Origin of the sequence: Streptomyces ardesiacus (assembly GCF_003112575.1) — a bacterium.
Classification (GTDB): domain Bacteria; phylum Actinomycetota; class Actinomycetes; order Streptomycetales; family Streptomycetaceae; genus Streptomyces; species Streptomyces ardesiacus.
Window position 1 is genome coordinate 278,284 of sequence record NZ_BEWC01000010.1, and the last position, 57,671, is coordinate 335,954.

47 protein-coding genes, 1 pseudogene and 1 riboswitch (1 of these 49 running past the window's edge) are annotated in these 57,671 nt (G+C 72.4%); of the genes and pseudogenes, 17 read left to right on the forward strand and 31 right to left on the reverse strand.

Features of this window, described 5'->3' with window-relative positions:
* The first annotated feature begins 109 nt into the window (after positions 1-109).
* Entirely contained in the window at positions 110-280 is a 171-nt protein-coding gene (locus Sdi02f_RS31215; RefSeq protein WP_037799716.1) for a hypothetical protein, read from the forward strand.
* Between the two features lie 55 nt (positions 281-335).
* Here the strand turns inward: Sdi02f_RS31215 and dnaE are convergent, their stop codons facing one another.
* Positions 336-3,875, reverse strand: coding sequence for a DNA polymerase III subunit alpha (dnaE, locus tag Sdi02f_RS31220; protein ID WP_030402187.1), 3,540 nt, complete (start codon positions 3,873-3,875; stop codon positions 336-338).
* A 202-nt stretch (positions 3,876-4,077) separates the two neighbouring features.
* Here dnaE and Sdi02f_RS31225 point away from each other — a divergent pair, with 202 nt between their 5' ends.
* From Sdi02f_RS31225 to Sdi02f_RS31240, 4 genes are all read left to right on the forward strand, one after another.
* A complete protein-coding gene (locus Sdi02f_RS31225) occupies positions 4,078-5,418 on the forward strand; it encodes a DUF2252 domain-containing protein (protein ID WP_108934419.1) in 1,341 nt (446 codons plus the stop codon).
* Between the two features lie 69 nt (positions 5,419-5,487).
* Entirely contained in the window at positions 5,488-6,198 is a 711-nt protein-coding gene (locus Sdi02f_RS31230) for a hypothetical protein (RefSeq protein ID WP_030402185.1), read from the forward strand.
* Positions 6,199-6,296: 98 nt separating this feature from the next.
* The gene (locus tag Sdi02f_RS31235; protein ID WP_030402184.1) at positions 6,297-7,097 is read left to right on the forward strand and encodes a DsbA family protein; all 801 of its coding nucleotides are present in this window, start codon (positions 6,297-6,299) and stop codon (positions 7,095-7,097) included.
* Positions 7,098-7,197: 100 nt separating this feature from the next.
* Positions 7,198-8,880 (forward strand): alkaline phosphatase D family protein, encoded by a 1,683-nt coding sequence (locus tag Sdi02f_RS31240; RefSeq protein WP_055469475.1) that lies wholly within the window; start codon positions 7,198-7,200, stop codon positions 8,878-8,880.
* Here the strand turns inward: Sdi02f_RS31240 and Sdi02f_RS31245 are convergent.
* Positions 8,865-9,473 (reverse strand): annotated as a pseudogene (locus Sdi02f_RS31245) (dienelactone hydrolase family protein); the annotation flags it as partial. The gene Sdi02f_RS31240 and the pseudogene Sdi02f_RS31245 overlap by 16 nt on opposite strands.
* An 86-nt stretch (positions 9,474-9,559) precedes the next feature.
* Here Sdi02f_RS31245 and Sdi02f_RS31250 point away from each other — a divergent pair.
* Complete coding sequence (locus tag Sdi02f_RS31250; protein WP_031083706.1) at positions 9,560-10,684, forward strand: mechanosensitive ion channel family protein; 1,125 nt, start codon at positions 9,560-9,562, stop codon at positions 10,682-10,684.
* A gap of 21 nt (positions 10,685-10,705) precedes the next feature.
* On the opposite strand, the gene Sdi02f_RS31255 is transcribed toward Sdi02f_RS31250, so the two are convergent.
* From Sdi02f_RS31255 to Sdi02f_RS31275, 5 genes are all read right to left on the reverse strand, one after another.
* On the reverse strand, positions 10,706-12,292 hold the full coding sequence (locus Sdi02f_RS31255) for a Na+/H+ antiporter (RefSeq protein ID WP_030402180.1): 1,587 nt from the start codon (positions 12,290-12,292) through the stop codon (positions 10,706-10,708).
* A 101-nt stretch (positions 12,293-12,393) separates the two neighbouring features.
* Positions 12,394-12,882, reverse strand: coding sequence for a GNAT family N-acetyltransferase (locus Sdi02f_RS31260; protein WP_108934421.1), 489 nt, complete (start codon positions 12,880-12,882; stop codon positions 12,394-12,396).
* The gene (locus Sdi02f_RS31265) at positions 12,879-13,823 is read right to left on the reverse strand and encodes an RluA family pseudouridine synthase (RefSeq protein ID WP_053663018.1); all 945 of its coding nucleotides are present in this window, start codon (positions 13,821-13,823) and stop codon (positions 12,879-12,881) included. Before Sdi02f_RS31265 ends, Sdi02f_RS31260 begins: the two co-directional genes overlap by 4 nt.
* Before the next feature lie 43 nt (positions 13,824-13,866).
* Positions 13,867-14,478 (reverse strand): signal peptidase II, encoded by a 612-nt coding sequence (gene lspA / locus Sdi02f_RS31270; protein ID WP_030402177.1) that lies wholly within the window; start codon positions 14,476-14,478, stop codon positions 13,867-13,869.
* A 68-nt stretch (positions 14,479-14,546) separates the two neighbouring features.
* A complete protein-coding gene (locus Sdi02f_RS31275) occupies positions 14,547-15,338 on the reverse strand; it encodes a TraR/DksA family transcriptional regulator (RefSeq protein WP_053639145.1) in 792 nt (263 codons plus the stop codon).
* A 554-nt stretch (positions 15,339-15,892) separates the two neighbouring features.
* Between Sdi02f_RS31275 and ileS the strand changes: the two genes are divergently transcribed.
* Positions 15,893-19,036 carry an isoleucine--tRNA ligase gene (gene ileS, locus Sdi02f_RS31285; protein WP_031185531.1) on the forward strand — a complete coding sequence of 1,048 codons (3,144 nt, stop codon included), beginning with the start codon at positions 15,893-15,895 and terminating at the stop codon, positions 19,034-19,036.
* A gap of 374 nt (positions 19,037-19,410) precedes the next feature.
* Here the strand turns inward: ileS and divIVA are convergent, their stop codons facing one another.
* The 16 genes from divIVA to rsmH form a co-directional block, all read right to left on the reverse strand.
* Positions 19,411-20,610: an apical growth/hyphal branching protein DivIVA gene (gene divIVA, locus Sdi02f_RS31290; protein WP_108934422.1), complete on the reverse strand. Its 1,200-nt coding sequence runs from the start codon at positions 20,608-20,610 to the stop codon at positions 19,411-19,413.
* Positions 20,611-20,665: 55 nt separating this feature from the next.
* Positions 20,666-20,950, reverse strand: a complete 285-nt coding sequence (locus tag Sdi02f_RS31295) for a YggT family protein (RefSeq protein WP_030402173.1) — start codon at positions 20,948-20,950, stop codon at positions 20,666-20,668.
* Positions 20,951-21,031: 81 nt separating this feature from the next.
* The gene (locus Sdi02f_RS31300) at positions 21,032-21,673 is read right to left on the reverse strand and encodes a cell division protein SepF (protein WP_007448662.1); all 642 of its coding nucleotides are present in this window, start codon (positions 21,671-21,673) and stop codon (positions 21,032-21,034) included.
* A gap of 128 nt (positions 21,674-21,801) precedes the next feature.
* Positions 21,802-22,521 (reverse strand): YggS family pyridoxal phosphate-dependent enzyme, encoded by a 720-nt coding sequence (locus tag Sdi02f_RS31305; RefSeq protein WP_053663021.1) that lies wholly within the window; start codon positions 22,519-22,521, stop codon positions 21,802-21,804.
* A gap of 6 nt (positions 22,522-22,527) precedes the next feature.
* A complete protein-coding gene (gene pgeF / locus Sdi02f_RS31310) occupies positions 22,528-23,256 on the reverse strand; it encodes a peptidoglycan editing factor PgeF (RefSeq protein WP_108934423.1) in 729 nt (242 codons plus the stop codon).
* Positions 23,253-24,455 carry a cell division protein FtsZ gene (ftsZ, locus tag Sdi02f_RS31315; protein WP_030402169.1) on the reverse strand — a complete coding sequence of 401 codons (1,203 nt, stop codon included), beginning with the start codon at positions 24,453-24,455 and terminating at the stop codon, positions 23,253-23,255. The genes pgeF and ftsZ overlap by 4 nt, the downstream gene beginning before the upstream one ends.
* Positions 24,456-24,743: 288 nt before the next feature.
* Positions 24,744-25,538 carry a cell division protein FtsQ gene (ftsQ, locus tag Sdi02f_RS31320; protein WP_108934424.1) on the reverse strand — a complete coding sequence of 265 codons (795 nt, stop codon included), beginning with the start codon at positions 25,536-25,538 and terminating at the stop codon, positions 24,744-24,746.
* 25 nt (positions 25,539-25,563) lie between these two features.
* On the reverse strand, positions 25,564-26,658 hold the full coding sequence (murG, locus tag Sdi02f_RS31325) for an undecaprenyldiphospho-muramoylpentapeptide beta-N-acetylglucosaminyltransferase (RefSeq protein WP_030402167.1): 1,095 nt from the start codon (positions 26,656-26,658) through the stop codon (positions 25,564-25,566).
* 6 nt (positions 26,659-26,664) lie between these two features.
* Positions 26,665-28,041 carry a putative lipid II flippase FtsW gene (gene ftsW / locus Sdi02f_RS31330; protein WP_108934425.1) on the reverse strand — a complete coding sequence of 459 codons (1,377 nt, stop codon included), beginning with the start codon at positions 28,039-28,041 and terminating at the stop codon, positions 26,665-26,667.
* 77 nt (positions 28,042-28,118) lie between these two features.
* Positions 28,119-29,534 (reverse strand): UDP-N-acetylmuramoyl-L-alanine--D-glutamate ligase, encoded by a 1,416-nt coding sequence (gene murD, locus Sdi02f_RS31335; protein WP_107049642.1) that lies wholly within the window; start codon positions 29,532-29,534, stop codon positions 28,119-28,121.
* A gap of 8 nt (positions 29,535-29,542) precedes the next feature.
* Positions 29,543-30,634, reverse strand: coding sequence for a phospho-N-acetylmuramoyl-pentapeptide-transferase (gene mraY, locus Sdi02f_RS31340; RefSeq protein WP_030402164.1), 1,092 nt, complete (start codon positions 30,632-30,634; stop codon positions 29,543-29,545).
* Positions 30,634-32,049, reverse strand: a complete 1,416-nt coding sequence (locus Sdi02f_RS31345) for a UDP-N-acetylmuramoyl-tripeptide--D-alanyl-D-alanine ligase (RefSeq protein ID WP_030402163.1) — start codon at positions 32,047-32,049, stop codon at positions 30,634-30,636. Before Sdi02f_RS31345 ends, mraY begins: the two co-directional genes overlap by 1 nt.
* A gap of 37 nt (positions 32,050-32,086) precedes the next feature.
* Positions 32,087-33,619 carry a UDP-N-acetylmuramoyl-L-alanyl-D-glutamate--2,6-diaminopimelate ligase gene (locus tag Sdi02f_RS31350; protein ID WP_030402162.1) on the reverse strand — a complete coding sequence of 511 codons (1,533 nt, stop codon included), beginning with the start codon at positions 33,617-33,619 and terminating at the stop codon, positions 32,087-32,089.
* A gap of 222 nt (positions 33,620-33,841) precedes the next feature.
* Positions 33,842-35,806: a cell division protein FtsI gene (ftsI, locus tag Sdi02f_RS31355; RefSeq protein ID WP_030402161.1), complete on the reverse strand. Its 1,965-nt coding sequence runs from the start codon at positions 35,804-35,806 to the stop codon at positions 33,842-33,844.
* Positions 35,803-36,342, reverse strand: coding sequence for a cell division protein FtsL (ftsL, locus tag Sdi02f_RS31360; RefSeq protein ID WP_031083690.1), 540 nt, complete (start codon positions 36,340-36,342; stop codon positions 35,803-35,805). The genes ftsI and ftsL overlap by 4 nt, the downstream gene beginning before the upstream one ends.
* A gap of 55 nt (positions 36,343-36,397) precedes the next feature.
* A complete protein-coding gene (gene rsmH / locus Sdi02f_RS31365) occupies positions 36,398-37,354 on the reverse strand; it encodes a 16S rRNA (cytosine(1402)-N(4))-methyltransferase RsmH (protein WP_078869484.1) in 957 nt (318 codons plus the stop codon).
* A gap of 422 nt (positions 37,355-37,776) precedes the next feature.
* On the opposite strand from rsmH, the gene Sdi02f_RS31370 reads away from it, so the two are divergent.
* From Sdi02f_RS31370 to Sdi02f_RS31385, 4 genes are all read left to right on the forward strand, one after another.
* On the forward strand, positions 37,777-38,331 hold the full coding sequence (locus Sdi02f_RS31370; protein WP_174843421.1) for a beta-class carbonic anhydrase: 555 nt from the start codon (positions 37,777-37,779) through the stop codon (positions 38,329-38,331).
* A gap of 277 nt (positions 38,332-38,608) precedes the next feature.
* A complete protein-coding gene (locus tag Sdi02f_RS31375) occupies positions 38,609-39,676 on the forward strand; it encodes an AAA family ATPase (RefSeq protein WP_372503458.1) in 1,068 nt (355 codons plus the stop codon).
* Complete coding sequence (locus Sdi02f_RS31380) at positions 39,676-41,040, forward strand: DUF58 domain-containing protein (protein ID WP_167458284.1); 1,365 nt, start codon at positions 39,676-39,678, stop codon at positions 41,038-41,040. The genes Sdi02f_RS31375 and Sdi02f_RS31380 overlap by 1 nt, the downstream gene beginning before the upstream one ends.
* A 217-nt stretch (positions 41,041-41,257) precedes the next feature.
* Positions 41,258-43,648 (forward strand): transglutaminase TgpA family protein, encoded by a 2,391-nt coding sequence (locus Sdi02f_RS31385; protein ID WP_108934427.1) that lies wholly within the window; start codon positions 41,258-41,260, stop codon positions 43,646-43,648.
* Positions 43,649-43,871: 223 nt separating this feature from the next.
* Here the strand turns inward: Sdi02f_RS31385 and Sdi02f_RS31390 are convergent, their stop codons facing one another.
* The 3 genes from Sdi02f_RS31390 to Sdi02f_RS35720 form a co-directional block, all read right to left on the reverse strand.
* On the reverse strand, positions 43,872-44,276 hold the full coding sequence (locus Sdi02f_RS31390; RefSeq protein WP_108934428.1) for a spore wall synthesis complex protein: 405 nt from the start codon (positions 44,274-44,276) through the stop codon (positions 43,872-43,874).
* Between the two features lie 276 nt (positions 44,277-44,552).
* Positions 44,553-45,380 (reverse strand): methyltransferase, encoded by an 828-nt coding sequence (locus tag Sdi02f_RS31395; RefSeq protein WP_030402153.1) that lies wholly within the window; start codon positions 45,378-45,380, stop codon positions 44,553-44,555.
* A 148-nt stretch (positions 45,381-45,528) separates the two neighbouring features.
* Entirely contained in the window at positions 45,529-46,116 is a 588-nt protein-coding gene (locus Sdi02f_RS35720; protein WP_030402152.1) for an SAV_6107 family HEPN domain-containing protein, read from the reverse strand.
* 183 nt (positions 46,117-46,299) lie between these two features.
* On the opposite strand from Sdi02f_RS35720, the gene Sdi02f_RS31405 reads away from it, so the two are divergent.
* Entirely contained in the window at positions 46,300-46,929 is a 630-nt protein-coding gene (locus Sdi02f_RS31405; protein ID WP_108934429.1) for a TetR/AcrR family transcriptional regulator, read from the forward strand.
* A gap of 473 nt (positions 46,930-47,402) precedes the next feature.
* The gene (locus Sdi02f_RS31410; protein WP_108934430.1) at positions 47,403-48,923 is read left to right on the forward strand and encodes a phytoene desaturase family protein; all 1,521 of its coding nucleotides are present in this window, start codon (positions 47,403-47,405) and stop codon (positions 48,921-48,923) included.
* Between the two features lie 9 nt (positions 48,924-48,932).
* Here the strand turns inward: Sdi02f_RS31410 and Sdi02f_RS31415 are convergent, their stop codons facing one another.
* The 5 genes from Sdi02f_RS31415 to Sdi02f_RS31435 form a co-directional block, all read right to left on the reverse strand.
* Positions 48,933-49,925: an SCO2102 family sporulation regulator gene (locus Sdi02f_RS31415; RefSeq protein ID WP_053639141.1), complete on the reverse strand. Its 993-nt coding sequence runs from the start codon at positions 49,923-49,925 to the stop codon at positions 48,933-48,935.
* A 56-nt stretch (positions 49,926-49,981) separates the two neighbouring features.
* Positions 49,982-50,905, reverse strand: coding sequence for a methylenetetrahydrofolate reductase [NAD(P)H] (metF, locus tag Sdi02f_RS31420; protein WP_051783460.1), 924 nt, complete (start codon positions 50,903-50,905; stop codon positions 49,982-49,984).
* 142 nt (positions 50,906-51,047) lie between these two features.
* The gene (gene thiE / locus Sdi02f_RS31425; RefSeq protein ID WP_053639140.1) at positions 51,048-51,719 is read right to left on the reverse strand and encodes a thiamine phosphate synthase; all 672 of its coding nucleotides are present in this window, start codon (positions 51,717-51,719) and stop codon (positions 51,048-51,050) included.
* A 205-nt stretch (positions 51,720-51,924) separates the two neighbouring features.
* Positions 51,925-52,290, reverse strand: coding sequence for an Rv2175c family DNA-binding protein (locus Sdi02f_RS31430; RefSeq protein WP_030402146.1), 366 nt, complete (start codon positions 52,288-52,290; stop codon positions 51,925-51,927).
* Positions 52,291-52,331: 41 nt separating this feature from the next.
* Positions 52,332-53,612, reverse strand: coding sequence for an NAD(P)/FAD-dependent oxidoreductase (locus Sdi02f_RS31435; RefSeq protein ID WP_167458285.1), 1,281 nt, complete (start codon positions 53,610-53,612; stop codon positions 52,332-52,334).
* 123 nt (positions 53,613-53,735) lie between these two features.
* Positions 53,736-53,847: riboswitch (TPP riboswitch) on the forward strand.
* Here Sdi02f_RS31435 and thiO point away from each other — a divergent pair.
* The 4 genes from thiO to pknB all read left to right on the forward strand — a co-directional run.
* A complete protein-coding gene (gene thiO, locus Sdi02f_RS31440) occupies positions 53,845-55,056 on the forward strand; it encodes a glycine oxidase ThiO (RefSeq protein WP_055469463.1) in 1,212 nt (403 codons plus the stop codon). It overlaps the preceding riboswitch by 3 nt.
* Positions 55,053-55,253, forward strand: a complete 201-nt coding sequence (gene thiS / locus Sdi02f_RS31445) for a sulfur carrier protein ThiS (protein ID WP_030402143.1) — start codon at positions 55,053-55,055, stop codon at positions 55,251-55,253. The genes thiO and thiS overlap by 4 nt, the downstream gene beginning before the upstream one ends.
* Before the next feature lie 2 nt (positions 55,254-55,255).
* On the forward strand, positions 55,256-56,050 hold the full coding sequence (locus Sdi02f_RS31450) for a thiazole synthase (RefSeq protein ID WP_053639138.1): 795 nt from the start codon (positions 55,256-55,258) through the stop codon (positions 56,048-56,050).
* 245 nt (positions 56,051-56,295) lie between these two features.
* Positions 56,296-57,671, forward strand: the 5' portion of a protein-coding gene (gene pknB, locus Sdi02f_RS31455) for a Stk1 family PASTA domain-containing Ser/Thr kinase (protein ID WP_167458286.1). Its footprint extends 559 nt past the window's final position; only the first 1,376 of its 1,935 coding nucleotides appear in the window; it begins with the start codon at positions 56,296-56,298; its stop codon lies beyond the right edge, outside the window.

Genomic DNA, 57,671 nt, shown 5'->3' on the forward strand with positions numbered 1-57,671 from the left:
TCGCCGATGCGCGTCACGGACGGTAATTGCCCGATATGCGTTCTTTGTTGGGCTATGTGAATCTGGTTCCGGCCCTGGCCCCTAGATCCCCCTCAGGAGGTAGATCACCATGGCCAAGAACAAGAACAACCGTGATCGTAAGCAGCCCCGGTCCGAGCGCAGCGCCCCGCAGGCCGCCGAGTCGGCCGTGCTGGACCGCGAGGAGCAGCACTCCCCGCAGCTCACGACGCCCGGCGACGCGGCGTCCCGCAAGCGGCAGAAGCGCTTCGGCCACAACTGACGTTCACGACGAAGGGCGCACCCGGCAGCCGGGTGCGCCCTCGCTCGTTCGACGCTCAGCCCGCCAGGCAGGACGGGCCGAGCAGCACCTTCAGGTCGCCGAAGAGGGCCGGATCGGGCTTCACCCGGTGCCGGTCCAGGCGCAGCACGGTCGTCTTCGTCGGCCCCTGGAGCTTGATCCGCACCTCGCTGTCGCCGCGGTGGTGGGTGAGGATCTCACCGAGCCTGCTGACCATCGGCGGAGTGACGCGGGTGGCCGGAATGGTGAGCACGACGGGCGCGTTGGCGCCCGCGTTGGACAGGTCGGGGACCATCAGCTCCATCGCGACCAGCCGCGGCACGTCCTCCCGCTTGTCCAGGCGTCCCTTGACGAACACCACGGCGTCCTCGACGAGTTGCGTGGACACGAGCTGGTAGGTCGCCGGGAAGAACATGCACTCCAGCGAACCGGCGAGGTCCTCGACGGTGGCGATGGCCCAGGCGTTGCCCTGCTTGGTCATCTTGCGCTGGAGCCCGGAGATGATGCCGCCGATGGTGACGACCGCGCCGTCGCCGAAGTCGCCGCCGGTGAGCTGGGAGATGCCCGCGTCGGCCTTGTCGGACAGCACGTGCTCCAGGCCGAAGAGCGGGTGGTCGGAGACGTAGAGGCCGAGCATCTCCCGCTCCTGGGCGAGGAGATAGGTCTTGTCCCACTCGTCCTCGCCGAAGACCACGTCGAGTCCGAAGCCGGGCTCGTCGCTCTGCTCGTCGCCCATGCCGCCGAAGAGGTCGAACTGCCCCTCGGCCTCCTTGCGCTTGACCGCGACCACGTTGTCGATCATCGGCTCGTACTGCGCGGTGAGGCCCTTGCGGGTGTGCCCCATCTCGTCGAAGGCGCCGGCCTTGATCAGCGACTCCGTCGTGCGCTTGTTGCAGACGACCGCCTCGACCTTGTCCAGGTAGTCCGGGAAGGACGCGTACTTCCCCTTGGCCTTGCGGCACCGGATGATCGACTCGACGACGTTGGTGCCGACGTTGCGCACGGCGGAGAGGCCGAAGAGGATCACGTCGTCGCCCTGCGCGGCGAAGTTGGACATGGACTCGTTGACGTTGGGCGGCAGCACCTTGATGCCCATGCGCCGGCACTCGTTGAGGTAGACCGCCGACTTGTCCTTGTCGTCCTTGACCGAGGTGAGCAGCGCGGCCATGTACTCGGCCGGGTAGTTCGCCTTCAGGTAGGCGGTCCAGTACGAGACCAGTCCGTACGCGGCGGAGTGCGCCTTGTTGAACGCGTAGCCGGCGAAGGGGACCAGCACGTCCCACAGGGCCTGGATGGCCTCGTCGCTGTAGCCGTTCTTCCGGGCGCCGGCCTGGAAGATGACGAAGTTCTTCTCCAGCTCCTCGGGCTTCTTCTTGCCCATCACGCGGCGCAGGATGTCGGCCTCGCCGAGCGAGTAGCCCGCGATGATCTGGGCGGCCTTCTGCACCTGCTCCTGGTACACGATCAGGCCGTAGGTGACCGCGAGGACCTCCTGGAGCGGCTCCTCCAGCTCCTTGTGGATCGGCGTGATCTCCTGCAGGCCGTTCTTGCGCAGCGCGTAGTTGGTGTGCGAGTCCATGCCCATCGGGCCGGGGCGGTACAGCGCCGACACGGCGGAGATGTCTTCGAAGTTGTCGGGCTTCATCAGCCGCAGCAGGGAGCGCATGGGGCCGCCGTCGAACTGGAAGACGCCGAGCGTGTCGCCGCGCTGCAGCAGTTCGAAGGTCTTGGGGTCGTCCAGCGGCAGCGACAGCAGGTCGAGGTCGACGCCCTTGTTGGACTTCACCATCTTGACGGCGTCGTCCATGATCGTGAGGTTGCGCAGGCCGAGGAAGTCCATCTTCAGCAGGCCGAGCGACTCGCACTGCGGGTAGTCCCACTGCGTGATGGTCACGCCGTCGGTGTGCCGCACCCAGATCGGGGCGTGGTCCACGATGGGCTCGCTGGACATGATCACGCCGGCCGCGTGCACGCCCATCTGCCGCACCAGGCCCTCCACGCCCTTGGCGGTGTCGATGACCTTCTTCACGTCCGGCTCGTTCTCGTACATCGAGCGGATCTCGCCGGCCTCGCTGTAGCGCGGGTGCGTCGGGTCGGTGATGCCGTTGAGGTCGATGCCCTTGCCGAGGACGTCGGCGGGCATGGCCTTGGTGAGCCGGTCGCCCATCGCGTACGGGTAGCCCAGCACGCGCGCGGAGTCCTTGATGGCGTTCTTCGCCTTGATCTTGCCGTAGGTGCCGATCATGGCGACCTTGTCGGCGCCGTACTTCTCCGTCACGTACCTGATCACCTCGACGCGCCTGCGCTCGTCGAAGTCGATGTCGACGTCGGGCATGGAGACGCGCTCGGGGTTGAGGAACCGCTCGAAGATCAGGCCGTGCGGGATGGGGTCGAGGTCGGTGATGCCCATCGCGTACGCCACGATCGAACCGGCCGCGGAGCCTCGGCCGGGGCCCACCGCGATGCCCTGCTTCTTGGCCCACATGATGAAGTCGGCGACCACGAGGAAGTAGCCCGGGAACCCCATCTGGATGATGACGTCCATCTCGTACTCGGCCTGCTTCTGGCGGTCCTCGGGGACGCCGCCCGGGAAGCGGCGCGCCATGCCGCGGCGGACCTCCTCCTGGAACCAGGTGATCTCGGTGAAGCCGTCGGGGATGTCGAACTTCGGCATCAGGTCGCGCTTGACGAACATGCCGGTCGTGTCGACCATCTCGGCGACCAGGCGCGTGTTGGCGCAGCCCTCCTGCCAGGCGTCGGAGGAGTCCACGGCGTACATCTCGTCCGTGGACTTCAGGTAGTAGCCGGTGCCGTCGAAGCGGAAGCGGTCCGGGTCGGAGAGGTTCTTGCCGGTCTGGATGCACAGCAGCGCGTCGTGGGCGGTCGCCTCGTGTGCGTAGGTGTAGTGCGAGTCGTTGGTCACCAGCGGCGGGATGCCGAGCTTCTTGCCGATCTCCAGCAGACCGTCGCGGACCCGGTGCTCGATCTCGATGCCGTGGTCCATCAGCTCCAGGAAGTAGCGGTCCTTGCCGAAGATGTCCTGGTAGTCGGCGGCCGCCTTCAGGGCCTCGTCGAAGTGGCCGAGGCGCAGCCGGGTCTGCACCTCGCCGGAGGGGCAGCCGGTGGAGGCGACGATGCCCTCGGACCACTGGCTGATGGTCTCCTTGTCCATCCGGGGCCACTTCTGCAGCCAGCCCTCGGCGTACGCGTCGGAGGAGAGGCGGAAGAGGTTGTGCAGCCCGGTGCTGTTCACCGCCCACATGGTCTTGTGGGTGTAACCGCCCGAGCCGGAGACGTCGTCCCGCTTCTGGTGCGGCTGGCCCCACTGGATCTTGCGCTTGTTGCGCCGGGACTCCGGGGCGACGTACGCCTCGATCCCGATGATCGGGGTGACCCCGGCCTTCTGCGCCGAGTGGAAGAAGTCGTACGCCCCGTGCAGGTTGCCGTGGTCGGACATGGCGATGTGCGTCATGCCCATCTCGTTGCAGGCGTTGAACATGTCCTTGAGCCGCGCGGCACCGTCCAGCAGCGAGTACTGGGTGTGGACGTGCAGGTGCGTGAACGGCGGCTTGGACACGTGCGGCCTCCTGGGAAAACGGTGGACGACTGGCTGCGGTCGATCCGGGGGGTCAGCGTCGAAGTCTATGCCTCGCCACTGACACTCCGGGGCTCCCCGCGCGTACCTTCTGGGGCGGGCACTCCCGCACCCGTTCGAACGTTGGCCCGGGTGGAGATCCGCTCCACCCGTCAGGCATCACCCGCACCAGGAGGCACCAGGCATGTCGGTCCCGCAGCTCAACGAGGAGCACCGCGGCGAGGAGATCCTCGCCGTCTTCGACACCGCCTTCGGCCGGCTGCTGGCCGCGGATCCCGCGGCGTTCCGCGTGAAGTTCCGGAAGATGGCGGCGTCGGCCTTCGCCTTCTACCGCGGCACCGCCGGTCTCTTCTACCGCGACCTGACCGAGGACCCCGACTTCGGTGACCAGCAGGGCGGCGCCTACCTGGACGAGCGGACCTCCCGGGTGTGGATCCACGGCGACCTCCACGCGGAGAACTTCGGCACGTACATGGACTCCAACGGACGCCTGGTGTTCAACGTCAACGACTTCGACGAGGCCTACGTCGGCCCGTTCACCTGGGACCTCAAGCGCTTCGCCGCCTCCGTCGCGCTGATCGGGTACGCGAAGGCGCTCGGCGACGAGCAGATCAGCGAGCTGGTGCGGGTGTACGCGGGCGCGTACCGCGAGCGGATCCACGCCCTGGCCACCGGCGCCAAGAGCGACGAGGTGCCGCCCTTCACGCTGGACACGGCGGAGGGCCCGCTGCTGGGCGCCCTGCGCACGGCCCGCTCGCTGACCCGCTTCGGGCTGCTGGACTCGATGACCGAGATCCGCGACTTCGAGCGCCGCTTCGCCCCCGGCGACGGCTCCGTCGAGCTGGACGCCGCCACGCGCTACAAGGTGCTCGCCGCCTTCGACGGCTACCTGGAGACGCTGCCCGAGTCCTCCCTGGCCCGTCCCGACTCCTACCGGGTGAAGGACGTCGTCGGCCGCCGCGGCATCGGCATCGGCTCGGCCGGCCTGCCCTCGTACAACATCCTCCTGGAGGGCAACAGCGACGCCCTGGAGAACGACGTCGTGATCTACATCAAGCAGGCCCAGACCCCGGCCGTCTCCCGGCACGTCACCGACCCGGCGATCCGGGACTACTTCCGGCACGAGGGCCACCGCACGGTGATCTCCCAGCGCGCCCTGCAGGCGCACGCCGACCCGTGGCTGGGCTGGACCGAGCTGGACGGCGCCGGCCAGCTGGTCGCGGAGGTCTCGCCGTACGCCGTCGACCTGGACTGGAGCGACCTCGACGACCCGGAGGAGATCGCCGAGGTCGTCGCCGACCTGGGCCGGGCCACGGCCACCATGCACGCGGCGGCCGACGACCAGTCCGGGGAGTCCCTGGTGCCGTTCTCCACCGAGCGGGCCATCGACGCGGCGATCGCGGCCGACGAGGAGGGCTTCGCACCCCTGCTGGTCGACTTCGCCCACCGCTACGGCGCCCGCGCGCGTGCCGACCACCAGACCTTCGTGGACCTCTTCCGCAACGGCCGGATCCCGGGCCTGTGACCGTCGGGATTCTCACAGCCACCCTTTAGGGGTCCCTTACCGGACCCCGTGACACACTCTTCTACTGCTATGGACATATCCGGAACCCCGCTCAGAGCCGTACGCGCGGCGCTGTTCACGGCTCTCGCCGTGACCCTCAGCACCGCGTCGCACGTGCTGCTGTCCGGGGTTCCGCTGCCGCTGGCCACGGTGACGGCCGTCGCCGCCGCCGTGTTCCTGATCGCGTACGCCCTGGCCGGGCGGCGCGAGCGCGGCTTCGGGCGGATCGCCGCCCTGCTGATCCCGCTGGAGCTGGCCGCCGACACCGTCTTCACCACCGGCCAGCACGTCTGTTACGGCCGTGCGGGCGGCCCGGTCGCGGGCCCGCTGCGCTCGGTCGGCTTCGACGTGCTGTGCGGCGACGGCACCGGCGTCCACGCCGGGATGACCGCGCCGCTGACCCGGGTCACCGGTGCGGAGACCGACCGGATGGCGTCGGTGCTGGCCCAGGCCGACCCCGGCACCGCCTGGCTGCTGCTGGGCGCGCACGTCGGCGTCGGGCTGCTCGCGGCGGCCTGGCTGCGGCGCGGCGAGCGGGCGCTGGCCCAGCTGGTCGGCGCCGTGGCCGCGACCACGTTCCGGCCGCTGCTCGTCGCCGTCGCGGCCGTGAGCGTGCGCCGGGCCCCCGCGGTGCGCCGCCCGGTGCCCGCGGTCCGCCGCGCCGCCGGCGCCCGGGAGCGGATCCTCACGCACTCCCTGGGACGTCGCGGACCGCCGCGCCCGGTGACCGCCCTCGTGTGACCCGGCCCCCGGGCCGCACGAGCACCACCGAGCACAGCAGTCCCCCCGTACGCACCTCCGCACACCCCCGTGTGCGCGTCCCCGGAGAGATCACCACCATGAGCAAGCGGAACAGCCAGGCGGCGAAGACGGCGGCCCGTGAGCGCCTGCGCCAGGAGCGCGAGCGCCAGGCCAAGCGCGACAAGGTCAAGCGGCAGGCCATCGTGGCCGCCTCCATCGTCGGCGTGCTGGCGATAGCCGGCGGCATCAGCTACGCCGTCGTGCAGAACAACAAGCCCACCGGCTGGGACAAGGCCGCCGAGGCGAAGGTGGTGGCCCCGGCCAACACCTCCGGCAAGGACGGCACCACGATCGTCGTCGGCGAGTCCAAGTCCGACAACGTCGTCCACCTCTACGAGGACCCGCGCTGCCCGGGCTGCGCGGCGATGGAGCAGAGCATCGGCGAGACCGTCAACAAGGGCATGCAGGACGGCGACTACAAGCTCTCCTTCACCATCGGCACCTTCCTCGACGGCAACCTGGGCGGCGAGGGCTCCAAGAACGCGCTGAGCGCGCTCGGCGCCGCGCTGAACGTCAGCCCCGAGGCCTTCGTCGACTACAAGACCGCGCTGTACTCCACCGAGTACCACCCCGAGGAGTCCACCGACGAGTTCGCCAAGGACGACTACCTGATCAAGGTGGCGAACTCGGTGGACGCCCTGAAGAACAACAAGAAGTTCCAGGACGCCGTGGAGAAGGGCACCTACGACGCCTGGGCGATGCGTATGAGCAAGTCCTTCGACAAGGCGGAGGGCGTCCAGTCGACCCCGACCATCAAGATCAACGACAAGATCGTCGAGACCCCGAGCACGCCGGACGCGTGGCAGAAGGCGCTCAAGGACGCGGGCGTCACCAAGTGACCCGGCGGGCCCGGTGACCCGGTGATCGCCGTCTGACGAGTGGGCGAACTTTTGCGAGTTCGCCCACTCGCGCGCGTACCGGTCAGTAACCTGATCGGCCGTGACCAGTCGACACAGAGCCCCCGAAGCCGGCGCACCCGCCGGGCACACCGAGTCCTCGCGCACCCCGAGCCGCCGTACGGTCGTCAAGGCCGCGGCGGCCGGTGCCGTCCTGGCCGCCCCGCTCGCCGCGGCGCTGCCCGCCGGCGCCGCCGACGCGGCCCCCGCCTTCCTGCACGGCGTCGCCTCCGGCGATCCCCTGCCCGACGGCATCCTGCTGTGGACCCGGGTGACACCCGTGCCCGAGGCCATACCCGGCTCCGGGACCGGCCCGGACACCGAGGTGAGCTGGGTCGTCGCCACCGACAAGGCCCTCACCGACGTCGTCGCCGAGGGGTCCGTCACCGCGACGGCCGCCTCCGACCACACCGTGAAGGCCGACGTCCGCGGCCTCGCGCCCGCCACGGACTACTGGTTCCGCTTCTCCGCGGGCCCCACCGACTCCCCCGTCGCCCGCACCCGCACCGCCCCCGCCCACGACGCGGCCGTCACCGGCCTGCGCTTCGGCGTGGTCTCCTGCGCCAACTGGGAGGCCGGCTACTTCTCCTCGTACCGCCATCTCGCCGCCCGCGGCGACCTGGACGCCTGGCTGCACCTGGGCGACTACATCTACGAGTACGGCACCGGCGAGTACGGCACCCGTGGCACCGTCGTCCGCCCGCACGCCCCGGCCCACGAGATCCTCACCCTCGCCGACTACCGGACCCGGCACGGCCGTTACAAGACCGACCCCGACCTCCAGGCCCTGCACGCCACGGCGCCGGTGGTGGCGATCTGGGACGACCACGAGATCGCCAACGACACCTGGTCGGGCGGCGCCGAGAACCACACCGAGGGCGCCGAGGGTGCCTGGGCGGACCGGCAGAGCGCCGCCAAGCGCGCCTACTTCGAGTGGATGCCGGTGCGCCCGGCGATCGCCGGCACCACCTACCGGCACCTGCGGTTCGGCCGGCTGGCCGACCTGTCGCTGCTCGACCTGCGCTCCTTCCGCTCGCAGCAGGTGGCGCTCGGCGACGGGAAGGTCGACGACCCGGACCGCACCCTCACCGGCCGCGCCCAACTGGACTGGCTCAAGTCGCGGCTCGCGTCCTCGGACACCGCCTGGCGGCTGGTCGGCAACCCGGTGATGATCTCCCCCTTCGCCGTCGGCTCGCTCCCCGCCTCGCTGCTGGGTCCGCTGGCCGAACTGCTCGGGCTGCCGAAGGAGGGCATCGCCCTCAACACCGACCAGTGGGACGGCTACACCGACGACCGCCGCGAACTGCTGGCCCACCTGCGGTCGCACGCGATCCGCAACACCGTGTTCCTGACCGGCGACATCCACATGGCGTGGGCCAACGACGTGCCGCACCACGCCGGGACGTACCCGCTGTCCGCCTCGGCGGCCACGGAGTTCGTCGTCACGTCGGTGACCTCGGACAACCTCGACGACATCGTGAAGGTCCCCGAGGGCACCGTCTCGACGGTCGCGGCGCCGGTGATCCGGGCCGCCAACCGGCACGTGCACTGGGTCGACACGGACCGGCACGGCTACGGCGTGCTGGACATCACCGCGGACCGGGCGCAGATGGACTACTACGTCGTCTCCGACCGCACCGACGCCAACGCCACGTCCGCCTGGGTCCGCTCCTACCGCACGCGCAGCGGCACCCAGCGGGTCGAGCGCGTCTACGCCCCGGTCTGAGCCTCCTGGAGCGTCTGGAGGAAGCCGAGCGCCACCCGCCAGGTGGCCTCGGCCGCCTCCGCGTCGTAGTCGGGCAGCTCCGGGTCGGTGTAGAGGTGACCGGCCCCGGGGTACCTGTGCACCTCGACCTCGGCGCCGATCCGGCCCATCTGGAGGTACCAGGCACTGAGCCAGTCGTCCGTCTCGAAGGGGTCCGGCTCGGCCACGTGCAGCTGGACCGGAAGACCGTCGACCGAGGCGTTGGGCGCGAGGTCCGAGGTGCCGTGCAGGAGCAGCAGCCCGCGCGCCCGGTGGTCACCGAGGGCGAGGGTCTGGGCGACGGAGGCACCGAGCGAGAACCCGGCGTACACCAGCCCGCGCTCGGAGTAGGGGGCGGCGGCCAGCACGGCCCGCTTCAGCAGCTCCTCACGGCCGATCCCGTTCTGATGGGCCATGCCCTTCTCGACCGAGTCGAAGGTGGCCCCCTCGTAGAGGTCCGGGGTCCACACCTGGTGCCCGGCGTCGCGCAGCCGGTCGGCCGCCTGCCGCACCGCGGGCCTCGGGCCGAGGGTCGAGTGAAAGAGCACGATGTTCATGAGGCCATGGTGCCAGCCGGGTGTGACGGCGCGGGTGCGGCGATGCCCCGCACGGGACGCAGGTCACAGGTTCACGTGCCGCGCGGCCGGGTTACGTTCGAGGGATGGAGACGATACTCCGCCCGCTGATCGTGGTCGGCGGCTCGGTCCTGCTGACCCTGGTCATCGGCTGGGCCACCGACCTGTTGCTGCGCAAGGCCGACGGACGCCACCCCGAGACACCGCTGTGGGGGCTGCTGCGGCGCGCCCGCGTGCCCTACCAGATCGCGCTCTGCGCCGGCCTGCTGAGAGGGTCGTACGTCGAGGCGCGGGTCTTCCCGGAGCACCAGACCGGGGTCGGCCGGACGCTGACGCTGGTGCTGATCGGCTCGGTGGCCTGGCTGGTGGTCCGGATCGCCGCCGCGGTCGTCGAGACGTCCTACTCCCGTTACGCGCACGCCCACGCCGAGCGGGACCCGGCGCGGGTGCGGCGGGTGCGGACCCAGGTGTCGCTGATCATGCGGGTGGTCACGGCGGTCGTCGGCGTGGTCGCCGTGTCGTCGATGCTGCTGACGTTCCCGGCGATGCGCGCGGCGGGCGCCTCCCTGCTGGCCTCGGCGGGGATCATCGGCATCGTCGCCGGTGTGGCGGCCCAGTCCACGCTGGGCAACCTGTTCGCCGGTTTCCAGATCGCCTTCGGCGACATGGTGCGCATGGGCGACACGGTCGTCGTGGACGGCGAGTGGGGCACCGTCGAGGAGATCACGCTGACGTACCTGACGGTACGCACCTGGGACGAGCGCCGGATCACGATGCCGGTGTCGTACTTCACCTCGAAGCCGTTCGAGAACTGGTCGCGCGGCACCCCGCAGATGACCGGCACCGTCTTCTGGCACCTCGACCACTCGGCGCCGATGGACCTCATGCGCGAACGCCTGCGCGACATCCTGCGCGCGTGCCCGGCCTGGGACGGGCGCAACTACAACCTGACCGTCACGGACACCACCCCGAACACCATGGAGGTGCGGGCCCTGGTGACCGCGAAGGACGCGGACGACATCTGGACGGTACGGGTCACGGTGCGCGAGGGCATGCTCCGCTGGCTGGCCGACGAGCACCCCTACGCGCTGCCGCGGGTCAACACGGCGGACGCGGCGCTGCGCCCGCCCCACGAGGCCCTCCCGCACGCCCGCCGCCCCTCCGACGCGGGCTCCCGCCGCTTCACGGGACGGCCCACCAAGAGCCTGTGACCGCGGGCCCGCCCGCGCGGGTCAGCGCAGGCTGCGCACGTCCAGGTGGCGCAGGACCCGGTCGACGATCTCCGGGTCGGCGCCGGGCTCGCTGCGGGCCGCCAGCACCTCGTGGCGGGCGGCGCTGAGCATCTCGCCCTGGATCCGCCGGAGCCGTTTGATCCGCCGGGCCCGCTGCTCGTGCGCCTCCCGCCGCTCCTCGTCACCGAGGTCCGGGCTGATGCGTACGCCGATGTCGAAGGCGCGCCGCAGCATCTGCTCGGACAGCTCCTCCGGCAGTTCCTCGACCGACTCGATCTCCTTGAGCCGCTGCTTGGCCGCCCGGGCCGCCCGCAGGGCCAGGTCCCGCTCGAACTCCTGCTCCCGCTCGGTGTCCGCCCGGACCCCGAGCCTGCCCACCAGCCAGGGCAGGGTCAGGCCCTGCAGCAGCAGCGTGCCCATGATCACGCCGAACGCGATGAAGACGATCTCCTCCCGGTGCGGGAAGGGCGCTCCGTCGTCCGTGTGCAGCGGGATCGCCAGGGCGAGCGCGACGGAGGCCACGCCCCGCATCCCGGCCCACCACATGACCACCGTCTCCCGCCAGCTCGTCGGGATGTCCTCGTCCTGGTCGCGCCGGGCGTGCAGCCGCTGGGTCAGCCACGTGGCCGGCAGCAGCCACAGCAGCCGGACCAGGACGACGACGGCCAGGATCGCCGCCGACCAGCCGAGCAGTTCGGTCCACCGGCCGGAGGCGGTGCGCACGGCGTTGTGCAGTTCGAGCCCGATCAGGCCGAAGGCCACCCCGGTGACCAGGGTGTCGACCACGTCCCAGACGGTGTGTCCGCCGAGCCGGGTCATCACGTCGTCGGCGTCCGAGGCGTACTCGGCGAGGAACATGGCGGTGGTGAGCACGGCGAGCACGCCGGAGCCGTGCAGTTCGTCGGCGGCGACGTAGCTCACGAACGGCACCAGCAGCGTCAGCCCGATCTGCAGCGTCGGGTCGTCCAGCACGTCCATGAGCTTGTTGGAGCCCCAGCCCAGGGCCAGGCCGATCGCGACGGCGACGACGGCGGACAGCACCAGGTCGAGGCCGGCCCGCCACGGCGAGAAGGAGCCGCCGACCGCGGCGGCGATGGCCACGTGGTACAGGACGATGGCCGTCACGTCGTTGAAGAGGCCCTCGCCCTCCAGGATGGACACCAGACGGCGCGGCAGCCCCAGTTGCCCGGCGACGGCGGTCGCGGCGACCGGGTCGGGCGGTGCCACCAGCGCGCCGAGCGCGAAGGCGGCGGCGAGCGGCAGGCCCGGCACGATCGTGTGGGCCACGGAGGCCACGCAGGCCATGGTGACGAAGACCAGCGCGACGGCCAGCAGGAAGATGGGGCGCTTGTTGGCCGCGAACTGCCGCCAGGAGGTGCGCCGTACGGCGGCGTACAGCAGCGGCGGCAGCAGCGCGGGAAGGATCAGTTCGGGCGGGATGTCGACGTTGGGCACGAAGTCGAGCAGCGCCAGGACGATCCCGAGGACGGTCATCAGCACCGGCGCCGGCAGCCGGAGCCGGTCGCCGACCGGGACGCTCAGCAGGGCCCCGAGCAACAGCAGGAACAACAGGGCGAGCTGATCCACGGTCACCGCTCCGGTGGGGTCTAGGGGCTGTGGTCTGGGCGTTCACCCGGCGGCCCAAGCCTGCCACGCCACCGGCCCCACCGGCCGGTTCGGCGCCTTCGCTACAGACGGCGGCGCATCGCGCGGTGGGGGATCCCGGCGTCGGGGAACTCGGGTCCGTAGGCCTGGTACCCCAGTCGCTCGTAGAAACCCAGGGCGTGGGTCTGCGCGTGCAGGTCCACGGCGGTGAGTCCCCGCGCCCGGGCCGCCTCCTCGACGGCCCGCACCAGCGCGGCACCGACACCGTGGCCGCGGGCCGCCGCGGTCACCGCCAGCCGGCCCAGGGAGCCGACGGCCGGGTCCCCGTCGCCGTTCCTCTCGGCGGCGGCCGCGCCGTGCAGCAGCCGGCCGGTGCCGAGCGGCACGCCGTCCTCGCGGACGGCCAGGACGTGCACGGCGTCCGCGTCGTAGGCGTCGTACTCGATGTCCTCGGGGACCTTCTGCTCGGCGACGAAGACGTCCTTGCGCACCGCGAAGCAGGCCTCGCGGTCGGCCGGGTCCTCGGCGACGCGCACCTCGTAGGCGGCCGGGGACGGGCTCGGGGTGCTCATCCGTAGGTCTCCTCGCGGACCTGGTCGAGGGCCTGCTGGAGGTCGGCGGGGTAGTCGCTGGCGTACTCGACCCACTGGCCGTCGCCGGGGTGCTCGAAGCCGAGCCGTACGGCGTGCAGCCACTGGCGGGTCAGGCGCAGCCGCTTGGCGAGGGTGGGGTCGGCGCCGTAGGTCAGGTCGCCGACGCAGGGGTGGCGGTGGGCGGCCATGTGGACGCGGATCTGGTGCGTGCGGCCGGTCTCCAGCTTCACGTCGAGCAGGGAGGCGGCGCGGAAGGCCTCGATGAGGTCGTAGTGGGTGACGGAGGGCTTGCCCTCGGCGGTGACGGCCCACTTGTAGTCGTGCTGGGGGTGGCGGCCGATGGGGGCGTCGATGGTGCCGCTGGTCGGGTCGGGGTGGCCCTGCACGAGCGTGTGGTAGCGCTTGTCGACCGTGCGCTCCTTGAACTGGCGCTTGAGCGAGGTGTACGCGCGCTCCGACTTGGCCACCGCCATCAGGCCGGAGGTGCCGACGTCGAGGCGGTGCACGATGCCCTGGCGCTCGGCGGCGCCGGAGGTGGAGATGCGGTACCCGGCGGCGGCCAGTCCGCCGATGACGGTCGGCCCGTTCCAGCCGGGGGACGGGTGGGCGGCGACGCCGACGGGCTTGACGACCACCACGACGTCGTCGTCGTCGTGCACGATCTCCATGCCCTCGACGGGCTCGGCGACCACCTGCACGGGCGCGGGCGCCGCGGGCATCTCGACCTCGAGCCAGGCGCCGCCGTGGACGCGCTCGGACTTGCCGACCACCGCTCCGTCGACCTGCACCTTCCCCGCCGCCGCCAGCTCGGCGGCCTTGGTGCGGGAGAAGCCGAACATGCGGGAGATGGCGGCGTCGACGCGCTCGCCCTCCAGGCCGTCGGGCACGGGCAGGGTGCGGATCTCGGGAATCGTGCTCACCCGTCGAGTATGCCGGACGGCGCCGGCACACCCGAACGCGCGCTCAGTCCTTGTGGACGGTCCCGTCCGGGTCCAGGCCGCGGAAGGACAGGATCACGATGAGGATGCCGCCGCAGACGATCGCCGAGTCGGCCAGGTTGAAGACGGCGAAGTGCTTGGGGGCGATGAAGTCCACGACCGCGCCCTCGAAGACGCCCGGCGCGCGGAAGATCCGGTCGGTGAGGTTGCCCAGGGCGCCGCCGAGCAGCAGGCCGAGCGCGATCGCCCACGGCAGGCTGTGCAGCTTGCGCGCGAGGCGGGCGATCACGACGATCACGGCCGCCGCGATCACCGTGAAGATGATCGTGAAGGCCTCGCCGAAGCCGAAGGCGGCGCCGGCGTTGCGGATCGCCGCGAGCCGCAGCCAGTCCCCGACGATCTCGATCGGCTCGTGGTGCTCCAGCTTGGCGACCACCAGCATCTTGCTGCCCAGGTCGAGCAGGTAGGCGAAGGCGGCGACCGCGAAGAGCACGGCGACCCGGCGCTTGCCCCGGGGGCGCTCCGGAGCCGGGTCCTGCTTCTGCTCCTGCCCCGCGTCGGGCTCGGGCCGCTCCTGCCCGTCCCCCGCCGTGTCCGGGGTCTCCGGAGTACCGATGATGCGCTCCGCCTCTGCCACGTGAGTCCCTCAGCCTAGGTCCTTGACTGAGGACGAGGGTACGGCACGCCTCCCGTCCCGGCCGCTGCTCAGTACCGGCGTTCCTGTTTCTGCTTGCACTCGACGCACAGGGTGGCCCTCGGGAAGGCCTGCATCCGCGCCTTGCCGATCGGGTTGCCGCAGTTCTCGCAGAGCCCGTAGGTGCCCGCGTCCAGGCGTTCCAGGGCGCGCTCGGTCTGGGTGAGCACCTCGCGCGCGGTGGCGGCCAGCGCCAGTTCGTGCTCGCGCGTGATGTTCTTGCTGCCGGTGTCGGCCTCGTCGTCGCCCGCGCCGTCGCCGGAGTCCCGCATCATGCCCTGCAGCGACCGCTCGGAGGAGTCGATCTCGGTGCGCAGCCGGTCGGCCTCGGACTGCAGCTCGCCGCGCGCCTCCTCGACCTCCTGCGGGGTCCAGGGTTCCTCGCCGGGGCGTACCGCGAGGTCGCCGGGGTCCGCGGCGGTGCCGCGGGCCTTGGGGACAGCGGTCTTGGCCGCCGTGGCCGTGCCAGGGGTCTTCTTCGCAACCACCGTCGTGGCTCCCGTCTGCTCCGCGGCCTCGGCCGCGCCCGCTTTCTTGGCCGTGCTCTTCTTCGTCGTGCTCTTCTTCGTCGTGCTCTTCTTCGCCGTGCTCTTCTTGGCGGTGCTCTTGGTGGCGGTGCTCTTCTTCGCCGGGCTCTTGCCCGCCGCGGTCTTCCGTGCCGCCGTCCTCGCCGCCGGGGCGGTCTTCGCCGCCGTCTTGCTCGCCGGGCTCTTCCTGGCCGCCGTCTTCTTCGCCGGGTGCTGCTCGGTGCCCTCCTCGGCGGCGCTCCGCTCCGCGGCCGTCGTCTTCTTCTTCGCCACCATGGCCGCGGCCCCTTCACATATTGTGATCTTGCGCGCGAATCGTGCTGGGACGATAAATCGACTCCGGTCCCGCGGCAACGGGGCACGCCGCCCGACTCGCCCGCCCACCGTGCGCCGCGCGGCGAGCATGCATCCGTTGTGCCCAGCTCCCCGCCCGGTAATCCGCCGGAACGCCCCCGGCCGGAGGGTCCGGGCAGCCGCTCCCCGGACGGCGGCATTCGGGTCACGCCAAAACCGGTCGGCCCCGGTCCGCGCGGCGCCGTACACTGGGCGCAGCGAAAAGCGTGGATGGGGACGAGTAGCGGCGTCAGCAGCCCAGAGCGACCCGGGGACGGTGTGAGCCCGGGGGCGAGCGCGACGTGAAGATCACCCCGGAGCCGCCGGAAGAAAGCCGTGGCAGGACCGCAGCGGCGAGTAGAACCGGCTCGCGACCCCAATGAGGGGGCTCACCGGAGCACACGACGCACCGGGCGGGCCAAGGAGGGTGGTACCGCGGGAGCACGGCTCTCGTCCCTCCGACGGAAGGCAGCACGTCCGCCGGAGGAAGCTCGCTGATGACAACGCCTCAGTACCGCCAGGTACCCGCCCAGGTCGACCTGCCCGCGCTCGAACACGCGGTGCTCGACTTCTGGCGCGAGCAGAAGATCTTCGCCAAGAGCCTGGAGCAGTCCGAGGGCCGCCCCGAGTGGGTGTTCTACGAGGGCCCGCCCACCGCCAACGGCATGCCCGGCGCCCACCACATCGAGGCGCGCGTCTTCAAGGACGTCTTCCCCCGCTTCCGCACCATGCGGGGCTACCACGTGGGCCGCAAGGCCGGCTGGGACTGCCACGGCCTGCCCGTGGAGCTGGCGGTGGAGAAGGAGCTGGGCTTCTCCGGCAAGCAGGACATCGAGGCGTACGGCATCGCCGAGTTCAACGCGAAGTGCCGCGAGTCGGTGACCCGTCACACCGACGCCTTCGAAGAGCTCACGACGCGCATGGGCTACTGGGCCGACCTCCAGGACCCGTACCGCACGATGGACCCGGAGTACATCGAGTCCGTCTGGTGGTCGCTGAAGGAGATCTTCAACAAGGGCCTGCTGGTCCAGGACCACCGCGTCGCCCCCTGGTGCCCCCGCTGCGGCACCGGCCTGTCCGACCACGAGCTGGCCCAGGGCTACGAGACGGTCGTCGACCCGTCCGTCTACGTCCGCTTCCCGCTGACCTCCGGCCCCCTGGCCGGCGAGGCCGCGCTGGTGGTGTGGACGACGACCCCGTGGACCCTGGTCTCCAACACCGCGGTCGCCGCCCACCCCGACGTCACCTACGTCGTCGCGACGAACGGCGAGGAGAAGCTGGTCGTCGCCGAGCCCCTGGTCGCCAAGGCCCTCGGCGAGGGCTGGGAGACCACCGGGCAGTCCTTCACCGGCGCCGAGATGGAGCGCTGGACGTACCGGCGCCCGTTCGAGCTGGTGGACTTCCCGGAGCCCGCGCACTACGTGGTGAACGCCGACTACGTCACCACCGAGGACGGCACCGGCCTCGTCCACCAGTCCCCCGCCTTCGGTGAGGACGACCTCAGGGTCTGCCGCTCCTACGGCCTGCCGGTCGTCAATCCGGTCCGCCCCGACGGCACCTTCGAGGAGGACGTCCCCCTCGTCGGCGGCGTGTTCTTCAAGAAGGCCGACGAGAGGCTGACCGAGGACCTGGCCGCCCGGGGCCTGCTCTTCAAGCACATCCCGTACGAGCACAGCTACCCGCACTGCTGGCGCTGCCACACGGCGCTGCTGTACTACGCGCAGCCGTCCTGGTACATCCGCACCACGGCGATCAAGGACCGTCTCCTCCAGGAGAACGAGAAGACCAACTGGTACCCGGACGCCGTCAAGCACGGCCGGTACGGGGACTGGCTGAACAACAACATCGACTGGGCGCTCTCCCGCAACCGCTACTGGGGCACCCCTCTGCCGATCTGGCGCTGCGAGGAGAACCACCTCACGGTCGTCGGCTCCCGCGCGGAGCTGACCGAGCTGTCCGGCACCGACCAGTCGGCCCTGGACCCGCACCGCCCGTTCATCGACGCCGTGACCTTCCCCTGCACCCACGAGGGCTGCTCCCTCGAAGCGGTGCGCGTGCCGGAGGTCATCGACGCCTGGTACGACTCGGGTTCGATGCCGTTCGCGCAGTGGGGCTACCCGTACAAGAACAAGGAGCTGTTCGAGAGCCGGTACCCGGCGCAGTTCATCTCCGAGGCCATCGACCAGACCCGCGGCTGGTTCTACACGCTGATGGCGATCGGCACCCTGGTCTTCGACAAGTCGTCCTACGAGAACGTGGTCTGCCTCGGCCACATCCTCGCCGAGGACGGCCGCAAGATGTCCAAGCACCTGGGCAACATCCTGCAGCCGATCCCGCTGATGGACCAGCACGGCGCCGACGCGGTGCGCTGGTTCATGGCGGCCGGCGGCTCGCCCTGGGCGGCCCGCCGGGTGGGCCACGGCACCATCCAGGAGGTCGTCCGCAAGACGCTCCTCACGTACTGGAACACGGTCGCCTTCCAGGCCCTGTACGCCCGCACCTCCGGCTGGGCGCCGAGCGCGGCCGACCCGGCCCCGGCCGACCGCCCGGTCCTGGACCGCTGGCTGCTCTCCGAGCTGCACGCGCTCACCGACCAGGTCACCCAGGCGCTGGACTCCTACGACACCCAGCGCGCCGGCAAGCTGCTGTCCGCGTTCGTCGACGACCTGTCCAACTGGTACGTGCGCCGCTCCCGCCGACGCTTCTGGCAGGGCGACAAGGCCGCGCTGCGCACCCTGCACGAGGTCGTCGAGACGGTCACCAAGCTGATGGCGCCGCTGACCCCGTTCATCACCGAGCGGGTCTGGCAGGACCTGGTCGTGCCGGTGACCCCGGGCGCCCCGGAGTCGGTCCACCTGTCCTCGTGGCCGGAGGCCGACCTCACGGCGATCGACCCGGAGCTGTCGCAGCAGATGGTCCTGGTGCGCCGCCTGGTCGAGCTGGGCCGGGCCACCCGCGCGGAGTCGGGCGTCAAGACCCGCCAGCCGCTCAGCCGCGCCCTGATCGCGGTGGCGGGCTTCGACGCGCTCTCCCCCGAGCTGCACGCGCAGATCACCGAGGAGCTGAACGTCGAGTCCCTCGCGTCGCTGAGCGAGGTCGGCGGCTCCCTGGTCGACACGACCGCGAAGGCCAACTTCCGGGCGCTGGGCAAGCGGTTCGGCAAGCGCGTCCAGGACGTGGCGAAGGCCGTCGCGGGGGCCGACGCCGCCGCGCTCTCCCTCGCCCTGCGCGAGGGGACGGCGTCGGTGGAGGTCGACGGCGAGACGATCACCCTCGCTCCGGACGAGGTGATCATCACGGAGACGCCGCGCGAGGGCTGGTCGGTCGCCTCCGACTCGGGCGCGACGGTGGCACTCGACCTGGAGCTCACGGAGGAGCTGCGCCGCGCCGGCCTCGCCCGCGACGCGATCCGCCTGATCCAGGAGGCCCGCAAGAACAGCGGCCTCGACGTCGCCGACCGCATCGCCCTGCGCTGGACGGCCACGGACCCGGCGACGATCGCGGCGCTGACCGACCACGCGGGCCTGATCGCCGACGAGGTCCTGGCGACGGACTTCTCCCAGGGCGAGGCGGACGACACGTACGGCGCCCCGTTCACGGACGAGGGCCTGTCCCTGGTCTTCCGCCTGCGCAAGCAGTAGCCGGGACAGACCGACGAGGGCCCGCACCTCCCCAGGGAGATGCGGGCCCTCCGCCACCTCCACAACCCCCGCACCGCCACGCGCCTGCGGGCACCCGCACCGCCGCTTGGCTGCCGGCAGCCGTGCGCCGCGCAGCTGCGGGCAGTCGTGCCGCTGGGGCGGCACGGATGGGCGGTGGGGCACCTCCCGCTCGAGCGGAGCCGAGCGTGGGGGAGGCACCCCGCAACGCCGGGCAGCACCCCCACCCCCGCGCCCGCACCCACACCCCGCGGCTGAACCCCGCACAACAACAAAAGGGCGGGCCCCGGGTCAGAAACCCGGGGCCCGCCCTGAACGCTGCCGACGGCTACGCCGTACTACCGTTCGTCAGCCCGTCAGTTGTCGTCCTCGTCGATCAGGAACCCCCGCATGGGCGAAGGCGCCTGCCCCATCGGCGACGGCCCCTGCGGCCGCACCGGGGCCATCGGCTGGGTCATCGCGGGCGACATCTGCTGCTGCCCGCCGTAGGACGGACCGGACTGGCTCGGACCGCTGCCCATCGACTGGTTGCCGCCGTAGGACGGGGCACTCGCGCCGGCCGGTGCCATGGAGGGCGCCGGGGACGGCGGCAGAGAGGCCGTCGCGGGCGTGCGCGGCGGGGCGAGCGAGTCGTCCGCCTGGGTCTCCAACTGGCGGAGCTGCGACTCCAGGTAGGACTTCAGCCGCGTGCGGTACTCGCGCTCGAAGCCGCGCAGGTCCTCGACCTTGCGCTCCAGCGTGGCGCGGGCGGACTCCAGGGAGCCCATCGCGACGCGGTGCTTCTCCTGCGCGTCCCGCTCCAGGGCGTCCGCCTTGGCACGGGCGTCGCGCTCCAGACCCTCGGCACGCGAACGCGCCTCGCCGACGATCTTGTTGGCCTCGGAACGGGCCTCGGCGATCGCCTGGTCGGCGGTCTGCTGGGCCAGCGAGAGGACACGCGCGGCGCTGTCGCCGCCGGGGCCGCCCTGACCGGGCATGCCGGGGCCACCGGGACCGCCGGGACCCTGCGGGCCGCCCATGGGGCCGCCCATCGGACCGGGACCCATCTGGCCCTGCATCGGACCCGGGCCCTGGCCCATCGGCCCCGGACCCTGGCCCATCGGGCCGGGCCCCTGCGGGCCACCCTGTCCGCCGGGGCCGGCGGGCAGTTGCGGAGCACCGCTCGGCAGCTGGGGCGGGCCACCCATGGGGCCACCCATCTGCTGCTGCGGCGGGCCCGATATGCCGGCGGGCACCGGAGCGCCGGGACCTCGCATGCCCTGCTGGGGCATGCCGCCCTGCTGGGGCATGCCGCCCTGCTGCGGCGGACCCTGCTGCTGGTGCTGCTGCTGGTCCTGCGGCGGTTCCGGAGGCTTGCGCATGTTCTGCTGGTTCTGCGCGGCCGCGCGGGTCGCCGCGGCCAGCTTGGCGCGCAGGTCCTCGTTCTCGCGGAGCAGTCGGGTCAGTTCGGCTTCGACCTCGTCGAGGAAGGCATCGACCTCGTCCTCGTCATAGCCTTCTCGGAGGCGGACGGTCGTGAACTGCTTGTTCCGCACGTCCTCGGGGGTCAACGGCATCTCTTCACCTCAACGTTGTCGTCGGCATTCGGCAAGCCCGTATCTCTCTCATCGATCACAGCCGGCTCACGATCGAGATCAGGATGTAGACGATGATCATCAGTACGAAGAAGGACAGGTCGAGCGCCACGCCCCCGAGACGCAGCGGCGGAATGAACCGCCGCAGAAGCTTCAGCGGTGGATCGGTGACAGTGTAGGTGGCCTCCAGGAGGACCACCATCGCCTTGCCGGGTTGCCACGAGCGGGCGAACTGGAAGACGTAGTCCATGACCAACCGGAAGATGAGCACGATGAGGAAGCACATCAGCGCGATGTAGACGACATCCAGGACCACGCTCATGACCTGTGCTTCCCTCTCCCCTGAACCATGTGTCGAACCCTGTGCCGGGCCCGGGTTCTTGCTCTCTGCCGGTGGTACGTCTCAGCTCTGGTTGAAGAACCCGCCCTCTGCGATGCGGGCCTTGTCCTCCGCCGTGACATCGACGTTAGCAGGAGACAGCAGGAACACCTTCTGCGTCACCCGCTCGATACTGCCGTGAAGACCAAACACCAAACCGGCCGCAAAGTCGACAAGTCGCTTCGCATCTGTGTCATCCATCTCAGTGAGATTCATGATCACCGGAGTGCCCTCACGGAAGTGTTCCCCGATGGTACGGGCCTCGTTGTAGGTCCGGGGGTGAAGTGTGGTGATCCGGTAGGGCTCTCGTTCGGACACGACCTTGGGCATGATGACCGGTGCGCTCTTTTCCAGGCTTGCGCGTTCTTGTGTGATGGACGCCACGGGCGCGATACGCGCCGGACGACTCGATTCCGCCGCGAGCGAAGCGGAACGGGGCATCGGCTCGCGCTGCGCGGGCGGTTGTACGACTCGTACCTCTTCGTCCCTTTGGGGCTGGTGTGAACCGTGTGACTGGTGCGCCGGTTCGTGGCGCCGGTGGTCCCGCTCGGGTTCCGGGTCCAGTTCGGGTTCGAAGTCGTCGTCGGGGTCGAACCCCCTGCCGTCGTACCCATCGTCCTCCACGAGGCCGAGGTAGACCGCCATCTTGCGCATCGCGCCGGCCATGCTCTGAGTCCTCCGCTCTGTGGTGGATCTGCCGACGACTCCAAGTGCCTGCGATCCACGAGGTCGTTGCGTCCGCCTTTCGGCGGTAATGACCATATTTTCTGCTGTGGTCCGACTTCTTGGCGACGTTACCCGAGCACGGGTCGGACTCCGAGTACCGCAGTGCCGACGCGTACATGTGTCGCTCCGGCGGCCACGGCCTGCTCGAGGTCCGCACTCATCCCCGCGGAGACCATGTTCGCAGCCGGATGGGCTCGGCGCACGCAGGTCGACAAATCCATGAGGTGCTCGAACGCCGCCTGTTGGCGCCCCGCGTACTCGCCGGTGAGCGGGGCGACGGTCATCAGGCCGTCGAACCTCAGCCCGTCCGATCCGGCGACCAGGTCGGCCAACTCTTCGATTCCGGAGGGCGCGACGCCGCCGCGCTCCCCCCGCCCGCTCTCTCCCGCGTCGAGGGCCACCTGGAGGAGGCAGCCCACCTCGCGCCCGGCGCGCACGGCCTCCTTCGACAGGGCGGTGACGAGCCGGGCCCGGTCCACCGACTGCACGACATCCGCGTAACCGACCACGGAGCGGACCTTGTTGGTCTGCAACTGACCGACAAAGTGCCACGAAAGCGGCAGATCCGAACAGGCGGCGGCCTTGGGCGCGGCGTCCTGGTCGCGGTTCTCCGCGACGTGCCGCACCCCGAGTTCCGAGAGAATGCGCACATCGTCCGCCGGGTAGGTCTTGGTGACCACGATGAGGGTCACGTCCTCGCGCGGGCGGCCCGCGGCCGCGCACGCGGCGGCGATGCGCTCTTCCACTTTCGCCAGATTCGCGGCGAGTTCGTGCTTACGGTCCGTCATGCCCCATCAGTCCAGCCAGACATAGCCCGCGAGCCGCCCGGTGGTGCGGTCGCGTCGGTACGAGAAGTGGTCCTTCGACTCCCGGGTGCACACCGGCGACTGCGTCCGGTCGCGCACTCCGAGGCGTTCGAGCTGGGCGTGCACTCCGGCGCTCACGTCGAGCGCCGGAGTGCCCCAACTGGTCTCGGCGTACGCGGCCGGCTCGACGGCGGCCACGTCGGCGCGCATCTCCTCGGGCACCTCGTAGCACCGGCCGCACACGGCGGGCCCGGTACGGGCGACGATCCGGGCGGGGTCCGCGCCGAGTCCGGTCATGGCCCTCACGGCGGCGGGGACGACCCCGGCGACGAGTCCGGGCCGGCCCGCGTGGGCCGCGGCGGCGACGCCGGCGACCGGGTCGGCGAGCAGAACCGGCACGCAGTCGGCGGTGAGGACGGCGAGGGCGAGGCCGCGTTCGGCGGTGACGGCGGCGTCGACCCGCGGGACCGGGCGGTCCCCCCAGGGCGCGTCGACCACGGCGACGTCGGCGCCGTGCACCTGGTTCATCCAGACCACCCGGGCCGGGTCGGCGCCCAGCGACTTGGCCGCCAGCTCCCGGTTGGCCGTGACGGCGGCGGGGTCGTCGCCGACCGCGCCGCCGAGGTTGAGCTCCTCGTACGGAACGGCGCTCACTCCGCCCCACCGGTCGGTGAAGCCGAAGTGCGCGCCGTTCACGGTGTCGCGCTGTCCTATCACTTCAGGAAGTCCGGCACGTCCAGTTCCTCGGCCGCGCTGTCCGAGTAGGTGCGGGACGGCGGGACCGGCGGCGCGGAGACCGGCGGCAGGTCGCTCACCGGCTCCGGCGCGGGGGCGGGCTCCGGCTCCTCCTTCGGCTTCACGCTGCCGAGCGAGCCGAAGGACGGGCGGCTCTCGGGCTGCCGGGCCGGAGCGGGCTCCTCGCGCTTGGCCGAGGCGGACCCGAGGACGTTGTCCCGCTTGGACGGGGGCTGGCCCCCGTCGAAGCCGGCCGCGATCACGGTGACCCGCACCTCGTCGCCGAGGGCGTCGTCGATGACCGCGCCGAAGATGATGTTCGCCTCGGGGTGGGCCGCCTCGCTGACCAGCTGGGCGGCCTCGTTGATCTCGAAGAGGCCGAGGTCGGAGCCGCCGGAGATGGAGAGCAGCACGCCGCGGGCGCCGTCGATGGACGCCTCGAGCAGCGGGGAGGAGATGGCCATCTCGGCCGCGGCCACCGCGCGGTCGTCGCCGCGGGCCGAGCCGATTCCCATGAGGGCCGAACCTGCCTCGGACATGACCGACTTGACGTCGGCGAAGTCCAGGTTGATCAGGCCGGGCGTGGTGATGAGGTCGGTGATGCCCTGCACACCGGAGAGCAGCACCTGATCGGCGGACTTGAACGCGTCGAGCACGCTGACCTGGCGGTCCGAGATGGACAGCAGCCGGTCGTTGGGGATGACGATGAGGGTGTCGACCTCTTCGCGGAGTTCGGCGATGCCGTCCTCGGCCTGGTTGGCCCGGCGCCGCCCCTCGAAGGTGAACGGGCGGGTGACCACGCCGATGGTCAGGGCGCCCAGGGAGCGGGCGATGTTGGCCACGACGGGTGCGCCGCCGGTGCCGGTGCCGCCGCCTTCACCGGCTGTCACGAAGACCATGTCGGCCCCCTTGAGGACCTCCTCGATCTCCTCGCGGTGGTCCTCGGCGGCCTTGCGGCCGACGGCCGGGTTGGCTCCGGCGCCGAGTCCGCGGGTGAGTTCGCGGCCGACGTCGAGCTTGACGTCGGCGTCGCTCATCAACAGCGCCTGTGCGTCGGTGTTGATGGCGATGAACTCGACGCCCTTGAGACCGACCTCGATCATCCGGTTGATGGCATTGACACCACCGCCGCCGACACCGATGACTTTGATGACTGCGAGGTAGTTCTGCGGTGCTGCCACGTCGAAGGCCTCTCGCCTCGAGTTACGTGTCGCCCGACCGCCGAAGCACTGATGCCCCCGCGACCCGACGACTGATGCCGATTGGGACGGTCCGTAGCGCCGACCCGAACCCTAACGCTGAAGTTTAGGGTTACCAGTGTGTCTGTTCCTTGGACTCTTCCGAACAGGACACTAAGTCGACAAGTGGCGCACGTTCAACGAACACGCCGAACCTCCCGTTTTTCTTTTCACCCTATGTGATCAGCCGTAGCGCTGCCCAACCAGGGTGCTGGCCTGCGCGTATACCCGTCAACTCCCCGATGACGCCGGGGCGGTGGGAACACTGACGTCGAAGTGCCGTGCGTCGGGCGTCGCTTTCATGAGCGCGGTGAGCGCGCGGGCCTTGCTCACACCCTGCTCACCACTCCCCCACGACACGGTCCGCTCCCCGCTCAGCTCCAGCGAGATGTCGTCGTAGGAACGGACCTTGACGAGCCGTGTGTCCCGGGCGACCTTGTCCGGGAGCCGGCCGGCCACCCGTACCGCCTCGCGCACCAGGCGGTCGTCGCCGAAGCGGCGCAGGCTCGCGCCGGCGGAACCGGAACGCGCGGGTGCCAATTCGAGCTCGGGCACGCCTTTCGGAGCACGGGAAACCGTGGCGAAACGGACGCCCTCATCGTCCACTTCCACGAACTTTCCGCCCTTTTGCACAATCAGGACCGGAGTACGCTCCGTCACTTTCAGCCCGATTCCGTGCGGCCAGGAACGCTCCACCCGGACCTCGTCAATGCGGGGCAATTTCCGGCGGAGTCTTTCCTCGACCGCGTCCGTGTCGACCGAGACCAGCGGGTCCCCGACCGGTACGTCGGCGGCCTCGCGCACCTGCTCGGGCGTCAGGACGCGGGTCCCGGAGACCGAGACGTCTTCCAGACGCGTCCAGTTGGAGCCGTAGAGGACCCAGAGGGTTCCGCCCGTGACCAGGACGAGCGCGACGGCGAGGATGATGATCGTACGAAGACGGGGCGGGCGGAACCGGCGCGCGCGGGGCGGGCCGGACGACTCCTGCTGGCGTGCACCGTGCTCGGCGGTGGTCGTTCCGGCCACACTCCCTGCCTTCCGTCAGACGTGTCTAGCGGTGCGCACGGGCGGCGATCGCCTCGTACACCATGCCGACGAGCAGGTCGTCGGCGTCCCGGCGGCCGAACTCGGCGGCGGCGCGGGACATCTCGTACAGCCGGTGCGGGTCGGCCAGCACGGGCAGGACGTTCTGCTGGACCCACTCGGGCGTCAGTTCCGCGTCGTCGACCAGCAGTCCGCCGCCGGCCTTGACCACCGGCTGGGCGTTGAGCCGCTGTTCGCCGTTGCCGATGGGCAGCGGGACGTAGGCGGCCGGGAGCCCGACGGCGGAGAGTTCGGCGACGGTCATCGCGCCCGCGCGGCAGAGCATCATGTCCGCGGCGGCGTACGCGAGGTCCATCCGGTCCAGATAACTTACCGGGATGTACGGGGGCATCCCCGGCATCTGGTGGACCTGCGGCAGTTCGTTCTTGGGCCCCACCGCGTGCAGGATCTGGATGCCGGCCTGCTGGAGCCACGGCGCGACCTGCTGCACCACCTCGTTGAGCCGCCGGGCGCCCTGCGAACCGCCGGAGACCAGCAGCGTCGGCAGATTGGGGTCGAGCCCGAACATCGCGCGGGCCTCGGGACGCGCGGCGGCGCGGTCGAGGGTGGCCACGGCGCGGCGCAGCGGGATGCCGATGTAGCGGGAGTTGCGCAGCTTGCTGTCCGGGGTGGAGACGGCGACCTGGGCGGCGTAGCGCGAGCCGATCTTGTTGGCCAGGCCCGGGCGGGCATTGGCCTCGTGGACGACGATCGGCACGCCGAGCCGCTTGGCCGCGAGGTAGCCGGGCAGGGCGACGTAGCCGCCGAAGCCGACGACCGCGTCCGCCTTGGTGCGCTCCAGGATCTGTTCGGTCGCCTTGATGGTGCCGCGCAGCCGGCCCGGGACGGTGATCAGCTCGGGGGTGGGCTTGCGGGGCAGCGGTACGGCCGGGATCAGCGCCAGCTCGTAACCGCGCTCGGGCACCAGGCGGGTCTCCAGGCCGCGTTCCGTGCCCAGGGCCGTGATCCCCACGGTCGGATCCTGCCTGCGCAGGGCGTCCGCGAGGGCGAGCGCGGGCTCGATGTGGCCCGCGGTTCCTCCGCCGGCGAGTACGACATGCACCGAAATTCACCGCTCTCCGGACGAGCGCGCCGCCGAGGCGCGCCGTCGCATCGTGTTCCAACTCCGGGGGCTCCGCTTGGCCGCGGGTCCCCTGGCTCCCCGCTTTCTACCAAAGCGAGGTTGCCGCAACGCAAGCGCCGCCCGCGCACCGGGTTCGTCACGCGCGAAGGCGATCAGCAGACCGATGGCGAACATGGTCGGCAACAGGGCGGAACCCCCGTAGGAGAACAGCGGGAGCGGGACACCGGCGATCGGCAGCAGTCCGAGGACCGCACCGATGTTGATCACGGCCTGGGCCGTGATCCAGGTGGTCACGCCTCCCGCGGCATACCTCACGAAGGGGTCCTCCGTGCGTCCGGCCACGCGGATACCCGCATAGCCTAGAGCCGCGAAGAGGGCGAGCACCGACAGCGTCCCCGCCAGGCCCAGTTCCTCACCGGTGACGGCGAAGATGAAGTCGGTGTGCGCTTCGGGGAGTTGGCCCCATTTCTCCACACTGGCACCGAGCCCGGAACCGAACAGTCCGCCCGAGGCGAGGGCGTAGATCCCGTGCACGGCCTGCCAGCAGGAGTCGCCGGGGCCGGGGTCGGTGGCTCCGAGGCAGTTGAGCCGGGCCATGCGGTTGGGGCTGGACTTGATGAGGATGAAGCCGAGCACCAGGGCGATCGACAGCACGCCCGCGAACAGCCGGGTGGGCGCGCCGACCAGCCACAGCATGCCGAACAGGATCGCCGTCAGGATGATCGCGGTCCCCATGTCGCCGCCGATCATGATGAGTCCGAGCAGCATGAACGCGGCCGGCACCAGCGGCACCAGCATGTGCTTCCACTGCGTCAGCAGCTTCTTGCCGTGCTTGCGGGCGAGCAGGTCCGCGCCCCACAGCACCAGGGCCAGCTTGCCGAACTCGCTGGGCTGGATCTGGAAGGAGCCGCCCAGCGAGATCCAGTTCTGGTTGCCGTTGACCGCGACTCCTATCCCCGGCACCTGGACCAGGATCATCAGGAAGACGGCACCGGCGAGGATCGGATAGGCGAGCGCGCGGTGCAGCTTCACCGGCATCTTCATGGCGGCCACCAGCAGCCCCGCGCCGATCAGTGCCGCGAGGGCCTGCTTGCGGAAGAAGTACGAGCCGGGCAGCGAGAGCTGGAGCGCGGTGATCTGGGAGGCCGAGTAGACCATCACCAGGCCGAGCACCGTGATCAGCGCGCTGCCGCCGCAGATCAGGTAGTACGCGGTCAGCGGCCGGTCCCAGGCGCGGCGCAGGCGCAGGTACAGGCGGAGCAGCGGGTTCTCGTGCGGCGGCGGCCCCGGCGTGCCGGGCCGCCCGACGGCCGCCCGCTGTAGGGGCGGACGCCCGGTGCGGCTCTGGGGACTACCGGGCATCGCTGCCTCCGCTGTACGTCGGCACGGACCGTCCCACGCGTCCTCCCGAGTTCACCCGGCGCGGGAGCGCGGCCGGGTCAGGCGCCGAGTTCGCGAACGGCCTGCGCGAACGCGTCACCGCGCTGGTTGTAGTTGGTGAACATGTCCATGGAGGCACAGGCCGGGGCCAGCAGCACCGTGTCACCGGGCCGGGCGAGCCGCCGCGCCTCCTGGACGGCCTGGAGCATCGCACCAGTGTCGGTCCGGTCGAGGTCGACCACGGGTACTTCGGGGGCGTGTCGCGCCAGGGCTTCGCGGATCAGGGCGCGGTCGGCGCCGATGAGCACGACGCCGCGCAGCCGCTTGGCCGCGCCCGTGACCAGTTCGTCGAAGGTCGCGCCCTTGGCCAGCCCGCCGGCGATCCACACGATCGACTCGTACGCCGCCAAGGAGGCCTCGGTGGCGTGGGTGTTGGTGGCCTTGGAGTCGTCCACGTAGGCCACGCCGTCCACGTCGGCGACGTGCGCGATGCGGTGGGCGTCGGGTGTGAAGGCGCGCAGCCCGTCGCGCACGGCGGCGGCCGGGACGCCGAAGGCGCGGGCGAGGCCCGCGGCGGCAAGGGCGTTGGCGACGTTGTGCGGGGCCGGCGGGTTGACGTCCGCGACCTCGGCGAGTTCCTGGGCGTTCTTGTGCCGGTCCTCGACGAAGGCGCGGTCGACCAGGAGGCCCTCCACGACGCCGAGTTGGGAGGGGCCGGGGGTACCCAGGGTGAAGCCGACCGCCCGGCAGCCCTCCTCCACGTCGGCCGCGCGGACCAGGTCCTCGGTCGCCCGGTCGGCGACGTTGTAGACGCAGGCCACGCGATTGCCCTCGTAGATGCGGCCCTTGTCGGCGGCGTAGGCCTCCATGGAGCCGTGCCAGTCGAGGTGGTCCGGGGCGAGGTTGAGCACGGCGGCGGAGTGGGCGCGCAGGGAGGGCGCCCAGTGGAGCTGGTAGCTGGACAGCTCCACGGCCAGGACGTCGTACTCGGTGTCGCCGGTGACCGCGTCGAGCAGGGAGACGCCGATGTTGCCGACGGCGGCGGTGCGCAGTCCTGCGGCCTTCAGGATCGACGCGAGCATCTGGACGGTGGTGGTCTTGCCGTTGGTGCCGGTGACGGCAAGCCACGGCGCGGGCTTCCTGCCGTCCAGGCCGCGCAGCCGCCAGGCCAGTTCGACGTCGCCCCAGACCGGGACGCCGGCCTCGGCGGCCGCCGTGAACAGGGGCTTGGTCGGCTTCCAGCCGGGTGCGGTGACGATCAGCTCGGTGCCCTCGGGCAGGGTGTCCCCGTCGCCGAGGCGCACGGTGACGCCGAGCGCCTCCAGCTCCGCCGCCTGCGTGCGGGCGCGTTCGTCGTCGCCGTCGTTGACGACGGTGACGCGCGCGCCGAGCCCGTGCAGGACCTTGGCGGCCGGGACGCCGGAGACGCCGAGTCCGGCGACGGTGACGTGCTTGCCGGTGAATTCCGAAGGCACCGAGGAGGTCACTTGTCCGCTGCCCATCCCGCGTAGAAGAGGCCGAGTCCGACGATCACACAGATGCCCTGGATGATCCAGAAACGGACCACGACAAGGACCTCGGACCAGCCTTTGAGTTCGAAGTGGTGCTGGAGTGGCGCCATCCGGAAGACCCGCTTGCCGGTGAGGCGGAAGGAACCGACCTGGATGACCACCGACATGGTGATCAGGACGAACAGGCCGCCGAGGATGGCCATCAGCAGTTCGGTGCGCGAGCAGATCGCCAGACCCGCGAGCACACCGCCGAGCGCGAGCGACCCGGTGTCGCCCATGAAGATCTTGGCCGGCGAGGTGTTCCACCACAGGAAGCCGAGGCAGGAGCCCATCAGGGCGGAGGCGACCACCGCGAGGTCCAGGGGGTCTCTCACCTCGTAGCAGGCGCCCGGGTTGGTCAGGGTCAGCGCGTTGGCGCAGGACTCCTGGAACTGCCAGACGCCGATGAAGGTGTAGGCGCCGAAGACCAGGACGGAGGCGCCGGTGGCCAGGCCGTCCAGGCCGTCGGTGAGGTTCACGCCGTTCGACATCGCGAGGATCATGAACAGCGCCCAGATGACGAACAGCACCGGGCCGATGGTCCAGCCGAAGTCGGTGATGAACGACAGCTTGGTGGAGGCCGGGGTGTTGCCCCGGTTGTCCGCGAACTGCAGCGAGAGCACGGCGAAGGCGATGCCGACGATGAGCTGGCCGGCCATCTTCGCCTTGGCCCGCAGGCCCAGCGAACGCCTCTTGACGATCTTGATGTAGTCGTCGAGGAAGCCGACCAGGCCCATGCCCACCATCAGACCGAGCACCAGCAGACCGGAGAAGGTCGGTCCCGCGTCGATGTCGGGGTCCAGGTAGCCGGTGATGCCCTTGGCGAGGAAGTACGCGGCGACCGTCGCCAGGATGAAGGCGATACCACCCATGGTCGGCGTACCGCGCTTGCTGGCGTGCTCGCGCGGTCCGTCGTCCCGGATGTACTGGCCGTAGCCCTTGCGGGCCAGGAGCTTGATCAGCAGCGGGGTGCCGACCAGCGTCAGGAAGAGGCCAATGACTCCTGCGAACAGGATCTGCTTCATCATCGGGCGGCGACCTCACCCTCGGTGCCGGTCTCGAGCAGCGCCGAGGCGACGCCCTCCAGACCCACCGAACGGGACGCCTTCACGAGCACGACGTCCCCCGGGCGCAACTCGCTGCGCAACAGGTCGACCGCCGCCTGTGCGTCGGACACGTGCACCGACTCCTCACCCCACGAACCCTCGTTATATGCGCCCAGTTGCAGCCATTGGGCTTCCCTGCCCCCGACCGCGACGAGCTTGCTGACGTTGAGCCGGACGGCGAGCCGTCCGACCGCGTCGTGCTCGGCGAGCGCCTCGTCCCCGAGCTCGGCCATCTTGCCGAGCACCGCCCACGTACGGCGCCCCTTTCCCATGGCGACGAGCGCACGCAGCGCTGCCTTCATGGACTCGGGGTTCGCGTTGTAGGCGTCGTTGACGACCGTCACGCCGTCCGGGCGCTCGGTGACCTCCATCCGCCAGCGGGAGAGGGAGCCCGCCTCGGAGAGCGCGGTGGCGATCTCGTCTGCGGACATGCCCAACTCGTGGGCGACGGCGGCCGCGGCGAGCGCGTTCGACACGTGGTGCTCACCGTACAGGCGCATGGTCACATCGCTTGCACCGGAGGGTGTGTGAAGGCTGAAGGAAGGCTGTCCGGTGTCCGTGAGTCGCACGTTCTCGGCGCGAACGTCCGCTTCGTCGGACTCTCCGAAAAGGATCACCTTCGCCTTCGTTCGGGAGGCCATGGCCCGTACGAGGGGGTCGTCCGCGTTGAGGACCGCGGTGCCCCCCTCCTCGGCCGGCGGCAGCGCCTCGACGAGTTCGCCCTTGGCCTGGGCGATCTGCTCCCGGCCGCCGAACTCGCCGATGTGCGCGGAGCCGACGTTCAGGACGAGGCCGATCCTGGGCGGGGTCAGTTCGCACAGGTACCGGATGTGGCCGATGCCGCGGGCGCCCATCTCCAGGACGAGGAACTTCGTCTCGTCGGTGGCGGTGAGCGCGGTGAGCGGCAGCCCGACCTCGTTGTTCATGGAACCGGGCGTGAACACCGTGGGCGCCTTGCGGCGCAGGACCTGGGCGATCAGGTCCTTGGTGCTGGTCTTGCCCGCCGACCCGGTGAGGGCCACGAGGGTGGTGCCGAGGCGGCGCACGACGTGCCGGGCGAGGGCACCGAGGGCGGCCTGGACGTCGTCGACGACGATCGCGGGCACGCCGACGGGGCGGGAGCCGAGGACGGCCGCGGCTCCCGCTTCGACGACCTGCGCGGCGAAGTCGTGGCCGTCCACCCGTTCGCCGACGAAGGCGACGAAGAGGCTGCCCGGCCCCGCTTCCCGGGAGTCCCGGACGACCGGCCCGGTGACCTCGGCGGACGCGTCCGGTATGTCGTGCATCCGCCCGCCGACGACTTCTGCGATCTCGGCGAGTGAGAGGGTGATCACAAGTTCGTCCCCTGGATCAGAATCAGGATCGGCTGGATCATTCGGGATCTCGTCCCTGGATCTTCTGGATGGCTTCGCGCAGCACCTGGCGGTCGTCGAAGGGACGGACGACGCCGGCGATGTCCTGGCCCTGCTCGTGGCCCTTGCCCGCCACCAGCACGGTGTCGCCGGGCTCGGCCCGGGCGACGGCGGCGGCGATCGCGGCGGCCCGGTCCTCGAAGACCTGCACCTCGCCGCGCTCGTGCGCGGGCACGGAGGCCGCGCCCTGGAGCATGGTGGCGAGGATGGCGAGCGGGTCCTCGGAGCGGGGGTTGTCGGAGGTCAGTACGGCGGTGTCGGCGAACCGGGCCACGGCGGCGCCCATCGGCTCCCGCTTGGTGGTGTCCCGGTCGCCGCCGCAGCCGAGCACGGCGTGCAGCCTGCCCTCGGTGACCTTGCGCAGGGCCCGCAGCACCGACTCGACGGCGTCCGTCTTGTGGGCGTAGTCGACCACCGCGAAGAAGGGCTGGCCCTCGTCCACCCGCTCCAGGCGTCCCGGCACACCCGGTACGGCGGCGACGCCGTCGGCGGCGGCCTGCGGGTCGAGCCCGGCGGCGGCGAGGGCGACGATCGCGGCGAGGGTGTTCGCCACGTTGAACGGTCCCGCCAGCGGCGACTTCGCGGTGATCCGCTCGCCCTTCGGCCCGAGCACGGTGAACGTGGAGTCCAGCGGCCCGACCTCGACCTCGTCGGCGCGCCAGTCGGCGTCCGGGTGGCCCTCGGCGGAGTAGGTGACGACCGGGACGGTGGCCTCGTTGGCCAGGCGCCGCCCGTACTCGTCGTCGACGTTGACCACGCCAAGCCTGCTGCGCTTCGGCGTGAAGAGCTGCGCCTTCGCCTGGAAGTAGTCCTCCATGCCGGAGTGGAACTCCATGTGCTCCGGGCTGAGGTTGGTGAAGACCGCGATGTCGAAGACGCAGGCGTCGACACGGCCGAGCACCAGGGCGTGGCTGGAGACCTCCATGGCGACCGCCTCGGTGCCGCGCTCGCGCATCACCGCGAACAGCGCCTGGAGGTCGGTGGCCTCGGGCGTGGTCCGCTCGGACTTGATGCGCTCGTCGCCGATGCGCATCTCGACCGTGCCGATCAGTCCGGTGGACTTCGCGGTGCGCAGACCGCCCTCGACCAGGTAGGCCGTGGTGGTCTTGCCGGAGGTGCCGGTGATGCCGATCTGGAGGAGGTCGCGGCCGGGGTGGCCGTAGATCGTGGCCGCCAGTTCGCCCATCCGCGCGCGCGGGTCGTCGACGACGAGCGCCGGCAGTCCAGCGGCCGCGGCACGCTCGGCGCCCGCCGGGTCGGTCAGCACGGCGGCGGCGCCGAGGCCCGCGGCCTGGGTGACGAAGTCGGCACCGTGGAGGCGGGCTCCGGGCAGGGCGGCGTACAGGTCACCGGGGCGGACGGCGCGCGAGTCGTGGGTGATGCCGGTGATCTCGGCGGAGCCGTCCGGAGCGGTGACACCCAACTGACCGGCGAGTTCCGCGAGGGGGGTGGCGGAGATCCGCACCGGCCGGGGCGGTCCCGGGTATGTCACGGGGTGGCCCTTCTGGGTGGTTTGGGACTGATCAGGGTGTGGCACGGCGGTGAGCGTACCGGGAGTACCCGCCCGGGGGCGAAGCGAGGGCTGGGCAGAGGCCCGGGGGCCGCTCTGGTTCCCGGGATCGGGGGTGATCGTTGTCACGGGTGGTTCCTGGTGGCTCGGTACTGAAACGGCGCTGGCTCGGTACGGGCTCGGGGTCTGTGGGGGCGGTGGGGCTCAGGGCTTGAAGGTCACCGGGAGCCTCGCGGGCGCGGCCCCGGTCGGCGGGACCTGAAGGGTCTTCAGGGCGAACTCCATGACCTGCTTGTAGATCGGTCCGCAGATCTGGCCGCCGAAGTAGCTGCCCTCGGTGGCGTTCTGGATGGCGCAGTAGACGGTGACGCGGGGCTTGTCGGCGGGGGCGAACCCGGCGAAGGACGACGTGTAGCCGTGGTACTTGCCGGTGGCCGGATCCACTCGGTTGGCCGTCCCCGTCTTGCCCGCCACCCGGTAGCCGGGGATGCGGGCCTTGGTGCCGGTGCCCTCCTCGTCGTCGACGACGGACTCCAGCATCTGCGCGAGGGTCTTCGCGGTCTTCTCGCTGGTCACCCGGGTCTTCTTGGGCTCGGGGGCCGGGGTGAAGCGTCCGTCGGCGCCCTTGGTGCCGCGGACGAGGGTGGGGTCGATGCGGACGCCGCCGTTGGCGATCGTCGAGTAGATGGAGGCCGCCTGGAGCGCGTTCACGGAGACGCCCTGGCCGAAAGGAATCGTGTACTGCTGCGAGGTCGACCACTGGCCGGGCGGCGCGAGGATGCCCTTCGTCTCGCCGGGGAAGCCGAGCCCGCTGTAGGCGCCGAGGCCGAACTTGCGCAGGTAGGAGTAGAGCACCTTGTTGGCCTCGGCCTGGGTCTTGCCCAGTTCGCCGGTGGCCATGATGGTGCCGATGTTGCTGGACTTGGCGAGCACGCCGTTGAGCGTGAGGTACCAGGTCGGGTGGTCGATGTCGTCCTTGAAGAGCCGGTCGCCGCGCTTGAGCCGGTTGGGGACGGTGATGTGGGTGCCGGGGGTGGCGGCGTTCTCCTCCAGCACGGCCGCCATCGACAGCACCTTGGCGGTGGAGCCCGGCTCGAAGGCGTCCTGGAGGGCGGCGTTGCCGAGCGCTTCCGGGTCGGCGTGGGCGAGGTCGCCGGGGTCGAAGCCCGGCGCGTTGGCCATGGCCAGGATCTCGCCGGTGGTGGTGTCCTGCACGATGACGTAGCCGCCGTCGGCCTTGGACTTCTCCACCTGCTCGCTGATGGCGTGCTGCGCGGCCCACTGGATGTCGCGGTCGATGGTCAGCTCGACGTCGCTGCCGGGCACGGCGGGCGTCTCGGTGGAACCGGCGGTGGGCACCTGGCGCCCGCCGGACTGCGCGTAGCGGATCTTGCCGTCCTCGCCGGCCAGCACCTTGTCCAGCTTCCGCTCCAGGCCGCCGCCGCCCTTGCCGTCGGCGCCGACCCAGCCGAGGACACCGGCCGCGAGGTCGCCGCCCGGGTACACGCGCTTGCTGCTGGGGTCGGCGAAGACGCCCGCGAGGACGTTGACCGCGGACTTGTCGGTCTCCGTCTTGGTGGTGAGCGCGGTCTTCAGGTCCTTGATCTGGTTCCAGACCTGGGGGGTCTGCCGGCGGGCGAGGCGGACGTAGCGCAGTTTCTTGTTCTTCGGACGCAGCACCTCGGCCAGGTCCTCCGGCTTCTGGCCGAGGATCGGCGCGAGCAGCGCCGCCGCCTGTTCGGGCCCGTCGTCGACCTCGAGCTGTTCGCGGGTGAACATCGTGGGGTCGGCGGTGATGTCGTAGGAGTCCACGGTGGTCGCGAGGGCGACGCCGTTGCGGTCGGTGATCCCGCCGCGCTCGGCGGGCAGGGTATGCACGACGTAGCGGTTCTGCGCGGCCTTCGCGGAGTACGTGCCGGCGTCGACGGCCTGCACCTGCAGGAGCCGTACGACGAACGTGGCCAGCACCAGGGTCAGCGCGAGCCCGATCATGCGCAGCCGCGGGCGCGGGCTGCCCAGCCGGAAGGCGCGGGGCGCGGGCCGGGACGGTCCCGGCCTGCGGGCCGGCCGGGCGCCGGGGCCCGGGCGGCGCCCGCCGCCGGGGCGGGCGGGCCTGGCCGGTCCGGGCACCCGGCGGCGCGGCGGTTGCCTGTCGGACACTTCCGTCACCTGCCGTCAGTCGTGGTCGGGGTGGGCGTCGCGGCCGCGGTGGGGGACGCGGGGACCGCCGGGGCGGACGGCTCGGTGTAGGGGGACGGCGTGGCCGCGGACGGGCCCGCGGAGGTCGCGGTCAGCGCTTCGGGGGCGAGCACGAGCGGGGTGGCCGCGGCGGGCGCGGGGCTGGGCGATCCCTTGACCTTCCCGTCGGGGCCGAGGAAGGCGGGGTCGCCGCCGGGCACCATGCCCAGTTCGCGGGCGCGGCGCTGGAGGGCCTGGGGGGCGGAGTAGGCGTCGATGTCCCGCTGGAGCGCCTGTTCCTCGTCGGTCAGCTCCTTGGTGCGCTGCTTCAGGTCGTCCAGTTGGAAGGAGCCCTCGCTCAGGGCGGAGTTGAGCACCAGGAGCCCGATGAGACCGCCGCCGAGGAGGACGACGACCAGGAGGACGAAGGGGGCACGGGCCGCCTGGCCGCGGGCACTGCCCGTCGGCAGCAGCCGGGCGAGGCGGGCCGCTCTGCCCTTCAGCTCGGGTGTGGTCTTCCTGCTCACTCGCCCTCCCCCAGGGGGTGTGGTCCGCACCCGTGCCGGGCCTGCCTGGCTCGTTTCACCCGAGGGACTCCCTGATGCGCTCGGCGCCGCGCAGCCGTGCCGGTGCCGCCCGCCGGTTCTCGGCGATCTCCTCCTCGGTGGGAAGTTCGGCACCGCGCGTCAGCAGCTTGAGGCGCGGCGCGTAACGTTCGGGGACGACGGGCAGCCCGGGCGGCGCGGTGTTGGCGGCGCCGGCCGCGAACACCTGCTTGACCAGCCGGTCCTCCAGCGAGTGGTACGACAGTACGGCGATCCGTCCGCCCACCGCGAGGGCCTCGACGGCCGCCGGGATCGCCCGCTCCAGCACGGACAGCTCGCCGTTGACCTCGATGCGCAGGGCCTGGAAGGTGCGCTTGGCCGGGTTGCCGCCGGTGCGCTTGGCGGCCTGCGGCAGCGCCGCGCGGATCAGCTCGACGAGGCGGGCGCTGTTGGTGAACGGCTCCTTCTCACGCTCGCGCACGATCGCGGAGACGATCCGCTTGGCCTGCTTCTCCTCGCCGTACGCCCGCAGGATGCGGACGAGTTCGCCGGGCGGGTAGGTGTTGAGGACCTCGGCCGCGCTCATGCCGGTGCTCTGGTCCATCCGCATGTCGAGCGGGGCGTCCTGGGCGTAGGCGAAGCCGCGGCCTGCCTCGTCCAGCTGCATCGAGGAGACACCAAGGTCGAACAGCACGCCCTGGACGCGGGGGAGGCCGAGCCGGTCGAGCACGTCGGGCAGTTCGTCGTAGACGGCGTGCACGAGGGTGGCGCGCTCGCCGTACGGGGCGAGCCGCTCGCCGGACAGGCGCAGGGCCTCCTTGTCGCGGTCGAGTGCCACGAGCCGGGCCTCGGGGAAGCGTGCGAGGAGGGCCTCGCTGTGCCCGCCGAGTCCCAGCGTGCAGTCGACGACCACGGCCCCCGGCTCCTGGAGGGCGGGCGCCAGCAGGTCCAGACACCGCTGGAGCATCACCGGGACGTGTCGACTCTGGCTCAAGTGGGGCGGCCTCTCAGGTCCGGCACGGCGTCACGCACCGCCGGGTCCCCTCCCGCTCGCGTCTGAAGGGGATGCCTGCCGGCGCCAAAAGCGTCGGCCGGCCGGGAGCGGGAGGAGGCCGAGCCGTACGTACGCGCCGCGCACGTGGGGAGATCTGGCGGGACGTCGCCCAGGTCTCCGGGGAATTCAGTCCAGCAGGGAGATCCTCGCCTCCCGCTTCGCGTCACTTTAGTCCACCGTGTCGCCCGGTCAATCAACCGGCCTGCGCGTCGCGGCCGTCGGCGTCCGCAAACCGGCACGGCCGGGCATTTCACCCGTACGGCCGCATTCGCACCACTCTGTGGATTGGCTCACAGCGGGCTCCGATGCCATTCTTTGTCCCGCTTCGCAGCGGGCCACGGGCGGGAACGGCCAGTAACGTCATGGATATGACGACTTCCGCATCGGTACCCGCAGGCTCCGCATCCGCCACCGTGGCCGACCACACCGTCACCGACCGGCTCGTCGAGGCCAACGCCCGGTACGCCTCGGCGTTCAGCGACCCCGGAATGGACGCCCGCCCGGTCCAGCGCGTCGCGGTGGTGGCCTGTATGGACGCCCGCCTCGACCTGCACGCCGCCCTCGGCCTGAAGCTCGGCGACTGCCACACGATCCGCAACGCGGGCGGCGTCGTCACCGACGACGTGATCCGCTCCCTGACGATCAGCCAGCGTGCGCTCGGCACCCGCAGCGTGGCCCTGATCCACCACACCAACTGCGGCATGGAGTCCATCACCGAGGACTTCCGCCACGACCTGGAGCTGGAGGTCGGCCAGCGTCCGGCATGGGCGGTGGAGTCCTTCCGGGACGCCGACCAGGACGTGCGGCAGTCGATCGAGCGGGTGCGCACCTCGCCGTTCCTGCTGCACACCGAGGACGTGCGCGGCTTCGTCTTCGACGTCAAGACGGGCCTGCTGCGCGAGGTCGACCCCGCCTGACGCGTCACCCGGTGGCCCGCTCCGGCGAACCCGCCGGGCGGGCGCCCGCGGGCCGCGCGCCCATCGGTGCTGGGCACCGACGTGTGGCGACCAGTTGTCCACAGGCAGTGACACGAATCGGTAACGGCGGCAAGAATGCGGGAAGTGGTGTCGCACGGAACTTTTTCCGGGCGGTGTCCGTGATTCGGGGTGGGCCGGTCCGCGCAGTGGGGCCGGCCCGGCAAGTTGGGGTACCCCCATCGCTCAGGGAGTGCGGGGCAAGGCCGAGGAGGGCCGGGTGACGACCTATGACGACCAGGTGGGCCGGGAGGGTTCCGCCGCGCGGGCGTACGGGAGCGTGGGGGACGATCTGACCGCCGTGGTCGAGCGGGTCCGCGGTTCGGTGGAGGACGTGATCGAGGGCAAGCCCGAGGTCGTACGGCTCTCGCTGACGGTGCTGCTGGCCGAGGGACACCTGCTCATCGAGGACGTCCCGGGCGTCGGCAAGACGATGCTGGCCAAGGCGCTGGCGCGCTCCATCGACTGTTCGGTCCGCCGCATCCAGTTCACGCCCGACCTGCTGCCCTCGGACATCACCGGGGTGTCCATCTGGGACCAGCAGCGCCGGGACTTCGAGTTCAAGCCCGGCGCGATCTTCGCGCAGGTGGTGATCGGCGACGAGATCAACCGCGCGTCGCCGAAGACGCAGTCGGCGCTGCTGGAGTCGATGGAGGAACGCCAGGTCACCATCGACGGCCAGACCTACGAGCTGCCCAGCCCCTTCATGGTGGTGGCGACGCAGAACCCGGTCGAGATGGAGGGCACCTATCCGCTGCCCGAGGCCCAGCGGGACCGTTTCATGGCCCGGGTCTCCATCGGCTATCCGAGCCCGGACGCCGAGCTGCAGATGCTCGACGTGCACGGCGGGGTCAGCCCGCTGGACGACCTGCAGCCGGTGGCGCACGCGCACGAGATCCTGAAGCTGATCGAGGCGGTCCGCGGCGTCCACGTGGCGGACCCGATCCGGCGGTACGCGGTGGACCTGGTCGCCGCGACCCGCACCCACCCGGACCTCAGACTGGGTGCCTCGCCGCGTGCCACGCTGCACCTGCTGCGCGCGGCGAAGGCGTCCGCCGCCCTCAGCGGCCGGGACTACGCGCTGCCGGACGACGTGCAGGCCCTCGCGGTCGCCGTGCTGGCCCACCGGCTGCTGCCGACCGCGCAGGCCCAGCTCAACCGCCGCACCGCCGAGCAGGTCGTCCAGGAGATCCTGCAGCGCACCCCGGTGCCGGCGGAGCCCCAGCAGGGTCTCGGCGCGGGCCGCGCCGCGTCGGCGTACGGTCAGCAGCCGCCGCGGAGGCTGTGATGGACGCCGGGGGGACGGCCGGGGCCGGGGAGGACCGGGGCGAGGGCGGCGGCATCCGGACCGCGCTGGCCGGTCTGACCACCCGCGGGCGGTCCTTCCTGGCCGCGGGCATCGCCGCCGCGATCTGCGCCTACGTCCTCGGGCAGAGCGACCTGCTGCGCGTCGGGCTGCTGCTGGGCGTGCTGCCCCTGGTCTGCGTGGTGGTGCTCCACCGCACGCGCTACCGGGTCGCGGGCAGTCGCCGGCTCTCCCCCGGGCGGATGCCCGCGGGCAGCGAGGCCCGGGTCCACCTGCGCGTCGACAACGTCTCCCGGCTGCCCACCGGTCTGCTGATGCTCCAGGACCGGGTGCCCTACGTGCTCGGCCCGCGTCCCCGCTTCGTGCTCGACCGGGTCGAGCCGGGCGGCCGCCGCGAGGTGTCCTACCGGGTCCGTTCCGACCTGCGCGGCCGCTACCCGCTGGGGCCGCTGCAACTGCGCCTGACCGATCCCTTCGGCCTGTGCGAACTCACCCGCTCCTTCTCGGCGCACGACACGCTGACCGTGATCCCGCGCGTGGAGGCCCTGCCGCCGGTGCGGCTGAGCGGCGAGGCGAAGGGGTACGGCGAGGGCAGGCAGCGCTCACTCGCCCTGGCCGGCGACGACGACGTGATCCCGCGCGGATACCGGTACGGCGACGACCTGCGCCGCGTGCACTGGCGCTCCACCGCGCGGTACGGCGAGCTGATGGTGCGCCGCGAGGAGCAGCCACAGCGGGCCCGCTGCACGGTGCTCCTGGACACCCGGGGGGTGGCCTTCGAGGGCGCGGGCCCCGACTCGTCCTTCGAGTGGGCGGTGTCGGGCGCGGCGTCGGTGCTGGTGCACATGCTGGAGCGGGGCTTCTCGGTCCGGCTGCTCACCGACACCGGCGACTCGGTGCCGGGCGAGGGCGCCGACGGTTTCGCGGGCGTGAGCCAGGGCACGGCCGAGGCGGCCGGTCTGATGCTGGACACCCTCGCGGTGATCGACCACTCCGACGGCACGGGCCTGTCCGCGGCCTACGACACGCTGCGCGGCGGGAACGAGGGGCTGCTGGTGGCGTTCTTCGGCGATCTGGACGAGGAGCAGGCCGCGGTGGCCGCCAAGATGCGGCAGCGCAGCGGCGGCGCCCTCGCCTTCCTCCTGGACAGCGAGACCTGGTCCCGGGAACCGGCCGACGTGCCCGGTCCCCCGGAGGGGAGCGGGGAACGGCTGCGCATGCTCCGCGAGTCGGGCTGGACCGCCGTGACCGTCCCCCGGGGCGCCTCGGTGGAGGAGCTGTGGCGCACGGCCGACCACGAGCGCACCACCCTGACGTCCCCGGCCGGCGCAAAGGCGGCGCGATGAGCGGGCGGGGGCGGCCGGTGCGCCCCCTTCCGGCGACCGGCCGGGCACGGCCGGCGCCTTGGCCCGCGGCGGCCGGGCGGGCTCCGCGGGCCGGAGCGGGCGGACGGGCACGGATCGCGGCCCGCGCGGACGGCCGGGCGTGCGGGCGACAGGGGCGGACGGGCGGTGCCGGACCGCGGCCGGCCGCCCCCACGACCACCGGCCGGAGGGCGGGGCGATGAGCGGGCGGGCGCGGTTGGCGTTGTGTGCGTGGGCGGCCACGCTGATGGCGGCGTGCGCGTTGCTGCCGTTGGTCGACCCGGCCACGTGGATCCTGCAGGCGGCGGTCCTGCTGGCGGTGCAGACCGGCGTGGGCGCGGTGGCGCGGCGGGTGCCGCTGGCACGGCCGCTGACGATCGGGGCCCAGGCCCTGGTCACGCTGATGCTGCTGACCCTGGTCTTCGCCCGGCAGCAGGCGGTCGCCGGGCTGCTCCCCGGCCCGCAGGCCTTCCAGCGCTTCGCCGACCTGTTCCAGCAGGGCGGCGACGACATCGCCCGGTACGCGATCCCGGCACCGCTGGAGTCCGACGGCATCCGGCTGATGCTCGTCGGCGGCGTGCTGGTGATCGGGCTGCTGGTGGACGCCCTCGCGGTGTCCTTCCGCAGCGCCGCCCCGGCCGGCCTGCCGCTGCTCGCGCTGTACTCGGTGGCCGCGGGCCTGTCCGAGGGCGGCGCCGACTGGCTGTGGTTCCTGGTCGCGGCGGCCGGCTATCTGATGCTGCTGCTGGCCGAGGGACGTGACCGGCTCTCGCAGTGGGGCCGGGTCTTCGGCGGCGCCGCTCGCGCCCCGGGGACCGGCCAGGGGCGCGCGCTCGCCCCGGTCCGCACCGGACGGCGCATCGGCGCCTTCGCGCTGGGCATCGCCCTGGTGGTGCCGCTCGCCCTGCCCGCGATGGACGGCGGGCTGCTGGACGGCGCCCGCGGCGGCGTGGGCCCGGGGGGCGGGGGCGGCGGCACGATCTCCGCGGTGAACCCGCTGGTCTCCCTGCGGGACAGCCTCAACGTGAACGAGGACCGCGAGGTCCTCACCCTCAGGACCGACTCCGCGAACCTGTCCGACCTGTACCTGCGCATCGTCTCCCTGGACGACTTCGACGGCACCACCTGGAAGCCCTCCAAGCGCCACATCACCGCCGTGCCGGACGGGACCTTCCCCACCCCGGCCGGGCTCGGCCGCGACGTGGAGCGCACCGAGATCCGGTCCCTGATCTCGGCGGCGGACGATTTCGCCCAGGACTGGCTGCCGATGCCCTACCCGCCCAGCGCGGTGCGCGTCGCGGGCAACTGGCGCTACGAACCGGTCGGCATGACCCTGGTCGGCGACCACGGCCAGAACACCCGCGGGCTGACCTACGAGGTACGGAGCCTGAGCCTGCAGCCGACGGCGCAGCAGCTCGCCGCGGCGCCGCAGCCTTCGGCGGCGCTCCTGCGCGAGTACACGGAGCTGCCGGACTCGCTGCCCGACGTGGTCGCCCGGACCGCCCGGGAGGTCACCGCCGGCGCCGCGAACCCCTACGAGCAGGCGGTCAAGCTCCAGGAGTACTTCGCGGTCAACGGCGGCTTCGAGTACGACACCCAGGTCGACATCGGCAGCGGCTCGGACGCGATCGCCCGGTTCCTGAAGGAGAAGGAGGGCTTCTGCGTCCACTTCTCCTTCGCCATGGCGGCGATGGCCCGCTCCCTGGGCATTCCGGCCCGGGTCGCGGTGGGCTTCGCGCCGGGCTCCCCGCAGGCGGACGGCTCGGTCTCGGTGGGGCTGCGGGACGCGCACGCGTGGCCGGAGGTGTACTTCGAGGGCGTGGGCTGGACCCGTTTCGAGCCGACGCCGACGCGTGGGTCGACCCCGGCGTACACGATCACGGACCAGCCGGGCAGTTCGGTGCCGGATCCGGCCCTGCCGTCGCGGAATCCGCAGACGGAGCCGTCGGCGGCGCCCTCGGAGAGCGACGCCTGCTCCCCGCAGGACAAGAAGCTCGAGGCGTGCGCGACCGAGTCCGCGGTGGCCGTGCCGGTCACCGGGGGCGGCGGACCCCCGTGGTACGCGCTGCTGGGCTGGGTCCTGGCCGGACTCGTCGTGCTGGCGGTCCCGCTCGCGCCGTTGCTGTGGCGGCTGCGGGTGAGGGCGCTGCGGCTCGGGGCGCACGGCCGGGGTGAGGCGGACGCCGGCCCGCACACCCTCGCGGTCTGGCGGGAGCTGACCGACACGGCGTGGGACCTCGGGATCCGGCCGGAGGAGTCGCAGACCACCCGCAGGGCCGCGGCCCGCCTCGTCCGGCTGGGCCGGCTCGACCCGGCGGCCGCGGCGGCGGTGCACCGGGTGGCGGACGCGGTGGAGCAGGTCCTGTACGCACCCCGCCCGCGGCTGACGGCGGGACTGACGGAGGACGCCCGGCTGGCCAGCGCCGGTCTGCGGGCCACGGCGGGGCGCACCACGCGGCTGCGTGCACGGATCGCCCCGCGTTCGGCCGTACGGGTGGCCTGGGCGGTGTCGGCCCGGTGGGCGGCTCTGAAACGGCGGGCCGCGGCGGCCCGTCCGGTGTGGCGCGGGACATCGGACCAGCAGGGCTGAGCCGAATGGGCGCCGGCCCACCGGGACGGCGCCCCAGACGTCCCTCGCAGACGCCTCTCGCGCCTCACGGCGCCCGCGACCGCTCGCGGCACCCCGGGAGCGGTCGCGGCACCCCCGGGCGCGGTCACGGCACCCTGAGGGTTCCCGGGCACGCGTGAGGGGGTGACCACCGTCCGGGTGGTCACCCCCTCACGCGGATGTTCTGGTGAGCGGTGCTCGGGCGCTACTGGCCGCCCTGCTGCTCGTCTCTGCGGCGCTGCCAGCGCTCGTCGATGCGGTCCATCATGGAGCGTTTCTGTCGTTGCTGGCGACGAGCCGCCTGCGGACCGGCACCGGCCGCCTGCTGCTCGCCCGGCTTGAGGGCCTTGCGCCAGCCGGTCACGGCGAGAACCGCGCAGCCCAGCATGACCAGGAAGCCCACGACACTGAGCCACACCTGCTGGGCGACCATTCCGGCCATGAGGAGCGCAATACCTACGAGGAAGCCCGCGACCGCCTGGTAGACCCGTCGCCGGGTGTACGTACGCAGCCCGCTTCCCTCGAGCGCTGTCGCGAACTTGGGATCTTCGGCGTACAGCGCTCGCTCCATCTGCTCGAGCATGCGCTGCTCGTGCTCCGAGAGCGGCACGGAGTCCTCCTCATCGTGCAGTCGCCGGGGCGACCCGGGGGGTCTCTTCAGGATAGGCAGGGAATCGCCCCCGTGAAACCCGCCCCTCTGCGCCAATTGACCAACCGGACTCCGTCATGGCCGTGCCGGCTCGCTGAAGTTCCCATTCCCCAGCGGCCGACCCGTCATGCCGGGCCGTCTCCCTCGATCATACGGCGACTGCCCCCCGTTCGGGGGGCCTGTGGCGTACTCCATCTGCAGTCGCGCCCCTGATCAGCGCCATACCCCGGCGGGCGCTCAGGCCCCGTTGGAACCTCGGGTCTCACCGAGCACGTGGAGCTGGGTGGCCACGGAGTGGAACGCGGCGAGTTCGGCCGCCGCGGCCTCCAGCTTCAGCAGGGCCTCCACGGCCCCCGGCTCGGTGTCCACCAGCACGCCGGGCACGAGGTCGGCGAAGACCCGTACGCCGTGCACGGCGCCGACGCGGAGCCCGGCGTCCTCGACCAGCCCGGTGAGCTGTTCGGCGGTGAACCGGCGCGGCACGGGGTCGCCCGTGCCCCAGCGGCCGTCCGGGTCGGAGAGGGCCTGCCGGGCCTCCGTGAAGTGGCCGGCGAGGGCGCGCGCCAGCACGGCACCGCCCAGGCCCGCGGCGAGCAGGCTGAGGACGCCGCCCTCGCGCAGGGCCGCCACCGCGTTGCGCACGCCCTCCGCGGGGTCGTCGACGTACTCCAGGACGCCGTGGCACAGCACCGCGTCGTAGCCGCCGCGCTCCACCACGTCGAACAGGCCGCGGGCGTCCCCCTGGACGCCCCGCACGCGCTCGGCGACCCCGGCCTCGGCGGCGCGGCGCTCCAGCGCGAACAGGGCGTTGGGGCTCGGGTCCACGACCGTGACGCGGTGGCCGAGGCCGGCCACCGGCACCGCGAAGTTGCCGCTGCCGCCGCCGGTGTCGAGGACGTCCAGCGCCTGCCGGCCCGTGGCCCCGACCCGGCGCTCCAGGGCGTCCCGGAGGACGTCCCAGACCACGGCGGTCCGAAGGGCCGACCGGGAACGGGAGGGCTCGGAGCGCGGCGAGGCCGTCTGCGGTCGGGGGTGGGAGGCGGGCGGGCGCATCGGGTCCGACACGGCAGTTGACTCCTCGGCGCGGCACCGCCTCGGACACGGGCGGAGCGAACGGGCTGCCGCCCCCGCCCGGCGCGGGGAGGGGGAGGCTTCAGGCGTCTCCCACCCTATTGCCTCCGCCACGCCCGCCGGTCACCCGCTCACGCCCCGGTCACCCCGCGTCCGGCAGGCCGCGGCCCGGGTGCCCGGCGTCGGGGCGGCCGGGGTGTTCCGGGCCCGGTGGGCCGGTGTCGGGGCGCGGCTGGGGCAGGACCGGCTGGAGGACCAGCATCCGCTCCACCAGGCGCAGGAACATCGCCACGTCGCGTATCAGGTCGTCGGCGTCCCGGGTGCCCGCGGCGCCCTGGATGCCCGCCTCGGCCCGGGCCCGGCGGCTCGCGCCGGAGGCGAACAGCGCGCTCCAGTCGGACAGCTCGGGCGCGATCTCGGGCAGCACCTCCCAGGCGCTGCGGATGCGGGCCCGGGCCCGCGGGCTGGTCTCCGGGCGGCCGCGCGCGGCCAGCACGGCGGCGGCGGTGCGCAGGGCGGCGAGGTGGGCCGTCGCGTAACGCTCGTTCGGCGTTTCGAGGGCGGTGGCCTCCTCCAGTCCGGCCCGGGCCTGGGCGAGGAGGTCGAGAGCGGCGGGCGGGGCTGTCGTCCGGCGGAGCACGGGGTGCACGTCGCTCGCCGGTCCGGTCAGTGAGGGTGCAGGGCCGGCTGCGCGGCGCCGCCGGGCGGCGGCTGCGGACGAGTGGGCCATGACGATCCTCCTGTCGTCTCCGTGACGGCGCCCTCCCGGCAGGAGGTGCCGTATGTGCCCATCGTGAGGTATGCCACTGACAATCCGTTCTGACCTGGCCTTTCGCTTCGATCGGCCGTTCGGTTCCGGGCCCCGCGGGCCTGCGGTGACGTCGCCCCGGGGGGTGCTGTGAGAATCGGGACCATGGAAAGCAGCAGCACCGCCTCGCAGCGCGGCAGCCGTCGCGAGGCCACCCGGCAGAAGCTGTACGAGGCGGCGGTCACCCTCATCGCCGAGCAGGGTTTCTCCGCCACCACGGTGGACGAGATCGCCGAGCGGGCCGGGGTCGCGAAGGGCACGGTCTACTACAACTTCGCCAGCAAGTCCGTCCTCTTCGAGGAGTTGCTGCGGCACGGTGTCGGGCTGCTGACCGCCTCGCTGCGCCAGGCCGCGGAAGGGACGGCCCGGCAGGGGCTCGGCCGGGTCGACGCCCTGGACGCGATGATCCGCGCGGGGCTCGTCTTCATCGACCGGTACCCGGCCTTCACCCAGCTCTACGTGGCCGAGCTGTGGCGCACCAACCGGGCCTGGCAGTCCACGCTGCTGGTGGTCCGGCAGGAGGCCGTGGCGGTGGTGGAGGACGTGCTGCGCGCGGGCGTGGCGAGCGGGGAGTTCAGCGAGGAGATCGACGTGCCGCTGACCGCCGCCGCGCTCGTCGGCATGGTTCTGGTGGCCGCGCTGGACTGGAAGGCGTTCCAGCCGGAGCGCTCCCTGGACGACGTGCACGCCGCGCTGTCGCGGCTGCTCCAGGGGCGGGTGAGCGGGCGGGGCTGAGCAAGCGGCGCCGAGCGGGCTGGGCCGAGCGACCGGCAAAGCCGGCCGGTCGCACGAAGGAGCGCCGGTCCGTGGCGGCCGCGTCCCCCGCGGGCCGCCGTCGGACCGGCGCCTCCTCCTGCTCCCCCGTACGTCCCCCCGTCGGAACTCCCGTCGCCGGTCGTCCCTCCGGGTTCCCCCGTGCCTCGCTCCCGCCGGCCACGGCCGGCGGAAGGAGCGGATCGCGGGCCCGGCTCCGTTCCGGCGCCCCGTGCCGCCGGTGCCGGAGCCGTGCCCCTCTCCGTGTCTCCACTCTCTCGTCCCCGCAGGTCGCAGCCCATCCGCGCGGGTACTCATCTGGCGGACTAGGTACACCTACTCAGCCCTGCGCACCCCGGCCCACGAGGTGGCCCGGCCGACCGGTCACCGGGACGTCCGTCCTGGTGCTCAGCCCTCGCACGGGAGTGCCGGTGGGGGCGGATAAAGTCCCTGGCATGGCACGGATTGCGGTGATCGGCGCCGGGACGGGCGCCATGGCGGCGGCCGCCCGGCTGGCCGTCGCGGGCCACCGGGTGGTGGTGTACGAGCGGACGGGGACGTACGGCGGAGCCCTGGGCCGCTTCGAGCGGGACGGGTTCTCCTTCGACACCGGCCCCGGTCTGCTCCCGCTGCCCGCGGTCTGGCGCGATCTGTTCGTGAAGACCGGCAAGGAGCCGCTGGAGGCGTGCGTCGACCTGGTCCAGGTCGACCCCTCCTCCCGGCACGTGTTCGCGGACGGCACGGAGGTCTCCCTGCCGAACGCCTCGCGCGCGGGTGTCGTCGCCGCCCTGGACGCCGCGCTCGGTGCGGGCGCCGGGCAGCGCTGGGGCGACTTCCTGGTGCGGGCCCGGGAGACCTGGGACCGCACCCGCCGCCCCCTCCTGGAGGAGCCGCTCTGGCCGAACTGGCGGGTGCTGGCCGAGCGCGAGCCCTACCCCGCCGTCCCGCACAGACGGCTGCTGCGCACCCGCCGGGCCGGCACGCTCGCCGAGGTCGGCGCCCGGGAGTTGCGCGACCCCCGGCTGGCCGCCCTGCTGGAGAGCCACGCCCTCGCGTACGGCCTGGACCCCCGCACCGCCCCCGCGAACGCCGCCGTACTGCCGTACATGGAGTACGCGTTCGGCGTGTGGTACGTGCGCGGCGGGGGTCTGCGGGAGCTGGCGCGGGCGGTGTACGAGCGGTGTCTGGCCCGCCGGGTGGAGTTCCGCTTCGGGGCCGAGGTCACCGGGATCGTCGAGAAGGACGGCCGGGCGGCGGGCGTGGAGCTGGCCGACGGGACCGTGGAGGAGGCCGAGTTCGTGGTCTCCGGCGTGGCCCCGGGGGTGCTGGACCGCCTGCGCGGGGGGTCACCGGTGCGCGGGGAGGGCGAGGTGCCGCCGCAGCGCGGTGGGGCGAGCCGGCTGACGGTGCTCCTCGCACTGCGCGGCGCGCGTCCGCGGGGCACGGCGCACCGGACGGTGGTGCACGCGGCGGACCGGGAGACCGAGTTGGACCGCTTGTTCGGCGCCGCTCCCGGGATGGCCGCGCGGCCGACCGTCACCGTCCTGCGGCCCGACGACCCCGCGCTGGTCCCGGACGCGGACCACGAGGCGGTCGTCCTCTCCGCGGTGGTGCCCGCGCTGACCAGCGCGTCCGGGCAGCCCACGGACGGGGTGTCCGCCCCCTGGGCCGGGCAGCTGATCGACGTGGCCGAGCGGGCGGTGCCCGGCCTGCGCGACCGGCTGCTGTGGCACGAGGTGCGCACCCCGGCCGAGGTCGCGGCGGACACCGGTGTGCCCGACGGTGCGATCCCGGCGCCGGCGCTGGCGGGGGCCGACGGCCTCCTGCTGCACGCGGCGAACTCGACGCGTACCGAGGGCCTGTTCACGGTCGGCGGCTGGTCGCACCCCGGCGGGGGGCTCCCGCACGCGGGCATGTCGGGCGCGCTGGTCGCCGGACTCGTGGTGGAGGGACCGGAGTTCCGCGGTTCCCAGTGAGCCGGGTCCTCAGTAGCGGTACTGCTCGTCGTAACCCTGGCCCTGCGCCTGGCCGTTGCCCTGGTAGGGGTAGTGCTGCTGTTCGGCCGGGAGTTCGCCGCCGTAGGGGTCGTCGGTGCTGCGCTGCTGCGGCACCCACACTCCGCCGGGCGGGGTCTCGCCGCCGTAGCCGCCGGGCGTGCCGGTGGCATCCGTGGCGTACGGGTCCTGCCCGTACCCCTGCTGGCCGTACTGCTGCTGCCCGCCGCTCGTGTCGTAGCCGCCGGTGTCGTAGGTCCCGCCGCCGTAGGTGTGGGTGCCGATGTACGGGTCGGAGTAGGCGGCGTACTGCTGCTGCGCGCCGGTGTCGTAGCCGTAGCCCTGCTGCTGCCCGTAGCCCGAGTAGTCGTAGGCGTAGTTCTGGTCGGCGCCCGGGGCGGCCGCGGGCTGCTGGCCGGTGCCGTAACCGGAGTCGGCGTACACGCCGTACGAGCCGGTGTCGTCCGGCATGGGCTGCGGTGCGTAGACGGCGGTGGTCTCCGCGGCCGTGGGGTCGGCGGCGGGGCGGGCGGGGGTGAAGACGTCGTCGCGGTCGTGGTCGTCGGACCCGTACGCCGGGACCTCCTGGTCCGGGACGTGGCCCTGGACGTGCTCGTCGTAGCCGTCGTGGTGGTCCCGGCCGCCCTCGGCGGATTCGGGCCCGGAAGGCTCCAACACGGCTTCCCGGCCGCCCCGTTCGGGACGCCCGCGTTTGCCGACGAGGCTCGCCGGGGCGTTGACCGCCCAGCCCGCCTCGAAGCCTCGGCGGAAGGACAGGGTGACGTAGGTCTGGCCGACCGCGAAGGCGGCGGCGCCGACCCCGATGACGAGCACGTTCGACATCAGCACACCGGCCACGACGCCCGCGAAGCCGCCGAAGGCGAGCAGCCGCCAGCGCAGGCGCGCCTTGTACTGCAGCAGCACTTCGCCCAGCAGCCACAACGCGACGACGCCGAACGCGATGTAGAGGACCGTCCAGCCCATGTACGCCCCTCTCCCAGTGGCCGTTACGCAGTGTGTCGCAAATACGTGCGGCCGGTCTAGGCCCGCGGTGGGTGGTGCAGGCCCAGGTTCTCGTAGATTTCCAGCGTCGCCGTGGAGTTGTTGAGCGTGATGAAGTGCAGTCCGGGCACACCTTCGGCCAGCAGCCGCGCGCAGAACTCCGTGGCGAACTCGATGCCGATCGAGCGTACAGCCGCCGGATCGTCCTTGACCGAGAGGATCCGCTCTTTCAGCTCCGCGGGGAACGAGGCGTTGCTGAGCTTCGGCAACCTCTCCAGCATCTTCACACTGGTCACCGGCATCACCTCGGGGATGACCGGGGTCTCACAGCCGGCCGCGGCGACCCGGTCGCGCAGGCGGAGGTAGGAGTCGGGCTGGAAGAACATCTGCGTGATCGCGTAGTCCGCGCCGGCCCGGCACTTGTCGACGAAGTGCGCCACGTCCGTGTCCCAGTCGGCGGAGCGCGGGTGCATCTCGGGGAAGGCCGCGACGCCGACGCAGAAGTCGCCCGACTCCTTGATGAGCCGGACCAGTTCGGCGGCGTACGTCAGGCCCTCGGGGTGCGCGACCCAGTCGGCCGTGGGGTCGCCGGGCGGGTCGCCGCGCACCGCGAGCATGTTGCGGATCCCGGCGTCGGCGTACTGGCCGATGATGTTGCGCAGCTCGGCGACGGAGTGGTCGACGGCGGTCAGGTGGGCGACCGGGGTCAGCGTGGTGTCGGCGACGATCTGCTCGGTCTCCCGCACCGTGCCCGCCCGCGTGGAGCCGCCGGCGCCGTAGGTCACGGAGACGAAGTCCGGGGCCACGGCCTCGACCCGCCTCAGCGCGCTCCACAGGTTCTTCTCGCCCTTGGGCGTCTTCGGCGCAGAGAACTCGAACGAGTACGTCGTCTTGCCGGTGGCGAGGATGTCACGCACCGTGCGGGCGCGATCAGTCCTCGTGCTTGCGGTTCCGAGGGCCATACCGGCAGGTTAGCCAGGGGACGGCGGTCGCCCAACCGGATGCGGGACATTTGTCCATATTGTCGAGTTGTTGTCCATCTTTTGGACACATGGCCCGCGATCGGCTCCGGACGGCCCGCCGGCCCGCCACGGCCGGGTGCGGCTACTCCCCCGCCGGGACCTGACGCAGCCGCTTCGCGAACTCGGCCGCCGCCGCGCCGGGGTCGTCGGCGGCGGTGATCGCGCGCACGACGACCACGCGCCGGGCGCCCGCCTCCACCACCTGGTCGAGGTTGCCGAGGTCGATGCCGCCGATGGCGAACCAGGGGCGGCCGGTGCCCAGCGCCGCGGTGTACCGGACCAGGTCGAGGCCGGGTGCGTGGCGGCCGGGCTTGGTGGGGGTCGGCCAGCACGGACCGGTGCAGAAGTAGTCCACGCCGTCCTGGACGGCGGCAGCGGCGGCCTCGGACTCGGCGTGCGTGGAGCGGCCGATCAGCACGTCGTCGCCGACGACGGCCCGGGCGGCGGGCACCGGCAGGTCGCCCTGGCCGAGGTGCAGCACGTCGGCGCGGGCGGCGTGCGCGACGTCCGCGCGGTCGTTGACCGCGAGGAGCCTGCCGTGGCGGGCGCAGGCGTCGGCGAGGACCTTGAGGTGCTCCAGTTCCTCGGCCGCCTCCATTCCCTTGTCCCGCAACTGCACGACGTCGACCCCGGCGGCGAGCACGGCGTCGAGGAACTCGGGCAGGTCGCCCTGGCTCCGGCGGGCGTCCGTGCACAGGTAGAGCCGAGCGTCGGCGAGCCGGGCGCGGGCAGTGGTCGCGGCGGTGTCGGGCATGCGGGTGTCCCCCCGGTTCGTTCGGTGGCGCGGGCCCGGGACGGGCCGCACGAGGGTGGCGCACGGGCCGCGGACCGGGCCTCTCCCGGGCCGGGGTCCGCGGCTCGTACGCCGGGTGGTGCGGTGGATCGGCGCGGCGGATCAGCGGTGCCGCGGATCAGCGGTGCCGCTGATCAATCGGGGCGACGGGACGGCGTCGCTGTGGTCAGACGGCGAGCGCCTGGGCCCGGCGCTTCACCTCCGTACCGCGGTTCTCCGCCAGCGCCTGGGCGGGGGTGCCGGGCAGGCTCGGGTCGGGAGTGAAGAGCCACTCCAGCATCTCCTCGGCCGTGAAGCCGTCGTCCCGCAGCAGCGTCAGGGTCCCTACCAGGCCCTTGACGACCTTGTCCTCGTCGATGAAGGCCGCGGGGACGTGCAGCGCGCGGTTCTCCCCGCGGCGGACGGCGATGAGCTGGCCTTCCTTGATGAGCTGGCGTACCCGGGTCACCTCGACGCCGAGCTTCTCGGCGATGTCGGGGACGGTGAGCCAGGCAGGCACGAGAGCATCGGTCTTTGCGTCAATCTCGGTCACGCCCCCAGCCTGCCACCTGGCACTGACACTCGGAAACCGGACTACGCCGATGCCGCCGTCGCCGCCTTCAGCGGCTTCGCCGGGTCGGCCAGCAGATCCGGGTCCATCCTCGTGCCCGCCTGGATCAGGCGTCTGCCCTGGGCCAGGTCACGGGGGCGGCCCACCGCCAGCAGCGCCACCAGGCGGCCCGCGCGCAGCCAGCAGACCGTCCACGCCGGGCTGGAGGGGTCGCCGCGCCACAGGGTGGTGTCGGCGGCCGTGTGGTGACCGGCGTACTGGACGAAGCGGCCGAACTGCTCGGACCAGAAGTACGGCACCGGGTCGTAGGCCGCCGCGGGTTCGCCGGCCGGGGCGCCGACGATGTCGGCGGCGACCGTGCGCGGCCCCTGGAGCGCGTTGTCCCAGTGGTGCACCAGCAGCCGCTCGCCGTAGCGGGCGGAGGGGAAGGAGGCGCAGTCGCCCACCGCGTGGACGTCCGGCACGCGGGCGCGCAGGCGGTCGTCGGCCAGGACCTCGCCGTGCCGGCCGAGGGCGATCCCGGAGCCGGCCAGCCAGCCGGTGGCGGGGCGGGCGCCGATGCCGACGACGACCGCGTCGGCGGGCAGCCGGGTGCCGTCGTCGAGGACGACCCGGGCGGGCTCGCCCGGACCGCCCGGCTCGACGCGCTCCACGCGCGCGCGGGTGCGCAGTTCGGCGCCCGCGTCGGCGTACCAGGAGGTCATCGGCGCGGCCACCTCGGCGGGCAGCGCGTCGGCGAGCGGCCGGTCGGCGGCCTCCACCACGGTCACCGCGCAGCCCGCCTCCCGCGCGGCGGTGGCGAACTCGGCGCCGATCCAGCCCGCCCCGACCACCACGACGTCGTGCTGCCGGGCGAGCACCGGGCGCAGCCGTTCGGCGTCGTCCAGGGTGCGCAGCAGGTGTACGCCGGGCACGCCCTCGGCGCCGGGGAGCCGGACGGGTTCGGCGCCGGTCGCCAGGACGAGGGAGTCGTAGGGCACGGGCCCCTCGGAGGTGTCGAGGAGGTGGTCGCCGGGGCGCACGCCCAGGGCCTCGCAGCCCAGCCGCAGGGTGATGCCGAGCGCCTCGAAGTCGACGTCGAAGGCGGACCCCTCGGCCGTGCCGAGCAGGACGGCCTTGGACAGCGGGGGGCGGTCGTACGGCTGGTGCGGCTCCGCGCCGATCAGGGTCACCGGGCCGGTGAAGCCCTGTTCCCGCAGGGCGACCGCCGTCTGCACGCCCGCCATCCCGGCGCCCACCACGACCACACGGCGCTCCGCGTCCGCCGCCGGCCCCTGTCCCCGTTCCCGCGTCTGCTCACTCACCTGATCACCATAGACACCCCGGTGTTCCACCGGTCGGTGCCCGTCCCCCGTGAACTGCGCGACGCCCCCGGCCGCACGGGGTCCCCTACCCGCGCCCTGTGCCGCGGGCTAGGGTGGCCGACGCAAGGCACTCGCGGGAGCCCGGACGCACCGGGCTGAGAGGGAGGCTGGCGGCCTCCGACCGTACGAACCTGATCCGGGTCATGCCGGCGAAGGGAGGGGCTGGACGCCCATGTCGTCTCCACCACACACGCCTCGTACGCCCCGCACGCCCGACGTGCTCGTCGTCGGCGGCGGGATCGTCGGGCTGGTCACGGCCTGGCGGGCCGCTCAGCGCGGGCTGGCCACCGCCCTCGTGGACCCCGAACCGGGCGGCGGGGCGGCCCGGGTGGCGGCCGGGATGCTGGCCGCCGTCACCGAGCTGCACTACGGCGAGGAGACGCTGCTCGCGCTGAACCTCGCCTCGGCCCGCCGCTACCCCGCGTTCGCGGCCGAGCTGGCCGAACTGACCGGCCGGGACCTCGGGTACCGCCGCTGCGGCACCCTGGCCGTCGCACTGGACGCCGACGACCGCGCCCACCTGCGCGACCTGCACGCGCTCCAGCAGCGCTCGGGCCTGGAGTCGGAGTGGCTGTCGGGGCGCGAGTGCCGGCGCCTGGAGCCGATGCTCGCGCCGGGCGTGCGCGGGGGGCTCCGGGTGGACGGCGACCACCAGATCGACCCGCGCCGCCTCGCACGGGCGCTGGTGGCCGCCTGCGCACACGCGGGCGTGGTCTTCCACCGGGTGTGGGCCGAGCGGCTCACCGTCGGGCGCGGGGACCGGGCCACGGGCGTCGTCACCGCGGACGGCACCGCGCTGGAGGCCGGGCAGGTCGTGCTGGCCGGGGGCAGCCTCAGCGGGCGGCTCACGGGCGTGCCGGAGGCCGTACTGCCGCCGGTGCGGCCGGTGAAGGGCCAGGTGCTGCGGCTGACGATGCCCCGGGCCCACGGACCGCTGCTGAACCGGACGGTGCGCGCCGTGGTGCGCGGCAACCACGTCTACCTGGTGCCCCGCGAGAACGGCGAGCTGGTCGTCGGCGCCACCAGCGAGGAGCTGGGCTGGGACACGACGGTCACCGCGGGCGGCGTCTACGCGCTGCTGCGCGACGCCCACGAGCTGGTCCCCGGCATCACGGAGCTGCCGCTGACGGAGACCCGCGCGGGTCTGCGCCCCGGCTCCCCGGACAACGCCCCGCTGCTCGGCCCGACCGGCCTGGACGGCCTGCTGCTGGCCACCGGGCACTACCGCAACGGCGTGCTGCTCACCCCCGTCACCGGCGACGTCATGGCGCACGCCCTGACCACCGGGGAGCTGCCGGAGGAGGGCCGCCCCTTCACGCCCCGCCGCTTCGGCGGCGCCCCCGCGCTTCCCCCACTCCCGCGACTTCCGGAGCACTCCGCATGAACATCTCCGTCAACGGCGAGCCGCGCGAGGTGGCTCCCGGCACCGCCCTGGACGCGCTGGTGGGCACCCTCACCGCGGCACCGTCCGGAGTGGCCGCCGCCCTGAACGAAACCGTCGTCCCGCGCGCGCAGTGGTCCGCCACCGCCCTGGCCGACGGCGACCGCGTCGAGGTCCTCACCGCCGTCCAAGGAGGCTGACCGTGGCCGACGATCCCTTTGTCCTCGGCGGTACGTCCTACGGGTCCCGCCTGATCATGGGTACGGGCGGGGCGCCCAGCCTGGACGTGCTGGAGCGCGCGCTGGTGGCCTCCGGGACGGAGCTGACGACCGTCGCGATGCGGCGGGTGGACACCTCGGTGCACGGGTCGGTGCTGTCCGTACTGGAGCGGCTCGGCATCGGAGTGCTGCCGAACACGGCCGGCTGCTTCACCGCCGGGGAGGCCGTCCTCACCGCGCGGCTGGCGCGCGAGGCGCTCGGCACGGACCTGGTCAAGCTGGAGGTCGTCGCCGACGAGCGCACGCTGCTGCCCGACCCGGTCGAGCTGCTGGACGCGGCCGAGACACTGGTCGACGACGGGTTCACGGTGCTGCCGTACACCAACGACGACCCGGTGCTCGCGCGGAAGCTGGAGGACGTCGGGTGCGCGGCGATCATGCCGCTGGGCTCGCCGATCGGCTCCGGGCTCGGGATCCGCAACCCGCACAACTTCCAGCTCATCGTGGAGCACGCGCGCGTGCCGGTGATTCTGGACGCGGGGGCCGGTACGGCCTCGGACGTGGCGCTGGCGATGGAACTGGGGTGTGCGGGGGTGATGCTGGCCTCGGCGGTGACGCGGGCGCAGGAGCCGGTGCTGATGGCCGCGGCGATGCGGGCGGGGGTGGAGGCGGGGCGGCTGGCTCGGCGGGCGGGGCGGATTCCGCGGCGACACTTCGCCGAGGCGTCGTCCCCCGCGGAGGGCTTGGCGGTGCTGGATCCGGAGCGGCCCGCCTTTTAGCGGCCCGGCGCGGTCCCGGGGGCTCCTCTCCCCGGCACCGTCCGGGGGCTCCTCGCCCGGGCGCCGTCCGAGGGCTCCCCTCCCACCCGCGCGCCCGTTCCCCGTTGGGCACGAACACCTTTCCCATGGGTGCTCCGCCGTCGGCGGAGCACCCCCGCGTGGGAAGCGTCACAGATGCGCTGCAGTAACGGCCCGATTCCGCTCGGCGGCGCGGGGTGTCCGTGGCGGCTCGTAGACTCGCCTGCGTGGACACGACCCTTCAGGACCCTCTCGTCGGGCAGGTGCTCGACGGCCGGTACCGCGTCGAGGCGCGGATCGCGGTCGGCGGGATGGCCACGGTCTACCGGGCCGTGGACACCCGCCTGGACCGCGTGCTCGCGCTGAAGGTGATGCACCCGACGCTCGCGACCGACGCCACCTTCGTCGAGCGGTTCATCCGCGAGGCCAAGTCGGTGGCCCGGCTCGACCACCCCAATGTCGTCCAGGTCTTCGACCAGGGTGCCGAGGGGGCGTACGTCTACCTGGCGATGGAGTACATCGCGGGCTGCACCCTGCGGGACGTGCTGCGCGAGCGGGGGGCGCTCAGGCCGCGGGCCGCGCTGGACATCCTGGAGCCGGTCCTCGCCGCGCTCGGCGCCGCGCACCGGGCGGGCTTCGTGCACCGGGACATGAAGCCGGAGAACGTGCTGATAGGCGACGACGGCCGGGTCAAGGTCGCCGACTTCGGCCTGGTCCGCGCCGTGAACACCGTCACCAGCACCACCGGCGCGGTCCTCGGCACCGTCTCCTACCTGGCGCCCGAGCAGATCGAGCACGGCACGGCCGACCCCCGGGTGGACGTGTACGCGTGCGGTGTCGTGCTGTACGAGATGCTGACCGGCACCAAGCCGCACGACGGCGACTCGCCCGCGGCGGTGCTCTACAAGCACCTGCACGAGGACGTGCCGCCGCCCTCGGCCGCGGTGCCGGGAGCCGCCCTCGAGCTGGACGAGCTGGTCGCCGCGGCCACCGCGCGCACCCCCGAGGTCCGGCCGCACGACGCGGTGGCGCTGCTCGCCCTGACCCGTGAGGCGCGTGCGGCGCTCAGCGCGGAGCAGCTGGACGCGGTGCCGCCCCAGGCGCTCGCCGCGGAGCACGACAACGCCGAGGACCGTACGAGCGTGATCCCGCGCGCGCTGACGATGCCTCGCCGCCTCCCCGTCGACGGGGACGAGGCCGACGGCGCGGACGGGGTCAGCCGCACCAGCCGGCTGGCGTCTCCCGCGCCGGCTCCGGCCCGCTCCCGCCTGCCCCGGCCGCGCCGCGGCCCGCTGGCGATCGTCGTGGCCGCCCTGCTGGTGCTCGGGATCGGCACGGGCATCTGGTACATCAACTCCGGCCAGTTCACCAAGGTGCCGCCGCTGCTGTCCAAGACCGAGGCGCAGGCCCGGGACCGGCTGGACGAGGCCGGGCTGGACGTCGGCAAGGTGCGGCACGCCTACAGCGACACCGTGGAGCGCGGCAAGGTCATCAGCACCGACCCCGGGGTGGGCGACCGCATACGGAAAAACGACTCGGTGTCGCTCACCGTCTCCGACGGCCCCGACACCGTGAAGCTGCCCGACGTGTCGGGCTACAGGCT

Coding starts and splice junctions, on each gene's coding strand:
- mraY (WP_030402164.1), bottom strand. CDS start 30,634: ATGAAGCAGATCCTGTTCGCAGGAGTCATTGGCCTCTTCCTGACGCTG.
- Sdi02f_RS31415 (WP_053639141.1), bottom strand. CDS start 49,925: ATGGGCTGGACGGTCCTCTACATCGCGTTCGGCGTCGTCGCGTTGTGG.
- Sdi02f_RS31250 (WP_031083706.1), top strand. CDS start 9,560: ATGGAGACGATACTCCGCCCGCTGATCGTGGTCGGCGGCTCGGTCCTG.
- Sdi02f_RS31410 (WP_108934430.1), top strand. CDS start 47,403: ATGGCACGGATTGCGGTGATCGGCGCCGGGACGGGCGCCATGGCGGCG.
- Sdi02f_RS31260 (WP_108934421.1), bottom strand. CDS start 12,882: ATGAGCACCCCGAGCCCGTCCCCGGCCGCCTACGAGGTGCGCGTCGCC.
- Sdi02f_RS31215 (WP_037799716.1), top strand. CDS start 110: ATGGCCAAGAACAAGAACAACCGTGATCGTAAGCAGCCCCGGTCCGAG.
- Sdi02f_RS31380 (WP_167458284.1), top strand. CDS start 39,676: ATGGACGCCGGGGGGACGGCCGGGGCCGGGGAGGACCGGGGCGAGGGC.
- thiS (WP_030402143.1), top strand. CDS start 55,053: ATGAACATCTCCGTCAACGGCGAGCCGCGCGAGGTGGCTCCCGGCACC.
- Sdi02f_RS31275 (WP_053639145.1), bottom strand. CDS start 15,338: ATGGTGGCGAAGAAGAAGACGACGGCCGCGGAGCGGAGCGCCGCCGAG.
- Sdi02f_RS31225 (WP_108934419.1), top strand. CDS start 4,078: ATGTCGGTCCCGCAGCTCAACGAGGAGCACCGCGGCGAGGAGATCCTC.
- Sdi02f_RS31230 (WP_030402185.1), top strand. CDS start 5,488: ATGGACATATCCGGAACCCCGCTCAGAGCCGTACGCGCGGCGCTGTTC.
- Sdi02f_RS31370 (WP_174843421.1), top strand. CDS start 37,777: ATGGATATGACGACTTCCGCATCGGTACCCGCAGGCTCCGCATCCGCC.
- thiE (WP_053639140.1), bottom strand. CDS start 51,719: ATGCCCGACACCGCCGCGACCACTGCCCGCGCCCGGCTCGCCGACGCT.
- ileS (WP_031185531.1), top strand. CDS start 15,893: ATGACAACGCCTCAGTACCGCCAGGTACCCGCCCAGGTCGACCTGCCC.
- Sdi02f_RS31295 (WP_030402173.1), bottom strand. CDS start 20,950: ATGAGCGTGGTCCTGGATGTCGTCTACATCGCGCTGATGTGCTTCCTC.
- Sdi02f_RS31385 (WP_108934427.1), top strand. CDS start 41,258: ATGAGCGGGCGGGCGCGGTTGGCGTTGTGTGCGTGGGCGGCCACGCTG.
- divIVA (WP_108934422.1), bottom strand. CDS start 20,610: ATGCCGTTGACCCCCGAGGACGTGCGGAACAAGCAGTTCACGACCGTC.
- metF (WP_051783460.1), bottom strand. CDS start 50,905: ATGGCCCTCGGAACCGCAAGCACGAGGACTGATCGCGCCCGCACGGTG.
- Sdi02f_RS35720 (WP_030402152.1), bottom strand. CDS start 46,116: ATGGCCCACTCGTCCGCAGCCGCCGCCCGGCGGCGCCGCGCAGCCGGC.
- ftsW (WP_108934425.1), bottom strand. CDS start 28,041: ATGCCCGGTAGTCCCCAGAGCCGCACCGGGCGTCCGCCCCTACAGCGG.
- Sdi02f_RS31305 (WP_053663021.1), bottom strand. CDS start 22,521: ATGACGGACCGTAAGCACGAACTCGCCGCGAATCTGGCGAAAGTGGAA.
- thiO (WP_055469463.1), top strand. CDS start 53,845: ATGTCGTCTCCACCACACACGCCTCGTACGCCCCGCACGCCCGACGTG.
- Sdi02f_RS31300 (WP_007448662.1), bottom strand. CDS start 21,673: ATGGCCGGCGCGATGCGCAAGATGGCGGTCTACCTCGGCCTCGTGGAG.
- Sdi02f_RS31405 (WP_108934429.1), top strand. CDS start 46,300: ATGGAAAGCAGCAGCACCGCCTCGCAGCGCGGCAGCCGTCGCGAGGCC.
- Sdi02f_RS31235 (WP_030402184.1), top strand. CDS start 6,297: ATGAGCAAGCGGAACAGCCAGGCGGCGAAGACGGCGGCCCGTGAGCGC.